This window comes from Massilia niastensis DSM 21313, assembly GCF_000382345.1.
Lineage (GTDB): Bacteria > Pseudomonadota > Gammaproteobacteria > Burkholderiales > Burkholderiaceae_D > Telluria > Telluria niastensis.
The window spans coordinates 1-56,052 of record NZ_KB908083.1 but is presented as its reverse complement, the minus strand read 5'-3'; the positions used below and the strand labels follow the sequence as shown (position 1 = coordinate 56,052).

The window sequence follows — 56,052 nt, the reverse complement described above, 5'->3', positions numbered from 1 at the left end:
GAGTCGCCCAGGGCCACGTCCGCCAGCGGCAGCGCGCCGGCATCGATCGCCAGGCGCACGCCCGCGTCCAGGCCGCCCGCCAGGGGGGTGACAGAAGAGATCTTGCCGACTGCGGCGACGATTCCAGTAAACATACAGCCTTATTCCTCAGGGTTGGTAAATCTTGCCAGGATGCGCAGGTCGGCACCGACCCGCGCCACGTCATGAAAGCGCAAGGCGCGCTGGTCGGCCAGCCTTGCCAGCGGCGGCAGCGCGAACATGCCCTGCCCCGGCCCGATCAGGCTCGGCGCCAGGTACACCAGCAACTCGTCGACGCAGCCCTCGCGCACCAGCGATGCGTTCAGCTTCGAACCGGCCTCGACATGCACTTCGTTGATCTCGCGCCGTCCCAGTTCGCGCATCAGGGCCGGCAGGTCGACCTTGCCGGACCGGTTCGGCAGCTGGATCACTTCGTGCCCGGCGGCGCGCAGCGCGGCTTCTTTCCCGGGGTGCGGCGCGGCCGCCACGATCCAGCACGGCTCGCCCTGCAGGATGCGCGCGTCGAGACCGATCTCGAGCCGGCTGTCGACGATCACGCGGCGCGGCTGCAAGGGCGTGTCGATGCCGCGCACGTTGAGCTGCGGGTCGTCCGCCTTGACGGTGCCGATGCCGGTCACGATCGCGCTGGCGCGCGCGCGCCAAGCATGGCCGTCGGCGCGCGCCTCGGGACCGGTGATCCACTGGCTTTCGCCATTCTCGAGCGCGGTCGCGCCATCGAGGCTGGCCGCCACCTTCAGGCGCACCCAGGGCAGGCCGCGGCGCATGCGCGAGAAAAACCCGATGTTCAGTTCGTGCGCCTGCTCGGCCAGCACGCCGGCGCTGACCGCGATCCCGGCCGCTTCGAGCTGCGCCAGGCCGCGCCCGGCCACCAGCGGGTTCGGGTCGACCATCGCGGCCACCACCCGCCCCAGCCCGGCCTGCACCAGCGCGTTCGAGCATGGCGGCGTGCGGCCATGGTGGCTGCACGGCTCCAGGGTCACGTAGGCGGTCGCGCCGCGCACGTCGTTGCCGCGCGCCTGGGCGTCGCGCATGGCCTGGATCTCGGCGTGGGCCTGTCCGGCCGGCTGGGTATGGCCGGCGCCGATCACGACGCCGTCGCGCACGATCACGCAGCCGATGCGCGGGTTCGGCGCGGTGATGTACATGCCCCTGGCGGCCCATTCCAGGGCAAGCGCCATGCCGTCGGTATCGCTGAGAATCTGCACGCTGTCCTTCGTCACGTTGTTGTTTCCATCGGCTCAGGGCGCACCGCTGTCCGGTGCGGAGGCCCCGTCGCAGCCGCGATCGTTTGCCGGATTGCACATGCGCGCACGCCCCAGCATGTTGATTTTAATACGCCGGATCTGCTTGCCATGGAAGAGCGAGAGCGTGCCCAGCCGGGAGGCGGCGCTGTTGGGATCGCTGCAGCTGCGCCCAGCGCCATTGTAGGCGATGTATTGCGGCGGTGCTGGGCTCGTAAAGGAATAGCCGACCCGCATCCCGTCCGGCAAGGCGGGGCGCACCGCCAGCACCTCGTCGTCCGGGCCGGGATCGCGGTCGCCGTCGTGGTCGACGAACACCGTCCAGCCGCGCGTCCAGTCCAGGCCCGCGCCGTCGTTCGGCGCCAGCAGCACCAACCGGTTGCGCGCGATCGCCTGCGCCCGGGTGAAGGCGATGGCGCCGAACAGGTCGCCGGCAGCCGAGCGCAGCTGTTGTCCGCGCACCAGGTCGCGCAGGTTGGGCGCGGCCACCGTCGCCAGGGTCGCGCCGATGGCCAGCACGACCACCAGTTCGGTCAGCGAAAAGCCGCCGCGCGCGCGGCTCATGGCCAGCAGCGCGCCGAGCTGCCGCCGGCCCCCTGCTCGCCTGCGCTGTTGACGGTCAAGGCGCCGCACTCGGGGTCGGAAAAGCCCGCATCGACATTCTCCGTGCCCGGCCGCGCGCGCAGCTCGACGCACTCCCGGATGTCGCGCCCCGGGCAGGCATAGGCGTCGATCTCGTAGGCGCTGGCCGCGGGCGTGCGTCCGATCCACCAGCGGAACTGGCGCGCGCCCGCGGCGCCCGCCGTGGACGAGAAAGCCACATAGGTATGGTGCAGCGTGCGGTACTGCTCCTGGCGCTGCATGGTGTCGACCAGCGCCAGCTGGGCTTCGATGCGGCGCGCCTGCACCACCTGGCGCGCATACGAGGGATAGGCGAGCGCCCCGAGGATGCCCAGGATCGCCAGCACGATCATCAGCTCGACCAAAGTAAAGCCCGTGCGCCGGCCGTTCATCGCCGCCCTTCCCCGCCCGGCGGCGCACCCGTGCCGCCGAGTGCGGCCCAGTTGCCGAGCTCGCGCCAGCCGATCCGCCTGCCCGCTGCCCCGGCCTCCGCCGGCTTGCGGTAGAACGCCTGCAGGGCCACCTGGGCATGCTCCGTGCTGCCGCTGCCGAGGGCGGTGATCCGGTACAGGTGGCCTGGGCCGCCTGGCGGCATCAGTTCGATCAGGTAGCGCGGCGGCGCCGCCGGCAGCCCGCCCTCGCCCTCGGGCATGCGGCGGCCGGTGTAGGCGCCGAAGCGCACGGCCGGTCCGTCCGGGTCGGCCAGCAGCTCCGCCTGCCGCGCCAGCCCGGCTGCTGGCCGGCACAGTCCGTCGTAGGGCCTGCCGCCCGCGCAGCCATCCGCGAAGGCCGCCGGGTCGCCCGAGGCGAGCGCCGCGCTGCGCGCCGAGGCCGGCGCCGCGCCGCCTTCGATGTCGGCTTCGGCGTCGGCCAGCCCCGCCTCGGCCATCTGCAGCGCCAGCAGGCGGTCGCGCTCGCTTTCCGCGGCGCGCGCACCCTGCAGCGCCGTGCGGGCGGCGGCGATGCCGGTCATCAGGACGGCCAGCATCAGCACCAGCGCCGTCAGCAGGGCGACACCGCCCTGCCGGCGCCGTGTCATCGGGAAGTCATGCCGCATGTCCATGGCCGCCTCACTGTGGCGCCACCGGCAGCGCCACCGTGGTGGCGTACACCTTGCGCATGCGGCTTCCGTCGCGGCCGGCCAGCGCCGCTTCGCCCAGCCGGGTGCCGGGGTCGAGCGCGCCCTGCGACGCGCCATGCTCCGGCCCGAACAGGTCGTAGGACCTGTCCATCGAGACCAGCCCCTCGGCCTTCGGCCCGCGCAGCAGCAGCGCGATCCGCACCGCCGCCACCCGCTTCCAGTGGGTGCGCCTGCGCAGGTCCTGCTCGCGCTCGGCGGGCGTGGCGCCGTTCAGGACCAGCCCCGCGTCGAGCGCCGCCAGCGCGCCCGCGTTGACGTAGCGCTCGGGCGCCCCGTCGGCGTCGGCATCGAGTCCGTACAGCAGCTGGAAGCCGTCGACGCCGCCCGCCACCGCGTCGGCCGACCAGTTGCTGTTTCCCCGGTACTTGCAGCGCAGCTCGGCCTCGCCCTGGGCATTGCGGGCGACATGGAAAATGCTCCAGCCCTCCTCGTCCTCGTGCACCGGGAAGCCGGCGCAATCCACGGTGCCGCCATCGCCGCGCGGCGGCGCGCCGCTGCCCGGAAAGCGCAGCGCCAGCACATCGCTGCCATTCACCTCGCCCGTGGGCGCCGGCTGCATCCCGGCGCCGCTGCGCGCGACCGTCCGGGCGTCGAGGCCGGCGATCCGCGCCGGCGCCGCGGGGTCGGGGGAGGGATTGCGCGCCAGGTCGACATGCGCCGCCTGGCGCAGCGCGCGCGCCACCGCGTCGAGCGCGTAGCGGCCGGCCTCGTCCATCGCGGCCGCCTCCACCTGCGCGGCGTAGGAGCGGTTGACGCCGATGAACAGCGTACCGGCCGCCAGCAGCGCCACCAGCCCGAGCGCCATCGCCACCATCAGCTCGGCGATGCCCAGGCCGGCCTGGCGCAGTCCGGGCGCCCTCATTGCGCCACCATCGCGACGAAGGCCGGGGCGTCGCCGGCCCCCAGCCAGCCGAGCTTGATCACGACCGGCGCCTCCGTCTCGCCGGAACAGCGCCAGCGGTAGCGCCCGGCCGCCTCGTCCCAGGGTGCGCCGTCGCGGCACACGGCGATGCGCCCGCCCGGAAACTGCGCGTGCAGCGCCTGCCGAATCTCGTGCAGGTCGAACTCCGCCAGTTCCGCCGGGGGACAGGCGCCGGCGCCGAAGCAGCCGGCGCGGCCCGCTCCGGGCGGACCGTCGGCGGCCGCGTCGTACTCCAGGCCCAGGTAGGGATTGGCGCCGTCGGGCAGTTTGGCGAGCACGGCGTTGACGCGCATGCGCGCGGCCAGCGATGCACCCAGCTGGGCCGCCTCGGACATCAGCGCCGACTGCTGGCGCGTGCGCTGGGCGGCGAGCTGGGTCGCGCCGGCGCCGACGATGCCGACGGCGAGCACGAACAGGGCGACCAGGACTTCGATGAGGGTGAAACCGCCGTGACGATGCATGCGAGCCTCGCGTGTGGGTGCGCCGCCGGCCGGGCGAAGGCGGCAGCGGCGCGGTGTCCAGGAGCTGTGAAGTTATCAGGCGTGAGCATGCATGCAGTGGAGCTGGCACAAGGAGTCGGAACGGGAAAACGGGAACTTATTGGCGCCGCATGCGCCGGCTGAACGCGTGGGCAGAAAACCTGCCCACCCTACTTGCGCTGGTGGCCGACTTCGGCCAGCGCTTCCTGGAACTCGTCCAGGTCTTCGAAATTCTTGTAGACGGAAGCGAAGCGGATATAGGCGATCTTGTCGAGGCGCTTGAGCTCCTGCATCACCAGTTCGCCCACATGGCCGGTGTCGACTTCGCGCCGGCCACTGGTGAGCAGCTTTTCCTCGATCGAGGCGACCGCGTTGTCGATGGCTTCGGCCGCCACCGGGCGCTTGCGCAGCGCCAGCATCAGGCTGCCGCGCAGCTTGGACGATTCGTACTCGGTGCGGCTGCCGTTCTTCTTGACGATGATCGGCATCGACAGCTCGATCCGCTCGTAGGTCGTGAAGCGCTTGTCGCACTTGGTGCAGCGGCGCCGGCGCCGGATGCTATCCCCTTCCTCCGATACGCGGGTATCGAGGACCTGGGTGTCTCCGTGATGGCAGAAGGGACATTTCATGGCGCTGTGTTCAATGGGGCCGGAAGATCCGGCCCCTGGTTTGCCGCTATCAGGCTGCGTAGACCGGGTACTTGTCGGTCAGCTGCTTGACTTCAGCCTTGACGCGCTCGATGGTCGCGGCGTCGTGCGGGTTGTCCAGCACGTCGGCGATCAGGTTGCCCACCTTGACCGCATCTTCTTCCTTGAAGCCGCGGGTGGTGAAGGCCGGGCTGCCCAGGCGGATGCCGGAGGTGACGAAAGGCTTCTGCGGGTCGTTCGGGATGCCGTTCTTGTTGCAGGTCATGTGTGCCTGGCCCAGGATGGCTTCCGCTTCCTTGCCGGTCAGGCCCTTCGAACGCAGGTCGACCAGCATCACGTGGGATTCGGTGCGTCCCGACACGATGCGCAGGCCGCGCGCGATCAGGGTCTCGGCCAGCGCCTTGGCGTTCTTGACCACCTGCTTCTGGTATTCCTTGAACTCCGGCGACAGCGCTTCCTTGAACGCGACTGCTTTCGCAGCGATCACGTGCATCAGCGGACCGCCCTGGATGCCCGGGAAGATCGCCGAGTTGATGGCCTTCTCGTGCTCGGCCTTCATCAGGATGATGCCGCCGCGCGGACCGCGCAGCGACTTGTGGGTGGTCGAGGTGACGAAGTCGGCGTACGGCACCGGGTTCGGGTATTCGCCCGCGGCGATCAGGCCGGCGTAGTGGGCCATGTCGACCATGAAGTAGGCGCCCACTTCCTTGGCCACCTTGGCGATGCGCTCGAAGTCGATCCGCAGCGAGAACGCCGAGGCGCCCGCGATGATCAGCTTCGGCTTGTGTTCCTTCGCCTGGCGCTCCAGCGCTTCATAGTCGATGTCTTCTTCCGGGGTCAGGCCGTAGGAGACCACGTTGAACCACTTGCCCGACATGTTCAGCGCCATGCCGTGGGTCAGGTGGCCGCCTTCGGCCAGCGACATGCCCATGATGGTGTCGCCCGGCTTGAGCATCGCGAAGAACACGCCCTGGTTGGCCTGCGAGCCCGAGTTCGGCTGCACGTTGGCCGCTTCGGCGCCGTAGATCTGCTTGAGGCGGTCGATCGCCAGCTGCTCGGCGACGTCGACGTATTCGCAACCGCCGTAGTAGCGCTTGCCCGGATAGCCTTCGGCGTACTTGTTGGTCAGCTGCGAACCCTGCGCCTCCATCACGGCCGGCGAGGTATAGTTTTCCGAAGCGATCAGTTCGATGTGGTCTTGCTGGCGAACGTTTTCCTTCTGGATGGCACCCCACAGTTCCGGGTCGATATTGGCGAGCGTATGGTCTTTGGCAAACATGTGAAACTCCAATCGATAGTAATCCAGGCAACGGGCAGCGTCGATGCGAATGCGGGAGCCGGCAGGCAAACGGGCAGCCGCGCGACGACGCGTCCAGTTGATGGCTGCCCAGGCGAACGGCGAGATGACGTCTCAGGTTCCCCGGTGGGTGTCCACCTTGGCCGCGTCGCCAGGAAGGCTCGCGGCATTTCGCCAGTTACATGAGACGTAAACAGACCCCAGATTGTATGTGAAGTCCGCCCCTTAGGGCAAGGAAACTGCTGTCGTCCTTGCAAGTTGGACCACGCCGGCAGGGCCATGGTCATTTAGGCTACAATTTCAGGGCTCATTCCCCCTCAAGGACAGTCCCATGATCGTATTTATCACCGGCGCCTCGGCCGGCTTCGGCGCCGAAATGGCGCGCGTTTTCGCCCGCAACGGGCACCGCGTGGTGCTGGCCGCGCGCCGCACCGACCGCATCGAGCACCTGGCCCGGGAACTCGGCGACGCCGCGCTGCCAATCACCCTCGACGTCACCAGCCGCGCCTCGATCGACGCCGCGCTCGCCGCCCTGCCGCCGGAATGGCGCCAGATCGACGTCCTGATCAACAACGCCGGCCTGGCGCTGAATACGCTTCCGGCCCATGAAGTGCCGCTGGAAGACTGGGAAACCATGATCGCCACCAACTGCCAGGGCCTGGTGACCATGACCCGCGCCGTGCTGCCGGCCATGGTGGCGCGCGGCAGCGGCCTGGTGATCAACCTCGGCTCGGTCGCCGGCCACTACCCTTACCCGGGCGGCAACGTGTATGGCGCGACCAAGGCCTTCGTCGAGCAGTTCACGCTGAACCTGCGCGCCGACCTGGTCGGCACCGGCGTGCGCGCGACCAACATGGCGCCCGGCCTGTGCGGCGGCACCGAATTCTCGAACGTGCGCTTCAAGGGCGACGACGCGCTGGCCGCCAAGGTCTACGAGGGTACGCAGCCGCTGACGGCCAAGGACATCGCCGACACCGCGTACTGGATCGCCACCCTGCCGCCGCATGTCAACGTCAACCTGATCGAACTGATGCCGACCTGCCAGGGTTTCTCGCCGTTCAGCATCAAGCGCGGCTGAAGCGCGGGCTGCCTTCCCGGCCGGGTTGGCAGCCGTCGATTAGTACAGCATGGCAAGAACTGTTTTTGTAACGCGCGCTCTACAATTGTGAGAAAGTGTTACAGTCATTGGCCATCTTGCTATGTTTCACGTTTACTACTGCGCACCACGCCTTGCCTGAGGCAAAAAGGCAAGGCCCGGCTTTTTCCACTCAATGTTCGCTAACGCACGTTGAATAGGGAAAATTCGCGTAAAATGTTGCCTATTTTCATTTCATTGGCAGGGGAAATGCCTTCAGTTTTCAACTGGTCAGTCAGGGTCTATTACGAGGACACCGACGCCGGCGGCATCGTTTTTTACGCCAACTACCTGAAATTCTTCGAACGCGCGCGCACCGAATGGCTGCGCGCCACCGGTATCCAGCAACAGGAACTGCTGGACGCCGACGGTACTGCCTTCGTCGTCAAGAGCGCCTCCCTGGACTATCATGCGCCTGCGCGCCTGGACGATGAACTGACGATCCGTACTACCGTGGAAAAGCTCGGCCGCGCATCGGTCCAGTTTTCCCAGGAAGCCTGGTGCGGCGATGTCCTGCTCACCAGCGCCAGCGTGAAAGTGGGCTGTGTCGACACCTCCACCATGCGTCCCCGTTCCCTGCCGGAACATGTGGCTGCTAAAATGCGTGCCGCCTGAATATACATACATAGTTAATTATTACCGATGACGCCAACTCAAGACCTTTCGTTCCTCCACCTGATCAGTAACGCCCACGTGCTCGTGCAGCTGATCATGGTCTTATTGCTGGCCCTGTCGGTCGTAAGCTGGACCTATATCTTCCGCAAGATCTTCGCGATCCGCGCCGCCCGCGGCCAGACCGAACAGTTCGAACGCAGCTTCTGGGCCGGCGGCAACCTGCACACCCTGCACCAGAGCGCCAGCAGCCAGCGCGACCAGAGCGGTCCGCTGGCCCGCATCTTCGAAGCCGGCATGGGCGAGTTCATCAAGGGCAAGCAGGCGTCGCGCGACGCGCTCGACATGGGCGCCGTGCTCGACGGCGCACGGCGCGCGATGCGCGCCGCCTTCCAGCGCGAACTCGACATGCTCGACACCCACCTGAACTTCCTGGCCTCGGTCGGCTCGGTCTCGCCCTACATCGGCCTGCTGGGCACGGTCTGGGGCATCATGAACGCCTTCCGCGGCCTGGCCAGCGTGCAGCAGGCCACCCTGGCCATCGTCGCTCCCGGCATCGCCGAAGCGCTGATCGCCACCGCGATCGGCCTGTTCGCCGCGATCCCCGCGGTCGTCGCCTACAACCGCTTCACGCACGACATCGACCGCCTGGCCAACCGCTTCGAGAGCTTCGTCGAAGAGTTCTCGAACATCCTGCAGCGCCAGGCGCGCTGAGACGGGGGACAGGATGGCCTTCTCCAGCAGCATGCGCGGCAACCGCCGCCGTAAATTCAAGTCCGAGATCAACGTCGTGCCCTACATCGACGTGATGCTGGTGCTGCTCATCATCTTCATGGCGGTGCCGGCCAACGAGGCGCCGAGCGTGGTCAACCTGCCGCGCGCCGAGAAGTCGGCGCTGCCGCCGGACACCTATATCCAGATCTCGATCCAGCCCGAGAACAAGCTGTCGATCGGCGTGTACGGCAAGCAGAAGGTCGCGGACGAGGACGTGGCCGACCGCTCCGCCCTGCTCCAGCGCCTGCGCGCCCTGCATGAAGAGAACCCGGACTTTCCGGTCCTGATCGCGGGCGATCGCGACAGCAAATACGATGATGTGATCCAGCTGATCTCGGAAGCGAAGAAGATGGGCATCAACCGCGTGGGGCTCGCCACCAAGTGACGCCGCCCATGTCAGCCATGAAGCCAGCCAACGCCGCCGGTACCCCTTACTACGTACCGCCCGAACCGAAGCCCCTGCCATCCTTCCTGCTGGCAGTGGCCGTGCACGCCGTCCTGCTGGCCTTCCTGTACTTCGGCATCAGCTGGCAGAACACCGAACCGGTCGCGGTCGAAGCCGAAGTCTGGGACATGTCGGTCCAGACCGCCGCCGCACCTCCCCTGCCGCCCGAACCGGCTCCCGAACCGGAACCGGAACCGGAACCGCAGCCGGAACCGGAACCGGCGCCGCCGCCACGCCCGGCCGAAGCGCCGCCGGTCGAGCGTCCCGTCACGCCCGCGCCGCCGGACATCAACCTCGAGCGCGAGAAGCAGCGCAAGGCCGAACTGCTGAAGAAGGAACAGGAAAAGCGCGAGCTGGCCGAAAAGCAGAAGCGCGAGCGCGAGGAAGAGCAGCGCAAGGACCTGGCCGAGAAGAAGAAGCAGGAAGAAGTCGACCGCAAGGCGAAGGAACTGGCCGCCAAGAAGGAAGCCGAAGAGAAGAAGAAGGAAGCCGAGAAGCTCGCCGCCGCCGAGAAGAAGAAGGAGGCCGACAAGCTCGCCGCCGAGAAGAAGAAGGAAGCGGCGGACAAGGCGGCCAAGGCCAAGGCTGAAGCGGCCGCGCTCGCGAAGATCCGCCAGGAAGACCTGAAGCGCATGGCCGGCGCCATGGGCAGCAGCGGCTCGGCCGAGAAATCGACCGCGCCGAAGATCGACAGCGGCTATGTCGCCCAGATCACCGCCAAGATCAAGAGCAATACGACCTACGCCGGCAGCCTCGACGAACCGGGCAACCCGAAGGCCGTGTTCCGTGTCGACCAGTTGCCGACCGGTGAAATCATGTCGGTGCGCCTGGCCAGGAGCAGCGGCGTGCCGGAATTCGACCGTGCGGTGGAAAATGGCATCCGCAAGGCGTCCCCACTGCCAAAGAAGAAAGATGGTACGGTTGAGCGCAACCTCGAAGTCAACTTCTCCATGAAAGACCTCGACTGATTCGATTCGATCTCATTCCGACGACTATTATGAAAAAACTCCACTTATTACTCTTTAGTGCATCCCTGCTGATGGGCACTGCGACCCAGGCCCAACTGAAGGTCGAGATCGCCGGTGTCGGCAGCAACCAGATCCCGGTCGCGGTCGCGGCCTTCGCCGACGAATCGGTGGCGCCCGACCAGGTGTCGGCCATCATCCGCGCCGACCTCGAGCGCAGCGGCGTGTTCAAGGTCATCGACGCCGGCCAGGTGATCAGCGACAGCGCCAGCGTCGACCTCGCCGCCTTCAAGGCGCGCGGCGCCGATGCGCTGGTGGTGGGCAGCGTGGCGCGCCAGCCGGACGGCCGCATCGCGGTGCGCTACAAGCTGCACGACACCGTCAAGGGCGGCCAGATCTCGCAGCTGGGCGGCGAAGTCCAGCCGCGCTACACCCGCCTGCAGGCTCACCGCATCGCCGACGACGTGTACGAGAAGCTGACCGGCGTGCGCGGCATCTTCTCGACCCGCATCGCCTACGTGAAGGAAAACCGCGCCGGCCGCAACTACACCCTGGCGGTGGCCGACGCGGATGGCGAGAACGAGATCATCGCGGTGAGCGGCCGCGAGCCGATCATTTCGCCGTCGTGGTCGCCGGACGGCCTGAAGGTCGCCTACGTCTCGATGGAAGACCGCAAGCCGGTGGTCTACCTGCAGGACCTGATGACCGGCCGCCGCAACGTGATCTCCAACCAGAAGGGCAACAACTCGGCGCCGGCCTGGTCGCCGGATGGCCGCACCCTGGCCGTGGCCCTGTCCAAGGATGGCAATACCGAGATCTATGCGGTCAATTCGGATGGCAGCGGCCTGCGCCGCCTGACCAACAGCAACGCGATCGACACCGAGCCACAATTCTCGGCCGACGGTCAAAGCATTTACTTCACCAGCGACCGCAGCGGCGGTCCGCAGGTTTACCGGATGAGCGCGACGGGCGGCAATCCCACCCGCGTGACCTTCAACGGAAATTACAACATCAGCCCGCGCGTCTCCTCGGACGGCAAGACCCTGGCCTGGATCTCCCAGCGCGATGGCGGTTACTCCTTATATGCGATGGACCTGGCCAGCGGCCAGGAGCTGCGCCTGGCCGATGGGGCCACCGAACCGAGTTTTTCGCCTAACGGCAAGTACATCATGTATGCGACCAAGGGTGGCGGGCGAGTCTCGCTGGCCGTGGTCTCGGTGGATGGACGGGTCAAGCAACGCTTAACCACCAAAGCGGGAAACATTCGGGAGCCCAGCTGGGGTCCCTTTATGAAGTAATGAAGTAAAACCTTTACCAGAACAGGAGAAAAATATGCGCAACTTCAAGAGTGTAGCCTTCATCGTGTCGGCAGCCGCCCTGCTGACCGCTTGCTCGTCGCCGACCAAGCTGAACGAGACCCCGGTTGTCGAGAAAACCCCTGCGCCAGCCCCGGCCGCACCTGACACCCGCGACATCCGTCCGGTCGAAACCGGCTCGGTGGATCCGCTGAACGATCCGAAAGGCGTGCTGGCCAACCGTAGCGTCTACTTCGACTTCGACAGCTTCGTCGTGCGCGACGACGGCAAGCCGGTCGTGGAAAACCACTCGGGTTACCTGAACAAGAACAAGCAGCGCAAGGTCCTGATCCAGGGTAACACCGACGAACGCGGCGGCACCGAGTACAACCTGGCCCTGGGCCAGAAGCGCGCCGAGGCAGTGCGCCGCTCGATGGCTTCGCTGGGCGTGACCGAAACCCAGATGGAGGCAGTGTCGCTGGGCGAAGAAAAGCCGAAGGCAACCGGCAGCGATGAAGCCGCCTGGGCTGAAAACCGTCGTGCCGACATCGTCTATCAGTAATCGATAGGCTGAGACGGCCGATTGACAGCGGGCGGGACGCAGTGCAGACTGCAACCCGCCCGTTTTTCCTTTCGTAACCGGTTTAGTAGAAAGAGCCACGCCATGAACATACTGTCCCCGTCCCGTCTTGCCTGCCTGTTCCTGGCAGCCTGGATGCCGCTGCAGGCGTCTGCCGGCCTGCTCGACGACGAAGAGGCGCGCAAAGCCATTCTCGACCTGCGTGCGAAGGTCGACAACATCGCGCGTGACCTGAATGCGCGCATCGACACCAAGTCGGACAAGAGCGCGGCGATCGAGGCGCTGAACCAGCACGAACAGACCATGCAGGAACTGGCGCGCCTGCGCGGCCAGCTCGAAGTGCTGGCCAACGAGATCAACAAGGCCCAGAACAACCAGAAGCAGTTCTACGCCGACCTCGACGCCCGCATCAAGAAGCTCGAACCGCGCCAGGAAACCATCGACGGCCAGACCGCCGAAGTGCAGCCGGCCGAGAAGACCTCCTACGACACCGCGACCCAGCTGTTCCAGTCGGGCGACTACAAGGCCGCCGCGACCGCGCTGCAGGACTTCGTGCGCCGCTACCCGGAATCGGCCTACGCCTCGAACGCGCAGTACTGGCTGGGCAACGCCTACTACGCGCTGGGCGACTACAAGAAGGCCATCGCGGCCCAGGAAGTGGTGACCAAGACCTACAACAGCAGCTCCAAGGTGCCGGACGCGATGCTGAACATCGCCAGCAGCTATACCCTGCTGAAGGACAACAAGAACGCCAAGAAGGCGCTGCAGCAGCTGGTCTCGAAGTATCCGGGCTCGAGCGCGGCGCAGACGGCGCGCGACCGCCTGGCCTCGCTGAAGTAAGCCGACGACGGCAGCGCGCGCCGTGCGCCATGCCGGCAATTGACAGCTTCATTGCCGCGACCTATAATCTTGTTTCTTCGGGTCGTTAGCTCAGCTGGTAGAGCAGCGGACTTTTAATCCGTTGGTCGCAGGTTCGAATCCCGCACGGCCTACCAAAGATACAAACAACAACGCCAACCTCCGGGTTGGCGTTGTTGTTTCCGCTCCATGCTCACTGGCTGGCGTAGACGGTCCAGGCATCGAGGTCGTACAGGCTCTCGCTCTTGCGGCCCAGCATCCGCTTCACCACCCGCTTCAGCTTGTACACGGATCGCGATGAATTGCCGTAGCGGCGCAATTTCGCCTTGCCGGGCTTTTTCAGCAAGACCTGCAGTTCGCGGTGCAGGTTGCTGCCGGCCAGCCTGCGGTCGGCATATTCGAAAATGCCCCCCGACCCGACGAACAGGATTTCATCGCCATAGCGCCGGGCAAGGCTGTTCTTCAGGTAGTGCAGGCGCGTCGTGTACATGACGTCGAAGTCCGGGAGCCTGCCCTCGCCCGCCTCGATCTTGTTCAGGCCGAGCTGCCGTCCGCGCTTCTCGACCAGCACACCGGTATCGCTGTTGCGGAAGCGGATCAGGAAGCGGTAATCGCCTTCGTAGCTCATCAGGTATTCGCGATGCGCATCGAGCGCGCCCTGGAGCAGCCGGGCGACTTCATCGATGGCTTCGCCGGTGACGCTGCCGTAGCGGTTGGCACGCACAATCTGTTCATCATAGGCCGAGCGCAATGCCTCCATGGAAAGTGGCTTGCGCAGCTCGGCATGGCGCGTGACGCCGTCCTCGATGACATGGCCGGGGGCGATATCGGTGACACAGACCCTGGAGTCGGGGAAGACTTTTCGAAACGCATCGGTTGGGCGCTCGGAATTGTGCATCGGCTCATTCGCCCACTGCAGGTCCTCTTCCAGGAACACCACATCGGCGGCGAAAGGAAAGCCGAACCGGGGGGCGAGCCGGTCGATCAGCCTGGCCCATTGCCGGTTGAAATAGGCCTGGCGGTGGGCGGCGGTGGCGGCGCGATTCTTGTCCGGAATGACATAGCAGTTGGGGAAATGGGAGGCCGTCCCGTAGCCGCAGAACACATAGTCGATCACGGGGTACAGCGCCTTCAGCCTCGCGGCCAGCGCCTCCTGGACCGTCGCCGGCGCCGAGTGCAGGGCATCGTTGATGTTCAGGCATACCTCGCGGCCGTCGCTGATGGCCATCAAGGTGTCGTCCGAGTAGGTCGGAATGATGCGGCAGCTGACGCCCTCGCCGCCCAGTGCGATGTCCTCGTCGCCGACTTCGATCACGTTGAATCCCATGTCGCGGATGAAGCGCGTCATGTTGGACGACTGCGCGACCAGGATCAGCGTATCCCGGCTGAACTGCGCGAGCGTCCCCGGGTGCAGGTGGTCGTGATGACCGTGGGAGATATAGATGTAGTCCGGCCTGGCGTCCTTCAGCACGTCGACCGCCGGGGGCGGATAGACCCACCATTGGGCGCCGAAGCACGGCCCGCGCCACCATGGATCGGAAAGGATGCGGACTCCCCCGGTCTCGATGAGTATCGATGCGTGTCCAACAAAAGTGATCTTCATGTCGGCCAGCCTTTCGCTCACTTATCAGTTTGTTACATCGTACATCGATCCATATCATGTTCGTCATTACAAAAACGATGCATGTCGCATGGATGCCTCAAACCGGCGCCATGTATGCCCAATGGCAGAGCGCGCGACCGGGCGACGACAAAACAGAACGCCAGCCTTCGCAGGCTGGCGTTCCTGGTACCGGGCTTGCCGGTTGCGCTGCCCCGCGGCCAGGCCGCGGGCAGGCTCGTGATGCACGCTCAGCGCTGCGCCATCGTCGCCTTCACCACGATGACCTGGTGGGCCAGGCTCGGATCGTCCGGCACATAGCTCATCAGCATTTCGTCGCCTTGCGCGCCGCGGTTGAATTCCATCGACACATTGCCGTCACGCGAGACGAATTTGTCTTCGGAGAGGGCAATGAGTTTCATCGGGCGCTGCTTGTCGATCTGCGCCACGATGCCGGTGGAGGATGGATCCACCTTCAGGCGCCAGCCGTTCGACATGGCATAGGCGCCGCTGATCCATTCGGCCTGGTACTCCCAGAACTGGAAGCCCGGGGCTGGCGCCGTCACCTGGACGGTCGATGACGGCGTGGTGCCGGTCGCTGGATAGCTTCCTGACTGGGCGCCGGCGTTGGACGCCAGCAGCAGCAGGGATGCAGCAAGTGCTAGGGACAGGGGACGCATGATCGCTCCTTCATGAAACCAGTTGGACGTTCAGGGCACGTATCGCTCCGGGTCCAGTGCGACATCAGCCCTCCGGAATGTGCTGCGCCGGGCGTACCCGACGCGGTGAACCCAGTCTAGAGCAGGGTCGGCCGGCCGCAAAGCCGTTCGGGCCATGCATCACGAAACGGTCTCGAACCAGAAAAAGTCAGATCGATACGAAATGACACAGAATCGATCGCACCATCCGGCTTTCCGTATCGCGATTTCGCGCTACGGCAGGGTCAAATGCAACTATCGGTAACTCGTCAACCCGCACCGGAATGCGTGCGTTAAGCTGGACATGTCAAGACAAAAAACAGGTAATGGCCGGCATGTTGGCCCCCACAGGGACAAAACTCATGCTAGGATGGTTTTATTTCCTTACGGCAATCACCCAGTAAGGTTTAAGTAAGCATTAAGCGTACGCCTCTTGCGTTTGAGGCCAAAAGATGTAAAATGATTAACACCACTCGCAGGCGCGCGTTTCCCGCGTTTCCGAGGGGATTTTCCAAAACAAGCTGAGTAGTGGCCCCATGTTACGCACCAACCGCCCGCATCGAACCTGCCAGCGCCTTCCCGGCGCGACGGCTGCGCGGCGCTCCCGCCTGACGCCATGTTTACCCGCGCCATGCACCCACCACGGGCGCCAGGCCGCTGCCCGGCTTGCTTAAGCCCGGCGAACCTGCTCCATCAGGCAATTCCCCGGGCCCTCACTATCGAATTCTTGACCAGACTGGTCCGAACCCCTGCCGTTCTCCGGCGGAGACGGCAACAGGAGACACCATGCATACCGAACATACCGAACGCCACCACTCCCCGATCCACACCGCGACCGTGGACAACACCGACCCGCGCGCACCGCGCCGCAACATGGCCAAGGATGTCCTGTCCAGCAGCCGCCGGCTGCGCCACCGCATCGGCCTCATCGCCGGCCTGTGCGTGGGCCTGGTCGCCGTGGTGATCGCATTCGAGTAAGCAATCCGGGCCGTGTGCGCCAGCCCGCCGCGGCTGCGCACAGGGTCCCGCATGCTGGCACACCTGTCCTGGCCGCGCCAGGATCGCATGCAGTCGTGCTCCGATAGCCGAGCGCGGTAGTTCAACGCTCCCCGCAGCGCCCTGCCCTGCCCTCCGATCCCCGCACTGCCGATCGTCCCGCCATCCTGCGCCATCGCTTCCTTGGACCGCTGCCCCCGGGCATCGGCTGACAAGCCGCACTTCCCTCGCACAAAGCAAAAGGCCAACCGCAGCGCGGTTGGCCTTCACCAGAACAAGAACAGCTGACGCGGATCAGAACTCTTCCCAGCCGTCGCTCGCCTCGACCGGTTCGGCCTTGCCCGGCTTGCGCGCGGCGGGCGCGGCCTCGGCCTTCACACGCGGCGGCGCGGCGGGCGCCCTGGCCGGACGGGCCGCCGGACGCGCCGCCAGGGCGCCCGTGCGCGGCGCGGCCTGCGCGGCGCCAACCAGCTTGAAGGCGCCCACGGTGTGCGCCAGGGCCGCGGCCTCGTCCTGCAGCGAACGGGCCGCCGCCGTCGCCTGCTCGACCAGCGCCGCATTCTGCTGGGTCACCTGGTCCATCTGGGTGACCGCGCTGTTGATCTGCTCGATGCCCGCGGTCTGTTCCTGGCTGGCGGCCGTGATCTCGGCCATGATGTCGGTCACGCGGCTGACGCTCTGCACGATCTCGGCCATCGTGGCGCCGGCCTGGTCGACCAGCTCCGAGCCGTGGTGCACCTTGTCGACCGAATCGTCGATCAGCGCCTTGATCTCCTTCGCCGCCGCGGCGCTGCGCTGCGCCAGGCTGCGCACTTCGCCCGCCACCACGGCGAAGCCGCGGCCCTGCTCGCCGGCGCGCGCGGCTTCCACCGCCGCGTTCAGCGCCAGGATATTGGTCTGGAAGGCGATGCCGTCGATGACCCCGATGATGTCGACGATGCGCGTGGCCGACGCATTGATCGCGCCCATCGTCACCACCACCTGCTCGACCACGGCGCCGCCCTTGCCCGCCACTGCCGACGCCGAGGTCGCCAGCGCGTTGGCCTGGCGTGCGTTGTCGGCGTTCTGCTTCACGGTGGAAGTCAGTTCTTCCATCGAGGATGCCGTCTCTTCCAGCGAACCGGCCTGCTGCTCGGTGCGCGCCGACAGGTCGAGGTTGCCCGCCGCGATCTGGCTCGATGCGGTGGCGATGGTGTCGGTGCCGTTGCGCACCTGGCTGACGATCTTCACCAGCGAGTCGTTCATGTCCTTCAGCGCCTGCAGCAGGCGGCCGGTCTCGTCCCGCGAATCGACCTCGATGGTCTGGGTCAGGTCGCCGGCCGCGACGGCGCCGGCGATCGCCACCGCCTTTTCCAGCGGACGCACGATGGCGCGCACCAGCAGCCAGCCCACCACGGCCGCCATCGCCACGCCGAACACCAGGCCGGCCAGGCAGACCAGGCGCACCAGCTCGAAGGTCGCCTGCGACCGCTCGTATTCCACCAGCGCCTGCTCCTGCTGTTCCTTCAGCAGCTTGTCGCCCATGTCGCGCATCGGCTTGAACAGGCGCGTCATCGGCCCGTTCAGCAGCTGCATGGCCTGGGCGTTGTCGTTGGCGCGGATCGCGGCCACCGCCGGCATCAGGCCCTGGGCCAGGAATTCCTTGCGCGCCGCGGTGAACTGCTCGGCCAGCGTGCGCTCGTCGTCGCTCAGCTCGCCCGCCTTGTAGGCCTCCCAGAATTTGGTGATCTGGGCCGCGTTGGCGTCCACCTCGCTCATCATGGCACCGCGCACCGCCGCGTCCTCGACGTTGACCGCCTTGGCGACATTCAGCTGGTTGAGGGTGATCAGTTGCACGACATGGCCGACCTCATTCATCGCCACCAGGCGCTCGTCATGCATTTGCTTGAGTTCGGCATTCGCGACGCCGAGGTTGTAGATGCCGATGACGGCGCCGGCGATCAGTTCGACCGCCAGGAAGGCAATGACGAAGATGAGCCGCGACTTGATGCTGAGGTGTTTGAACATGGTCCGCATGGAAAGGCTAGAAACCGGTTGAAGGATGGATACCTCATTGAATTATAGAAATATCTCTAGCCTTAAGGGAAAGAATGGGCTGTTTCTTGCGTTCGATCTTTTCGGACGTCGCTGCATTGCAACACAGAAATCCCAGATCTTGCCTAAACAACAATTAATGACCTAGGGGAAAGCGGCAATATTGGTTTGCATATAGAATGCTGCGATCCATCCGCATCCCAGTGTTGCTCAAAAGGCCGACATGAATCTCCCCCTGCTCCTGAACCTGGCCGTCGCCCTCGCCGTCTGCGCCCTGCTGTACCGCATGCAGGCCAGCCACGCCTCGTTCACCCGGCGGGTATTTACCGCCCTCGGCCTGGGCGTCGTGCTCGGGGCCGCCTTCCAGGCCATCTACGGCGCCGCGTCGCCGGTGATCGTCGCGACGGGCGCCTGGCTGGACGTCGTCGGCCAGGGCTATGTCAAGCTGCTGCAGATGATCATCATTCCGCTGATCATGGTCTCGATCGTCCAGGCGATCTTGAAGCTGCGCAACGCGTCCTCGCTCGGCACCATCAGCACCCTGACCATCGGCACCCTGATCCTCACCACGATCGTGGCCGCATCGATCGGCATCCTGATGGCCAAGCTGTTCGGCCTGAGCGCGGTCGGCTTGACCGCCTCCGCGGCCGAAGTGGCGCGCGGCGAATACATGCAGGGCAACCTGGCCGCCGCCAGGGACATCTCGCTCCCCGGCATGATCCTGTCCTTCATCCCGGCCAATCCCTTCCTCGACATGACGGGCGCGCGCAAGACCTCGACCATCGCGGTCGTCGTGTTCTCGATCTTCATCGGCATCTCGGCCACCGGCATCGCCGGCAAGAAGCCGGAAGTCTTCAACGCGTTCAGCCAGTTCGTCCATGTCGCCCACGTGATCGTGATGCGCATGGTGACCCTGGTGCTGCGCCTGACGCCCTTCGGCGTGTTCGCGCTCATGACGAAAATGGTGGCGGGCTCGAGCCTGCAGAACATCCTCGACCTGCTCGGCTTCGTGGTGGCCTCGTACTGCGCGCTCGCGCTGATGTTCGGCGTGCACCTCCTGATGGCCGGCGCCTCCGGCCTCAACCCGTGGCGCTACCTGCGCAAGATCTTCCCGGTGCTGGCCTTCGCCTTCACCTCGCGCACCAGCGCCGGCTCCATCCCGATGAGCGTGGCGACCCAGACCGCGCGCCTCGGCACGCCCGCGGGCATCGCCAACTTCGCGGCCTCGTTCGGCGCCACCATCGGCCAGAACGGCTGCGCCGGCATCTACCCGGCGATGCTGGCCGTGATGATCGCGCCCACGGTCGGCATCGATCCGATGAGCGCCGGCTTCCTGCTGCCGCTGCTGGCCATCGTCGCCTTCGGTTCGATCGGCGTGGCCGGCGTCGGCGGCGGCGCCACCTTCGCGGCGCTGATCGTGCTGTCGGCCATGGACCTGCCGGTGGCCCTGGCCGGCCTCCTGATCTCGGTCGAACCGCTGATCGACATGGGCCGCACCGCGCTCAACGTCAGCGGCTCCATCACCGCCGGCGTGGTCACCAGCCGCGCGCTCGGACAGACCGATATGCGGGTGTTCGACAGTGACGCCGACATCAACCTGGATAGCGAAGAGCAGGCCGTGTAAGCCCCTTCCGACAGCGCGGTGAGCTGCTGCGGAAGCGCGGCAATCGTGCGCTGACGCCCTGCCGAATCCGTCTATGATGACGCCAAGTCAATATCCGGGACGGGCAGGTGATGGAACAAAAATGGCCACAGGACATCTGGCTGGTCAGGCATGGACAGAGCTCAGGCAACGTCGCGCGCGAACTGGCGGAGGCGTCCGCCGGCCATCACATCGACATCGTCGAGCGTGATGTCGACGTCCCCCTGTCGGAACTGGGCGTGCGCCAGTCCGAGGCGCTGGCCTCATGGTTCGCCGCCCTGCCGCCGGCGCAGCGCCCGAACGTCGTGCTGCACTCCCCCTACCTGCGCGCCGCCGAGACCGCCAAGCTCCTGATGGGGGGCCTCGACCGCGACGAGCTGCTTGCCGTGCAGTCCGACGAGCGCCTGCGCGAGAAGGAATTCGGCATCCTCGACCGCCTCACCACGCACGGCATCGCCCACCACTATCCCGAACTCTACGAGCAGCGCCAGCACGTCGGCAAGTTCTACTTCCGCCCGCCCGGCGGCGAGAGCTGGTGCGACGTGATCCTGCGCCTGCGCAGCGTCATGGACACGCTCGAGCGCGAGTACTGCCGCGAGCGCGTGCTGATCGTCGCGCACCAGGTCACGGTGAACTGCTTCCGCTACCTGTTCGAGCGCCTCGACGAGGCCTCGATCCTCGATTACGATCGCGCGCTCGACGTGCCGAACTGCTCGGTCACCTCGTACCGTTTCGATCCCACGATGGGCAAGCGCGGCGATCTCGCGCTGCACCTGGTCAACTTCGTCGCACCGCTGGAAGACACGGGCACGCCGGTCACCACAAGCAAGGACCTGCCCGCCGCTCCGAAGGCATAAGGCCACTCCCATGGATTCGACCAACCACGCCACTGCGGTGCATGACGTTGACCTTGCCTTCCTGCGCAGCTGGGCGCTGCCCCAGCCGGACGGCGAAGGCGACAAGGAATTGCGCGGCCACGTGCTGGTACTCGGCGGCTCGTGCGAGATGCCGGGCGCCGTCATCCTGGCCGCGACCGCCGCGCTGCGCGCCGGCGCCGGCAAGCTGACCATCGCGACCGGGGCCAGCGTGGCGCAACTGGTGGCGCTGGCCATGCCCGAGGCGCGCGTGATCGCCCTGGCCGAGCACACCTCGGCCGGCTTCAGCCTCGACGCCGTCGCCAGCCTCGATCCGCTCGCCGACCACGTCGACGCCATCCTGATCGGCCCCGGCATGTGCGACGAACCGGCCACCGCCGCGCTCGTGCACGCGCTGCTGCCGCGCCTGGACGCCGCCAGGACCAACATCGTGCTCGACGCCTGTGCGATGGGCGCCATGCTGCATCCGCCGCTGGGCTGGCCCGAAGGCAGGCCGTTCCGCTTCGAGCGGCCCGTGATCCTGACCCCGCATGCCGGCGAGATGGCGCACCTGACCGGCGTCGACAAGGCCGGCATCGTCGAGCGGCCCGATCCGCATGCCCTGTCCACCGCGCGCGCATGGAATGCGTTGATGATAGTGAAAGGCGCGCGCACCGTGATCGCGAGCCCCGAGGGCGAGCTGTGGCAGCACGAAGGCGCCGGCAACATTGGCCTGGCCATTTCCGGTTCCGGCGACGTGCTCGCCGGCATCATCGCCGGACTGGTCGCACGTGGCGCAGCGCCGGCCCAGGCGGCGTGCTGGGGCGTGGCGCTGCATGCGCGCGCCGGCGACCGCCTTGCGGAACGGCTGGGCACATTGGGATATCTCGCTCGGGAAATTTCGCAGGAAATTCCCGCGCTGCTGGAACAGGTCGGCGGCCACGCGGCTGCCGACGCCCCGACCATCCGGCCGTCGCCGGTGGGACAGGAGCTGGGCGCCTAGCGGCCTGCTGCTGTCGATTCCGCAAGTGTCGATGCTGCGGAAAATGCACGATGTGTGCAATCCAGCGAACCGGGAGCCAGGCTGCCGGTCTAATTTCACTGCTGGTGCGTGCACAACCGGAGCCGCGTCTTGCGTCGGTTCCCTGATGGTTCCACCGCCGGGTCCCGGACCTATGGAGGAACTTAACTGGCGCCGTGGCGCTCCAGCGCCTCACCTGGAGCCCCCGGCACAAGATAGACGTAAACGAGGAGTATAAACAATGAAAGCACTAACCAAGGCACCAAAAATCCTGCTGACCGCGGCTGTCCTGGCTACCCTGCTGGGCGCTTGCAAGAAGAATGACACCGCCGGCACCGCCGGCGATACGTCGGCCACGACGCCGAGCAGCGCCTCGGGCACGACTGGCACCACCGGTGACACCGGCACCGGCGCAACCGGCACGGGCACCACCGGCACCACGGGCGATACCGGCACCGGTACCGGCACCACCACCCCACCGGCGACCGGCACCGATACCACCACCCCGCCGGCAACCGGCACCACGGGCGACACCACCACCCCGCCCGCGACCGGCACGGGCACGGGTACCGGCACCTCGGGCACGACCGGCACCACCGGCACCGGCACCGGTTCCGGCCGCTAAGCCCTGGATACCGGCAACAAGCGGGGCCCGCCAGCGCGGGCCCTGTGCGTATGTCCTGCCTTCAGCGCTCTTCCGGAGCAATGTTCCTGATGGCCGCGGCAAATTCCGCATGGGCCGCCGCATCCACGGGCTTGTAGACCGGCCGGGTGCGCGCCGGATGATTCCCGAGGAAGTTATCGTTCTTCCAGTTCCGCGCAGGCCGCACCGGGCGCGGGGCAAAGCCGCCGCCGCAGTTCGGGCAGACATTGGCGAGCACGCCGTCCACGCAGGCGGCGCAGAAGGTGCATTCGAAGGAACAGATGCGCGCGTCCGGCGCGTTCGGTGGCAGCGCCTTGTCGCAGTTCTCGCAGCTGGGGCGGCATTCAAGCATGTGGCGTCCTTTCGGTTGCAGGCAAATAATCGCAGGTTAAAAAAAACGGCCAGCAAGGCTGGCCGTCAGGCTGTCCGGCTGGCGGGGCGCCCTTGCAGCGGCGCCCTGCCCCGGCATCAGGCCGGTTGCGGCGTGCCGCGGCCGCGGCCCGTGACCAGGCGGACCAGGCGCACGATCATGCGGAACACGAAGCGCACGAAGACCAGGGTCAGGATCGCTTCCACGAAGGTCATCAGGAAAGCCACCAGCGGGTTGAGGCGGGTGGCGCGGCGGCCGAACTTCGCCAGCATGCGGTCGCGGGCGATCTCGATGCTGTCATAGAAGGTCGGCACGACCAGCAGGGTCAGGAAGGTCGAGGTGATGGTGCCCCCGATGATCGCGATCGCCAGCGGCTGGTAGAACTGGCCGGAGTCGCCGAAGGCCATCGCCACCGGCAGCATGCCCGCGATCAGCGCGAAGGTCGTCATCAGGATCGGACGCAGGCGCTTGCGGCCGGCCGCCATCAGCGCTTCCTCGCGGTCCATGCCTTCGCGCTCCAGGGCACGGGCGGCGTCGAGCAGCAGGATCGCGTTCTTGGCCACCAGGCCCATCAGCATGATGATGCCGATGATGCTCATCAGGTTGAGCGTGTTCTTGGTGATCAGGAGCGCCACCACCACGCCGATCAGGGACAGCGGCAAGGACAGCATCACGCCGATCGGTGCGGTGAACGAACCGAACTGCATCACCAGGATCAGGTACATCAGGCCGATCCCCGAGACCAGGGAGATGGCCATCTCGGTGAACACTTCCTGCTGGTCCTCGCCGGCGCCGCCCAGCGACAGGCCATAGCCCGGCGGGAAGTCGAAGCTCTTCGCCAGCTTCATGGCGTCGGCCGTCACTTCGCCCGCCGAACGGCCCTGGGCGTTGGCCGACACGGTGATCATGCGCTCGCCGTTCTTGTGGCGGATCGCGGCCGGGCCCTTGCCCATGGTGATGGTGGCGATCTGTGCGAGCGGCACCATCATGCCGGTGCCGTTCACCGCGATCGGCAGGCGCTCGATGTTCTCGGTGTTGACGCGGTCGTCCGGGTGCAGGCGCACCGCGACGTCGCGGGTCTCGCTGGTCGGGTCGACCCAGTCGCCCACCTCGATGCCGGCGAAGGCCACGCGCAGCGACTGCGCGGCGTCGTTCACCGAGATGCCCATGGCGTTGGCCAGGCCGCGGTCGAGCACGATCTGCAGCTCGTTCTTCGGATCCTGTTCCGACAGGCTGACGTCGACCGCGCCCGGCACGTCGCGCAGCTTTTCCATGAAGGCGGTGGTCAGTTCCATCAGCTTGCGCGACTCCGGACCGGTGAACTCGATCTGGACCGGCTTGCCGCCGCCGTTCAGGTCATCGATCACGGTGTACTCCGCACCCACCAGGTGGCTCAGCTTCTCGCGCAGGTCGACGCCGACCTGGACCGCGCTGCGCTTGCGCTCGCTGCGCTTGCCGATGTCGACATAGATACGGCCGCCGCTGGCGTTGATGAAGCTGTTGGTATCCTTGGTTTCCGGAATGCTGCGCGCCAGTTCGGCCGCCGATTCCATCTTGCGGCGTGCATACTCGACGCTCGACGAGGCCGGGGTACGGACGTCGATCTGCAGCAGGCCGCGGTCCGATTTCGGCACGAAGCTCGAGCCGCCCCAGGTTGCGTGCAGGGCGATGGCGCCGACGAAGCTGGCGACGGCGATGGCCGCCATCCACTTGCGGTGGTGCAGCGCCCAGGCGATCACGTTGCCGTAGCGGTCGGACTGATGGTCGAACCAGGTGTTGAAGCGCGCCAGCACGCGGCTGAAACCCTTCTTCGGCGCATGTGCGTGATCCGGCGGGTCACCCCAGTAGGCCGACAGCATCGGGTCGAGCGTGAACGAGATGAACAGCGACACGATGACCGAGCAGGTCACGGTCAGCGCGAACGGACGGAACCATTCGCCGGAAATGCCCGGCATGAAGGCCACCGGCACGAACACGGCCATGATCGAGAAGGTCGTCGCGGCCACGGCCATGCCGATCTCGGCCGTGCCTTCGAGGGCGGCGGTACGGCGGTCGGAGCCCAGTTCCATGTGGCGCACGATGTTTTCACGCACCACGATCGCATCGTCGATCAGCACGCCGATCGCCAGCGACAGGCCCAGCAGGGTCATGAAGTTCAGGGTGAAGCCGCACAGCCACACGGCGATGAAGGCGGCCAGCACCGAGGTCGGCAGCGACAGCGCGGTGATCAGGGTCGAGCGCCAGGAATTCAGGAAGGCGTACACGACGAAGATGGTCAGGATCGCGCCCAGCACCAGCGCCTCGATCACGTTGTTCAGGCTCGACTGCGCTTCCTTGCCGCCGTCGCGGGTGATTTCCAGCTTGGTGCCCGGTGGCATCTCCTTGTTGGCTTCCTCGACCACCTGGCGCACCTTCTTCGCCATCGATACGGTCGAGGCGTCACGCGAACGCGAGATCTGCAGGCCCACGTTCGACTTGCCGCTGCGGACCGACATGTTGTTGATGTCGGCGTAGCCGTCCTTGATCTCGGCCACCTGGTTCAGGCGCACGATCTGGTCGCCGTTGCGCTTGACCACCACCTGCGAGAAGTCCTCGGGACGCTCGATGCGGCCGACCAGGCGGATGCCCTTCTCGTCCAGTTCGCTGCGCAGCTTGCCCACCGGCGCATTGGTGTTCTGGGTGCGCAGCGCATTGCTGACGTCGGACACCGACACGTTGTACTCGCGCAGCTTTTCGGCGCGCAGCAGCACCGACAGTTCGCGCCGCAGGGCGCCGTTGACGTTCACGGTGGAGACGCCGTCGATGGCGCGGAACTTGTCGGCCAGCACGTCTTCGGCATAGCGCGAGATTTCGGCATGGCTCTGGCTGCTCGAGGACAGGGCCAGCGTCATGACCGGATCGGCCGCAGGGTCGTAGCGGCGCAGCACCGGCTCGCGCATCTCGACCGGCAGCTTGTAGCGCACCGCGGCGATCGCATTGCGCACGTCGTCGGAGGCTTCGATCAGGTTGCGGTCGAAGTCGAATTCCATCCAGATCGAGGCGCCGCCTTCGTAGGAGTTGGAGTTGACCTCGGTGACGCCCTGGATCGCCAGCATCTGCTTCTCGAGGCGGTTGGTGATCTCGCGCTCGGCGGTTTCGGGCGACGCGCCCGGATACGGGATGTCGACGATGACGACCGGAACCTCGACGTCGGGGTTCTCGTTCACCTTCAGCTTCGACAGGGCGAGCAGGCCGATGCACATCATCGCCACGATCATGACGATGGTCGCGACCGGCCGCTTGACACTGAAATTGGAGAGGAACATGTTGTTATTTTCCTTGTACCGGAGCAGCGCTGGCGACGCGCGCGGTGGCCATGTCGACCTTCTGGCCGTCCTTCAGGTTCGAGGACGGGGCGCGCAGCACGATGTCGCCGGCGGCCAGGCCCTGCTTGACTTCGAAATTGCCGGTGCGCTGGTCGCGCGTGCCGACCACCAGGCCGACCTTCGACAGGGTCTTGTCCTTCACGCGCCAGGTGTAGGTCTTGTCGCCGGATTTCACCAGCGCGCTTTCCGGCAGCATCAGGACGTTCGCGGTCTGGGCGTCGACGCGGCCTTCGGCGTACAGGCCGGCCACGCGCGGCTGCGCGTTGTTGGCGAACTCGACCAGCACCTCGACCTGGCGGGTGACGGGGTTGGCGGCCGGGTCGATGCGCTTGATGGAGCCGGCGAACTGTTCCGCGCCGTAGCCGTTGACGCGGAAGTTGACCTTCTGGCCGACCTTCACGGTGGCGATCGAGTCGGCCGGGACGCGGCCTTCGAAGCGCATGCTGTTCGGGTCGATGACCTTGACCAGTTCCTTGCCGATGTTGGCGGTGTCGCCGGCCGAGACCTTGCGTTCCGAGACGATGCCGTCGAACGGGGCGCGCACCACGGTGCGGGCCAGCTGCTGGCGCGCGCTGGCGGCGCGGCTCCTGGCGGCCGACAGCTCGCTCAGGGCGGCGTTGCGCGACACTTCGGCGTCGTCCAGCGCCTTCACCGAGGTCATGCCGGAGGCGCGCAGGGTCTTCAGGCGCTCGAGCTGGCGGTTGGCCTGGTCCAGCGCCTGGGTGGCCGCGCGCACCGATTCCTCGGCCGACAGCAGGGTGTCGCGGATCGCGGTCTCGTCGAGACGCACCAGCACGTCGCCGCGCTTGACCGGCTCGCCATTCTCCTTCAGAACCTGCAGCACGATCGCGGACACCTCGGCGCGCAGGTCGGCGCGGCGTTCGGGCTGGATCGATCCGGTAATCACTGGGCCGGAGGCCAGCGAATCGTTACGCACAGTCAGTACATCTTCCGGCGCCACGGTCAGCTGCGTCGGCTTGTTATCCTTCTGGGCTTGTGGCCCCTTGGCGTTATCCTTACCGCAGGCAACGAGGGCCGAGGCGATGGCAAGGACGAGTAGTGAGTTGCGCAGCATTGTGGTTCTCCGGAGAAGGGTCTCAGACATCTTTGTAAAAATTAGAATAAATACGACCAGTGCGCAGTATTAATTAGTGCCTTGGTAAGGTCAATTGACGAACCTGCGGACTGCGGAAATCGATGGATGAAACGCGAAATTTGGCGATGAGCTGCATTCCAGCCTGCCTGAAACGCAGGGTTCGCCGGACGGGCGCATGCCCGCCCCGAGGTGCTGGCAGCACCCTCATGCACCCAGCATGGCATGGATCAGGAAGCCCATGGCGATGCCGGTGCAGACGCCGCCGGCGATCTCGACCAGGGTATGGCCCATGCGCTCGCGCAGGATCACCACGTCTTCCTTGCCGTCGTGCAGGCGGTTGAGCGCCACCGCATGGCGGCCGACGTGCTGGCGCAGGCTGTTGGCGTCGATCATCACGATGAAGGCCAGGGTCACGGCCACGCCGAAGGCCGGATGCCCCATCCCCTCGCGCAATGCGATCAGGGTCGCCATGCTGCTCACGACGGCGCTATGGTTGCTGGGGAAGCCGCCATTGCCGACCAGGTTGAAGGCCCAGCGCCGCAGGCGCACACTGTTAATCAAAAACTTGATCGGCCCCACCACCATCCACGTCAGCACGGGCGTCACGAGATAAACTAAATCCATAATATTTCCAGGTAAATTAATGCCGGACGGAATTATCTCAGAAGCAAGACCCCGTGGCGACAACCGCTGCGCCGTCGTTGTGGCCGGAAACGGTAAGATTCCTTGAATAGCTGAAGATAAACAGGGGGAACGTCATGCGGCATTTCCGGTTGTCGATCGCAGTCACCATAGTGCTGATGGCCCTCGCGGGCTGGTGGGGCTTCGAGCATAAGGGGCTGTCCGGCCTGTTACAAGCACTGTGGATCACGGCCGTGCTGGGGGTGCTGGAAGTGTCGCTTTCTTTCGACAACGCGGTCGTCAACGCCTCGGTCCTGAAGACCTGGAACGAATTCTGGCGCAAGCTGTTCCTGACGGTCGGCATCCTGGTGGCCGTGTTCGGCATGCGCCTGCTGTTTCCCCTCGTGATCGTCTCGGCCGCCACCGGCCTCGGCCTGCTGGACGTCTGGCACATGGCGATCAACACCCCGCGCGAATACTCGCGCCACCTGACCGAGCGCCATGCCGAGGTGGCGGCCTTCGGCGGCGCCTTCCTGCTGCTGGTGTTCCTGAACTTCCTGTTCGACGAAGAGAAGGAGCTGCACTGGCTCGGCTGGATCGAGGAAAAGGTCGGCAAGTACGGCACCGAGGGACTGTCCGTGCTGCTGACCCTGTCGATGGTGTTCTTCGCGATGAGCCTGATGCCCGAGGAACGCAAGCTGTCGGTGCTGATCGCCGGCGTGGTCGGGGTGCTGGTCTACATCGGGGTCCAGTGGCTCAGCGGGCTGCTGGAAAGCGAAGAACACGACCCGACCGTGGGCGCCATGGTTTCCCAGGGCAGCATCGGCGGCTTCCTGTACCTGGAAGTGCTGGACGCCTCGTTCAGCTTCGACGGCGTGATCGGCGCCTTCGCGATCACCAATGACGTGGTCATCATCATGCTCGGGCTGGCGATCGGCGCGATGTTCGTGCGCTCGATGACGGTGTTCCTGGTCTACAAGGGCACCCTGCAGGAATTCGTCTACCTGGAACATGGCGCGCATTATGCGATCGGCATCCTGGCGGTGATCATGTTCGCCAGCGTGCAGTACCACATCCCGGAATGGTTCACGGGGCTGTCGGGGCTGGCCTTCATCCTGGTGTCGCTGTGGTCGTCAATACGCTACCGGCGGCGGATGGAGGCCGAGGAAGCCCGCACGGACACGGAAACCGCCTGAAAATATCCCCCTGTCATTTTGTTATCCGGCCGATGCATGGCAGAATGGGCTCGCACAGCCATGTGCTGCCAACCTGACAACCGTATTTTATATAAAGCTTTCGATGCCGAAGATGATGCCCAAGCGCGCCGCCGCCATACTCCTGTCCGCCATTGCCGCAGTACTCGTGCTGTTCGCGCTGTACACCTGGTTCACGCTGACCTGGTCGTATTCGGAGGGCGAGCGCGCCGGTTACCTCCAGAAGTTTTCCAGGAAGGGCTGGCTGTGCAAGACCTGGGAGGGGGAAATCCTGTTGTCGAGCATGCCGGGGGCGATTCCGGAGCGCTTCGCGTTCACGGTGCGCGACGAGGGCCTGGTCCAGAAGCTGCAGTCCGCCATGGGGCAGCGCGTGCAGATCTCGTACGAACAGCACAAGGGAGTGCCGACCTCGTGCTTTGGCGAAACCGAGTATTTCGTGGAAAGCGTGATGACCGGACCGAAGAATCCGGTGTCGCCGAGCGACGCGCCGGCGGGGATGTAACGTAGGTGGGCGGGCGCTCCCGCCCACGCGTCGATTGTGATCGGTGCCGAAAACGGACCCGATGATCTCGCGGCAAGCTATCGACGCGTGGACGGCAAAGCCGTCCACCCTACGGCTTGCGCTGGTTCAGGATCACTTCCGCCAGCCGCGACGCCGCCTGCGACGCCGACGCCGACGGCCGCTTGAAGCGGTGCAGCACTTCGCGCGTCAGGTCGGCCGACACCGAGCGCTGCGCCGCCTCCACCTTGCGTTCGCCGATCACGCGCTCGGTCGCGGCCAGCTCGGCCGCCTGTTCTTCCTGGCGCCTGCTCTCCAGCTGCAGCAAATGCTTGCGCGCCTGGGCCATCTGCTGGGTCGCCTGCGCCGCCTTGCGCTGCAGCTCGGCGTGCGCCTGCGCATGCTCGATCAGCACCCGCTGCGCCTCGCGCTTCTCGAGCGCCGCCTGCATCGCGGCCTGCTCCACCAGCTCGCGCTCGCGCGCCAGCCTGGCCTGTTCTTCCTCGGCCGCCGCCCGCGCCTGGGCGGCCTGGGCCGCCGCCTGCTCGGAAGCCAGCCGCGCCGCGGCCGCCTCGTTGGCGCGCGTATCGGCCGCCGCCTGCTGGCGCTGCGCGGCCAGCTTGCGCTCGACCAGCGCCAGCGATTCGCGCGCCGCCTGCGCCGCGGCGATCTCGGCCGCAAAGGCTTCCTCGGTGACCGCCAGCCGCTGGCGCTCGGCCTCGGCATGCTCGGCCTGGGCCCGGGCCAGCTCGACCGCGCGCAGCGCCTGGGCCTGCTGGGCGGCCGCGGCCGCTTCAGCCTGGGCGGCTTCCTCGATGGCCGCGCGCGCCTGCGCCTGCTGGGCGTCGACCACGGCGCGCTGGGCCGCCTCGGCGCGCCGCTCGGCGTCCGCCTGGGCCTGCAGCTGGGCCACCTGCTCCTCGTCGGCCTGCATGCGCGCCGTGGCCGCCTGCGCCAGCGCCTGCTCGGCGGCCTGGCGTTCCTGGAGCCTGGCCAGCGCCGCTTCCTCGGCCTGCACCCGCTCGCGCTCGGCCTGCGCCAGGCGCCCGGCTTCCTCGGCGCGGCGCGCGGCCGCGGCGGCCGCCTGGCGCTGCAGTTCGACCTGCTCGGCGGCGGCGGCCAGCACCGCCTGCTCCGCCGCATTCGCGCTAGCGCGCGCATCGGCCGCGGCCTGGGCCTGGGCGACGCGCTCCTCGGCCAGCGCGCGCTGGCGCTGTTCCTCTTCGGCCTCGCGCTGCGCCGCCCGGGCCGCCGCTTCGTCGGCCTGCATGCGCTCGCGCGCATGCGCCGCCGCCTGCGCCTCGGCATCCAGCCGCACCTGCACCTGCAGGCTGGCCTCTTCCTCGGCGCGGGCGCGTTCCTGCGCCACCTCGCGCAGCTTGCGGTCGGACTCGATGCGGGCCTCGGTCGCCGCCAGGATGCGGCCCTCGGCCTCGCGCCGCGCCTGGGCGCTGGCGGCCGCCGTCTGTTCCAGGCGCTCGCGGTGGGTCGCCGCGTCGCGCAGTTCCTTCTCGGTCTGCAGGCGCATGCGCAGCGACTGGGCCGCCACGCGCTCGGACTCGGCCTGGGCCAGCGCGATCGCTTCGCGCTCCAGTTCGATATGGGCCAGCGCGCGCGCCTCTTCCAGCGCCCGCGCCTCGGCCGCCGCACGCGCGAACGCGGACGCCAGCGCGACCTGGTCGGCGCGCTCGCGCTGCAGGGTCAATTCGAGGGCTTCGGCCTCGGCTTCGGCCAGTTTCTCGGCGGTCAGGCGCGCGGCCTTCTCGGCGCGCTCGCGCTCGCGCGCCAGGATCGCCACGCGCGCATCGGCGCTGGCGTTGTGCTGCACTTCCTCGCGCGCCGCTTCGACCGCCGCCATCCGCTCGACGGCCTGCAGGCGGGCCTGCTCGGTCTGGGCCAGCAGCTCGTCGGCGGCGCGCGCCGCCTTGGCCGCCAGTTGCGCCTCGGCCTCGATCTGCTCGGTGGCGCGGCGCCGCGCCTCTTCTTCGGAACGGGCGCGCGTCTCTGCCGCCAGCCGGATGTCGGTATCGGTCTTGACCCGGGCGCGCAGCTCGGCGGTCTCCTGGCGGATGGCTTCCAGGCGTTCGCTGGACGCCTGGGCCGCGGCGCGCAGCGATTCCAGCCGGTCGCGGTTGGCGGCGATCGCGTCTTCCGAGGCCTGGGCATTGGCCAGCGCGGCCGTGGCGGCGGCCGCATCCAGCGCGGCGCGCTCCTCGGCCAGCGAACGGGCGCGCGCCTCGGCATGCGCACGGCGCTCGGCCGTGATGCTGGCCTTGGCCTCGGCTTCCATCCGCGCGATCGCTTCCTGGATCTCGCTGATGTCCATCGGCGCGCGCGCCGCGGGCGCGTCCCCCTCCGCCGCTTCGCGTCCAGGCGGCAAGCCGCTCCCCTCCGGCAGCACGCTGCCCGCGTGCGACAGGTCGATCATGAAGTCATCGTCTTGCTTGGCTGGTCTGGATTCCATGCTCATTCTCGGTGGCGGCTGCCCGGACGCGGGCTGGCTCGCGTCGATTATCCGGGAAAACGCAGGGATGTGCCACGCGGAACTGGGCCGGAAAAGCGGCCCAGTTCATCCATTCGAGGATGGCTCAGACGGGCCAGAGGGGCGGCTCGTCCATCAGCGCGACCTGCTCGCGCAGCTCGAGGATGCGGTCCTGCCAGTAGCGCTGGGTGTTAAACCAGGGGAAAGCCGCCGGGAAGGCCGGATCGTCCCAGCGCATCGCCAGCCAGGCCGAGTAATGGATCAGGCGCAGGGTGCGCAGCGCTTCCACCAGGTACAGCTGGCGCGGATGGAAATCGCAGAAGTCCTCGTAGCCGGCCAGCACGTCGCCCATCTGGCGCACCATCTCGTGGCGCTCGCCCGACAGCAGCATCCACAGGTCCTGCACCGCCGGTCCCATGCGGCTGTCGTCGAAGTCGACGAAGTGCGGGCCGTCGGCGGTCCACAGCACGTTGCCGACGTGGCAGTCGCCGTGCAGGCGCAGCAGCGGCAAGTCCCCCGCCCGCTCGTAGCAGCGCGCCACGCCGCCCAGCGCCTGCTCGACCACGCTGGCCCAGGTCGCGGCCAGCTCGCGCGGCACGAAGTCGTGGCTGCGCAGGTAGTCGAAGGGTTCGCGGCCGAAGGTCTGCGGGTCCAGGCTTGGGCGCGCCGCATAGGGCCGCGCCGCGCCCACCGCATGGATGCGGCCGATGAAGCGGCCCAGCCATTCCAGGGTGTCGGGGTCGCCCAGCTCCGGCGCCCTGCCGCCCTGGCTGGCGAACACGGCGAAGCGGAAACCCTCGAACGCGTGCAGGGTGCGGCCATCCAGCACCTGCGCCGGCACCACCGGCACCTCCTTGTCGGCCAGTTCGGCCATGAAGCCATGCTCCTCGAGGATGGCTTCATCGCTCCAGCGCTGCGGCCGGTAGAACTTGACCACCACCGGCGGCCCTTCCTCGCGTCCGACGCGATACACGCGGTTTTCATAGCTGTTCAGGGCCAGCAGGCGGCCATCGCCATACAGGCCCACGCTCTCGACCGCTTCCAGCACCAGCTGGGGATCGAGGCGCGTGAACGGATGGGATGGCGGGTCGGTATCGGTGTCTGGGATAGTCATTCCGTCATTGTACGGCGGCGCGGACGAAATGGCCCGTGCCACGTCCCCGAACCGGGCCTGCGCCGGCGCGCGCCCGGCGCCGCCGGCGACGAAATATGCACCGGCGGGCGGCGCAGGCGGTACACTGGCGTCTTCACCGCAACAAGAGTATCCCATGCATCTCGACCAGCCACTTTCCGAAAAAGAATTCGACGAACTCGACCAGTTCCTGCTATCCGACCGCTGTCCCGAGGACGCGATGACGATGGACACCCTGCACGGCTACCTGACCGCCATCGCGATCGGGCCGGAAACCATCATGCCGGCCGAATGGCTGCCGCGGGTCTGGGGCGAGGACGGCAGCAGCGCGCCCAAGTGGAAGAACAGCCGCGAGGAGGAGCGCATCCTCAACCTGATCATGCGCTTCATGAACGAGGTGCTGGTCACCTTCGAGGTCGCGCCGAAGGAATTCGAGCCGCTGTTCTGCGAACACGAACACCAGGGCAAGACCCTGATCGACGCCGAGGCCTGGTGCTGGGGCTTCTGGGAAGGGATGGAACTGCGTCCGGGTTCCTGGGAACCGGTCTGGGATTCCGAGGTCGCCGAGCTGATGCGCCCGATCTACCTGCTGGGCGCCGACGAGATCGAGCAGGAAGAACTGGCCGAAGTCGAAGACCCGGCCAAGGCGCACCAGCTGGCGCTGCAGATCGAGGCCAACCTGCCGGCCATCCACCGCTACTGGCTGCCGCTGCGCAAGGCCGCGGTCGAGACCGTGCGCCGCGACGAGCCGAAGGTCGGGCGCAATGACGACTGCCCTTGCGGCAGTGGCAAGAAGTTCAAGAAGTGCTGCGGGGCTGAAAACGCCTGATCCAGCAGGTGGACGGGTGCGCCGAGCCGGCTATGCCGTCCACCCTGCAAACTCAGGCAGCTTGCCCCAGGACGGCGCCATGCAGCGCCGCCAATACCTCGGCCGGACCGGCCATGCCGGCCAGTTTTCCCTTCGCATCGACCACCGGCACCCGCGCCAGCCAGTGCCGCGCCGCCAGCGTCGCCGCCGCCGTGGCCGGCTGGCCGACATCCACCGCCACCCCGACGGTCATCACGTCTGCGACCCGCGTCGCCGGTTTCTGGGAAGCCAGCGCCACCAGTACATTGCGCGCACGCCAGTGCAACGGCAGGGTCTCGGTCTCGGACATGCTGCGCAGCAGCTGCGCCTGGGTCAGCAGGCCGAGCAGGCGATTGTCCCCATCCACCACCGACAGCGCCGGCACGCCATGGCGCAGCAGCACCTCGCGCGCCGCCGGCAGCGACATGTCGGGCGCCAGGCGCGCCACCGGCGCCACCATCACGTCGCCCGCGCGCAGGGCGCCCGCGCGGCGTTCCGCGGCATGGTGTTCGGCATCGTTGACGATGGCGGCCAGGTCGTCGCGCGTCACGTCCAGCGCTTCGCCGAAATGCTCCAGCGCCGCATCGATATCCTCGTCGGCCACCGCACTCGGGGCCACCGGCTTGTGCGCGTGGTGGGCGCCGGTCACGCGGTTGTAGGCCAGCGCCGCCAGCAGCAGCACGACCGTGTTCAGGCCCACCGGCGCCAGCGCGAACATGAACCCGGCCTCGTGCACGGCGGCCCCGCCCAGCACCGCCGTCATGGCCACCGCCCCGCCCGGCGGATGCAGGCAGCGCAGCAGGAACATCATCGCGATCGACAGGCCGCCGGCGAGCGGCGCCGCCAGCATCGGGTCGGGCACCAGGTGGGCGCAGGCGATGCCCGTGAAGGCCGACACCACGTTGCCGCCGACCACCGGCCAGGGCTGGGCCAGCGGGCTGGCGGGCACGCAGAACAGCAGCACGGCCGAAGCGGCCATCGGAGCAACCAGCCAGGCGATATGGGCGCCCGGCGCGGCCCAGGCGAGCGCCACCTGGCTCAGGGCGCCGGCGAGCAGCAGGCCCAGCAGCGCCCCGAAGGCGGCGCGCGCCTGGCTGGAAGGAGGAAGAGCGACCGGAGGCTTCGGCCAGTTGCGGCGAAACAGGGAGACGGCGTGAATGATCATTGCACCAATACCGGGCGAAAAATAAGCTATTACACCATATTTGCCCGAATCCGGTGCAGCCGAGTCCGCCAGAGTGCAGGCCGGCGCCACGACGGTGCGTGGCGCCGGCGCAACCAGCTTCGCCGCGGCGCCTGCAATCATGTACGATATGCAACATTGCAACGCAAACACATCAACCAGGGACAACCATGACCAAGCAGATCACACGCCACGCGCTGGGCACCCTCGCCGCCGCCCTCGCCTTCAGCCTCGCCGGCCCCGCGCTGGCCGGCGCGCCGATGGCGAAGACGCCGGCGCCCGGCTACCACCGCATCATGCTCGGCGACTTCGAAATCACCCCGCTGTCCGACGGCACGGTCGACCTGCCGGTCGAGCAGCTGCTGTCCGCCAAAGCGGAGAAGACCAGGTCCGTGCTGGACAAATCCTTCCTGAAGACCCCGCTGGAAACCTCGGACAATGCCTACCTGGTCAACACCGGCGCCAAGCTGGTGCTGATCGACACGGGCGCCGGCAGCTTCTTCGGCCCCACCCTGGGCCGGATGCTCGCCAACCTGAAGGCCGCCGGCTACCAGCCGGAGCAGGTCGACGAAATCTATATCACCCACTTCCACGGCGACCATGTCGGCGGGCTGGTGAACGACTCCCAGGCCGTGTTCCCGAACGCGGTCGTGCGCGCCCACCGGCACGAGGCCGAACACTGGCTGAGCCAGGAAAAGATGGACCAGGCCAAGGACAAGGGCGGCTTCAAGGCGGCGATGGCGGCCATCACGCCCTACCAGAAGGCGGGCAAATTCAAGCCCTTCGACGGCGACACCGAGCTGGTCCCGGGCATCCGCGCGCACGCGACCGGCGCCCATACGCCGGGGCACACCACCTACATGGTCGAGAGCAAGGGACAGAAGCTGCTGCTGATCGGCGACCTGATCCACGTGGCGGCGGTGCAGATGGCCGAGCCGGCGGTGACGATCTCGTTCGACAGCGACCAGAAGGCGGCGGCCAGGGCGCGCAAGAAGGCATTCGATGCGGCGGCCAAGGGCGGCTACCTGATCGGCGGCGCGCACCTGCAGTTCCCCGGGCTGGGCCACCTGCGGACCGAAGGCAAGGGCTACCGGTTCATTCCGGTGAATTTCACCCAGATGCGCCAGCCGTAAGCCCTGACCGGCTTCAGGCCCGGTCGACCGACTCCAGTCCGGCGCCGGCGGCGCGCAGGCCTGCCAGCATCCGCGTCAGGCGCTCGAGGTCGACCGGCTTGACCAGGTGGTGCTGGAACCCGGCCGCGAACGCGGCGTCGCGGTCCTGCTGCTGGCCGTAGCCGGTGACCGCGATCAGCACCGTGCCCGCCGTCTCCGGCTGGGCGCGCAGGCGGCGCGCCAGTTCATGGCCGTCGATCTCGGGCAGGCCGATGTCGAGCAGGCAGACATCGGGCCGCACGCTGCGCGCCCGCTCCAGCGCGCGCAGCGACCCGTGCTCGATCACGACCTCGTGCCCCTGCGCCGCCAGCAGCAGGCCCAGGGTTTCCGCCGCATCCGCGTTGTCGTCCACCACCAGCACCTTCAGGCACGCCCCCTGCGCCGGCGCGGCCGCCTCGGGCGCCGCCTGCGGCGCGGGTTCTTCCTGCAGCAGCGGCAAGGTGATCACGAAGGTGCTGCCCTTGCCCAGGCCCGGGCTGGAACAGCCGACCGAGCCGCCATGCAGCTCGACCAGGTGCCGCACCAGGGCCAGCCCCAGACCCAGCCCGCCCTGCGAGCGGTCGGACGAGCGCTCGGCCTGGGTGAACAGGTCGAACACGCGCCCGGTCAGCTCGCGGTCCATGCCGATCCCTTCGTCGCGCACGCTCAGCACCAGGCGCCCGGCCAGCACTTCGGCGCGCAGGTCGATGCTGCGCCGCTCGGGCGTGTACCTGTTGGCGTTGCCGAGCACGTTGGCCACCACCTGCACCAGGCGCGCCTTGTCGCCCAGCACCAGGGCGCCGGGCGGCGGCGGGCGCACCGTCAGCACCTGGCCGCGCGCGTCGATCATCGGCCGCACCTGCTCGACCGCCTCGTCGACCACGGCGCGCGCCTCGACCCGCAGCTGGGCCAGGGTGATCAGGCCGCGCGTCACCCGCGACACGTCGAGCAGGTCGTCCACCAGCCGCGTCATGTGGCGCACCTGGCGCGAGATGATGGTGCTGCTCTGGCGCACGCGCCCCTCGTCCATGCTGCCCAGCCGCAGCAGCTCGGCGGCGGCGCTGATCGGCGCCAGCGGGTTGCGCAGCTCGTGCGCCAGCATCGCCAGGAACTCGTCCTTGCGGCGGTCGGCTTCGATCAGCTTGTCCTCGGCCAGCTTGCGGTCGGTGATGTCGCGGAAGAACGCGGCGACGCCGCCGGCCCGGGTCGGGTAGGTGCGCAGCTCGATCCATACCCGCCGTCCGTCCGCCAGCACCCGGCAGTATTCGGCGCTGCCGGCCGTGCGGGTGCGCATCACCTCGCGCAGCATGCGCCCGCCCTCGGTGTCGACGGACTCGGGGAACACGTCCCAGTGGTTGTGGCCGATGACCTGGTGCGCTTCCAGGCCGCAGATGCGCAGCCCTTCGGCGTTCATCTGCAGGATGGTCCAGTCGCGGTCGAACAGCGCGAAGCCCTCGGCGATGGTGTCGAAGATGTAGCGGCTGCCGTCGCGCTCCTCGCGCAGCTCGGACTGGGCGCGCGCCGCCTGCGCGGCCGACCAGGTGCGCTCGGCGACATCGCGCGCCAGCAGCGCGTCATGCTCGCTCCAGCGGCGCGGATGGCGGGTGTCGAGCCCGAGGCAGGCGATCATGCGGCCCTCCTTCACCAGCGGCACCACCAGCAGCGCGCCGATGCGCTCGGCCTCGTAGGCGCCGCGAGAATCCGTGGTGCGCGGGTCGCGGGCGGTGTCGTCGATCCGCACGACCTGGCCGGCGCGCAGCTCGGCCGCGATGGCCGGGCCGAAATCGTCGAGGTGCAGGTGGGTGCGCGCCAGGCTGCCCGCGCCGTCCTCGGCCCACAGGCGCGGGACCGCGAAGCGCCCGCTCTCGTGCTCGACCTCGGCGTAGACCACGCGCCCGGCGCGCAGCTCGCGGCCCAGCAGCGCGCCGGCGCTGGCGATCACGTCTTCGGGGCGCGACAGCGGACGCAGCGCGTCCGACACCCGCAGCGCGAACGCGGCGCGGCGCTCGGCCTGCACGCGGCTGGTGGTGTCGATCACGGTGCAGAACAGGCCGCAGACCTCGCCGCCGGCATGCACCGGCGCGTGCGAGAAGGTGAAGGTGGCGCGCTCCGGGTAGCCGTGGCGCTGCACCACCATTTCCATGTCTTCGGCGTAGACCGGCTTGCCGGACAGGGCGCGGTCGACCAGGGGCACCATCTTCGGCCAGACTTCGGCCCAGATCTCGGGGAAGCGCGCGCCCAGGGCGGCCGGGTGCTTGTTGCCCAGCAGCGGGATGTAGGCGTCGTTGTAGAGGAAGGTGAGCTCGGGGCCCCAGGCCATGAACATCGGGAAGGCCGAGTGCAGCATCATGTCGACCGCCGTCCTGAGCGCCGGCGGCCAGGCGCCGGGAGGCCCCAATGCGCTGCGCTGCCAGTCGTGCAGGCGCATGCGCGCCTGCATCTGTCCTTCATCCGCAGGATCGGTTTGCGTTATCGGAGCCATGCCCCATTGTCGCATACCTGTTTGATCATTCCTGCCGGATGACGGTGGTTTACAGCTTGATGAAGTGCTCGCGGTAGTAGCGCAGTTCCTCGATCGATTCGATGATGTCGGCCAGCGCGGTGTGCTTCTGGTGCTTCTTGAAGCCGGAGGCCAGTTCCGGCTTCCAGCGGCGGCACAGTTCCTTCAGGGTCGACACGTCCAGGTTGCGGTAGTGGAAGAAAGCTTCCAGCTTCGGCATGCCGCGCGCCATGAAGCGGCGGTCCTGGCAGATCGAGTTGCCGCACATCGGCGACTTGTTCGACGGTACGTACTGCTTCAGGAAGGCGACCAGCTCGGCCTCGGCCTGGGCTTCGCTCACGGTCGAGGCCTTGACGCGGTCGATCAGGCCCGACTTGCCGTGGGTGCCCTTGTTCCAGTTGTCCATCTTGTCCAGCACTTCGTCGCTCTGGTGAATGGCGAACACCGGGCCTTCGGCGATGACGTTCAGCTCCGCATCGGTGACCACGACCGCGACTTCGATGATGCGGTCGTTGTCCGGATCCAGGCCGGTCATTTCCATGTCGAGCCAGACCAGGTTGAATTCGTTGGGACGCTGGGGCGCGGCAGTGACTTCCATTTCAGTGGCTTGTGACATAATTCTCTCTTTGCCTAATCAATCCTGCATTTTCTCACAGGCACACAATGTCTTCACTTGGGTTTTCGGTTTTGTTCGTCGTTTTCTTCGCGCTGACGCTGGGCTTGCGCTTCTGGCTGGCCGCGCGCCATATTCGCCATGTGCAAGGCCATCGCGCCAGCGTGCCGGCCGAATTCGCGCCGAAGGTGCCGCTGTCGGCGCACCAGAAGGCGGCCGACTACACCGTGGCGCGCACCCGCCTGGGGATCGTCGGCATGCTGTGGAGCGGCGTGGTGCTGGTCGGCTTCACCCTGCTGGGCGGCCTGCAGGCGCTGTCGCTGGCGCTGCTGCCGGTCACCGGTCCGGGGATGCACCACCAGATGGCCCTGGTGGTCGCCTTCGCCGTGCTCTCCGGCGTGCTCGACCTGCCGCTCGACTGGCACCGCCAGTTCGTGCTCGAGCAGCGCTTCGGCTTCAACAAGATGACCCAGGGCCTGTGGTGGTCCGACCAGCTCAAGGGCGCCCTGGTGGGCGCCGCGATCGGCCTGCCGCTGCTGTGGGTGATCCTGGCGCTGATGGAAAAGAGCGGCGACCTGTGGTGGCTGTACGCCTGGGCCGTGTGGAGCGGCTTCCAGCTCCTGATGATGGTGCTCTACCCGACCGTCATCGCACCGATGTTCAACAAGTTCACGCCGCTGGCCGACGCCAGCCTGAAGGAGCGCATCGAGGCCCTGATGGCGCGCGTGGGCTTCGCTTCCCGGGGCCTGTTCGTGATGGACGGCAGCCGCCGCAGCGCGCACGGCAACGCCTATTTCTCGGGCTTCGGCCAGGCCAAGCGCATCGTGTTCTTCGATACCCTGCTCGCGCGCCTCGACCCGCACGAGATCGAGGCGGTGCTGGCGCACGAGCTGGGACACTTCAAGCTGCGCCACATCCTCAAGCGCATCGTCGTGATGTTCGCGCTCTCGCTCGGCTTCCTGGCCCTGCTCGGCTACCTGAAGACCCAGGCCTGGTTCTACACCGGCCTCGGCGTGCATCCCTTCATGAACGCCTCGAACGACGGCATGGCCCTGATCCTGTTCGCGCTGGTGCTGCCGATCTTCACCTTCGTGCTGTCGCCCCTGAACGCGATCACCTCGCGCAAGCACGAATTCGAGGCCGACGCCTTCGCGGCAAAGCATACCGACCACCGCCACCTGGTCTCGGCCCTGGTCAAGATGTACGAAGACAATGCCTCGACCCTGACGCCGGATCCCCTGCATTCGGCATTCTACGACTCGCACCCGCCGGCATCGGTGCGCGTCAAGCATTTGATGACGGCGGCCGCATGAAACTCCTTGACCGACACTGCACCCACGGCGCCCCGGCGCTCGATCCCTTGGCCGCCAAAGCCCTGCTGGCCGACATCCCGCACTGGCGGCCGGTCGACGGCGCGCTCCACCGCGACTTCAGCTTCTCCAGCTACGCGGCGACGATCGCCTTCGTGAACGCCGTGGCCGCCATGGCCGAGCAGGAAAACCACCATCCGGAGATGAGCGTCGGCTACCGCCGCTGCGGCGTCACCTGGACCACCCACTCGGCCGGCGGCGCGCTGAGCGAGAACGACTTCATCAGCGCGGCGAAGACCGACGCGCTGTACGCGCGACAGGCGGGTGCATGAGCGAACTGACCGGCACCATCATCGCGGCCCACGGCCGCCACTACCTGGCCGACGTGGACGGCGAAAAGCTCCAGTGCGTCACGCGCGGCAAGAAGACCAATGTCGCGGTGGGCGACGTGGTCCACCTGAAGAAGACCTCGAACGACCAGGCGGTCATCGAGCGCATCGCCGAGCGCACCACCCTGCTGTACCGCTCCGACCAGTACAAGTCCAAGCTGCTGGCGGCCAACATCTCGCGCCTGTTCATCGTCGTGGCCACCGAGCCGGGCTTCGCCGACGACCTGGTCTCGCGCGCCCTGGTGGCCTGCGAGGCGGCCGGCATCGAGGCCCACATCATCCTGAACAAGACCGACGTCGAGGAACTGCTGCCGCGCGCCCGCGAGCGCGTCGCGCCCTACGCCGCGCTGGGCTACCCGGTGCACGAGGTCTCGGCCAAGGCGCGGCCGGAGCAGACCGTGGCCACGCTGATGCCGCTGCTCGAGGGCCAGTCCTCGATCTTCATCGGCCAGTCGGGCATGGGCAAGTCCTCGATGATCAACCTGCTGGTGCCGGACGCCGACATCGCGGTGCGCGAGATCTCGGCGGCGCTCGACACCGGCAAGCACACCACCACCTTCACCCGCCTGTACCGGCTGCCGGGCGGCGCCGCGATCATCGATTCGCCGGGCTTCCAGGAATTCGGCCTGTACCACCTGACCGAGGGCATGCTGGAGCGCGCCTTCGTCGAGTTCAAGCCCTACCTGGGCGGATGCAAATATTACAACTGCCGCCACCTGGCCGAGCCGCAGTGCGCGGTGCTGGAGGCGGTCGCGGAAGGAAAGATCGCGCGCATGCGCCACGAGCTCTACGGCCAGCTGCTGCACGAGTCCTCGCAGACCCTTTATTGACGGCATGGGTGTGGCGTGTCCGCACCCATTTCTTTTGCGAATAACACACGCTGCGATGCAGGATTTGCACCACTTTCCCTAACGGCAAGGAAAAGCCCTTATAATTCAAGGGATAACCCTCAGCAGACTTCACTATGCCAGGCACCAATCCGATCAAGCACTTCCTCCAGTTCTCCGATTTCACGCTCGACGAATTCGAATACGTGATCCAGCGTGCGGGGGTCATCAAGCGCAAGTTCAAGAACTACGAGGTCTACCATCCGCTCGTCGACCGCACCCTGGTGATGGTGTTCGAGAAGAGCTCGACGCGCACGCGCCTGAGCTTCGAGGCCGGCATGCACCAGCTGGGCGGCGCGGCGATCTACCTGAACACCCGCGACAGCCAGCTCGGCCGTGGCGAACCGGTCGAGGACGCCGGCCAGGTGATGAGCCGCATGTGCGACATCATCATGGTCCGCACCTTCGGCCAGGACATCATCGAGCGCTTCGCCGCGAATTCGCGCGTGCCGGTGATCAACGGCCTGACCAACGAACACCATCCCTGCCAGGTGCTGGCCGACGTGTTCACCTACTACGAGCACCGCGGTCCGCTCACCGGCAAGACGGTGGCCTGGATCGGCGACGCCAACAACATGCTGTATTCGTGGCTGCAGGCCGCCGAGGTGTTCGGTTTCCACCTGAACGTCTCGACCCCGGAGGGCTACGAACTCGATCCGAACCTGGTCTCGACCCAGCGCTACACCCTGTTCGACAACCCGTCGGACGCCTGCGCGGGCGCGCACCTGGTCAATACCGACGTCTGGACCAGCATGGGCTACGAGAAGGAAAACGCGGAACGCCTGAAGGCCTTCGACGGCTTCATCGTCGACGGCGCCAAGATGGCGCGCGCGGCGTCCGACGCGCTGTTCATGCACTGCCTGCCGGCGCACCGCGGCGAGGAAGTGGCCGCCGAAGTGATCGACGGCCCCCAATCCGTGGTCTGGGACGAGGCCGAGAACCGCCTGCACGTGCAGAAAGCCCTGATCGAGTACCTGCTGCTCGGCCGTATCGAAGACAAGTAATCCACGATTCATCACTGACACCGAGTTTGATCGTTGGCCCGGCTGTCCCGCTACCCCGGGACAGCCCTTGCAAGGCCAGCTGACCATTTGCCCTACCATCCCTAGCCTTCATCACTGGAACTCCCATGAGCGACATCAAGAAAGTAGTACTCGCCTACTCCGGCGGCCTCGACACTTCGGTCATCCTGAAGTGGCTGCAAGACAATTACAACTGCGAAATCGTCACCTTCACGGCCGACCTGGGCCAGGGTGAAGAGCTGGAACCGGCGCGCGCCAAGGCGCTGAAGTTCGGCATCAAGCCGGAAAACATCTACATCGACGATGTGCGCGAAGAGTTCGTGCGCGACTTCGTGTTCCCGATGTTCCGCGCCAACACCGTGTATGAAGGCGAATACCTGCTGGGCACCTCGATCGCGCGTCCGCTGATCGCCAAGCGCCTGATCGAGATCGCCAACGAGACCGGCGCCGACGCCGTCTCGCACGGCGCGACCGGCAAGGGCAACGACCAGGTGCGCTTCGAGCTGGGCGCCTATGCGCTCAAGCCCGACGTCAAGATCATCGCCCCGTGGCGCGAATGGGACCTGCTGTCGCGCGAGAAGCTGCTGAAGTACGCGGAAGACGCCGGCATCGAGATCGACATGAAGCACAAGGCCGGCGGCGCGCCGTACTCGATGGACGCCAACCTGCTGCACATCAGCTTTGAGGGCCGGCATCTGGAAAACCCGAGCGCGGAAGCCGAGGAATCGATGTGGCGCTGGACCGTGAGCCCGGAGCAGGCGCCGGACGAAGCGGAATACCTGGACCTCGAATACGAACAGGGCGACATCGTCGGCCTGAACGGCGTTCGCCTGAGCCCGGCCGCAGTGCTGGCCGAGCTGAACCGCCTGGGCGGCAAGCACGGCATCGGCCGCCTGGACCTGGTCGAAAACCGTTATGTCGGCATGAAGTCGCGCGGCTGCTATGAAACCCCGGGCGGCACCATCATGCTGCGCGCGCACCGTGCGATCGAATCGATCACCCTGGACCGCGAAGTGGCGCACCTGAAGGACGACCTGATGCCGCGCTACGCTTCGCTGATTTACAACGGCTACTGGTGGGCGCCGGAGCGCGTCGCGCTGCAGACCCTGATCGACCATACCCAGAAGAGCGTGAACGGCTGGGTCCGCATCAAGCTGTACAAGGGCAACGTGATCGTGGTGTCGCGCGATTCGAAGACCGATTCGCTGTTCGACATGAACATCGCGACCTTCGACGAAGACGGCGGCGCCTACAACCAGGCGGACGCGGGCGGCTTCATCAAGCTCAACGCGCTGCGCATGCGCATCGCGGCCAAGGCGCGCGCCAAGCGCGGCCAGTAAGCCAGTCATCCCGTAACACCGCCCACGGGCGCCATGCCGTTCAGGGAAACCTGGACGGCATTTTTATTGCTGCTTCACAGTTCAGGGTCAGGTCTGTCATTCGGACATGGACGCACAACCCTTGCGAAATCTCAGAACGGTTTGACGTATGGCGAGATTTTTTTTCCTCTTTCCGCCATGGTCCGTGATGCGAGGGGTGCGGTGACTAAGGGAGCCGAGCATGGACGAGTTCGGGATGAACAAACCAGCATTTTGAGATAGAGCAAAGGTACTCGCTCGGTGTCCGAATGTCAGATCTGACCCTGAATGCCGTTTTTATTTGGGCGCTGCCGCCTTTGGGTGCTGAACATCCCGGAACTGCTTCTCGATGAGTTCCAGCATGGCCTGGGCCGCGATCGACAATGCCTGGTCCTTGCGCTGGACGAGCAGGATCGGACGCGTCAGGTCCTGTGCGGCCAGGGGAATCGCCACCAGGTCCAGCTGGCGGAACTGGAACAGGGTCAGCTCGGGCACCAAGCTGACGCCCAGGCCCTGCTCCACCAGGCCCGCCACCGTCGCCAGGTGCTCGACCTCGAATCCGGAATGGATCGTCGCTACGTCGCGCAGCAGGATGTCGACATGCTGGCGCACGCTGGACGACTTGGCGAGATGGACGATGTCATGCCCGGCCAGGTCGCCGATGCGCAGGACGCGCTTGTTCGCCAGCGCGTGATCGCGCCGGCACACAAGATAGAACGGATCGCTGCCCAGGGTGCGCGACGCGAACTCGAGGAAATTCGCGCCGGGCGCGGTCAGCACCAGGTCGGCCTTCTGCTGGCGCAGCAGCGCCAGGCACTGGTCCGACAGGGCATCGTGCAGGGTCACGGCCACGCCGGGATACAGGCGCCGGTACTCCGCGATCACGGCGGGCAGCACCCTGGCCGCCAGCGAAGGCAGCGCCGCGATCGCCACCCGCCCGCGCCGCCGGGCGACGTAGTCCGCCATGTCGTCGAAGGCCGCCTCGAATTCGGCGATGAGCGAGCGCGCCACCTCGGAAAACAGTTCGCCTTCCGGGGTCAGGGTGACATTGCGCGTGTCACGCTCGAACAGCCTGGTTCCCGCCGCTTCCTCGAGCTTGCGGATCATCGCGCTGAACGCCGGCTGCGAGGTATGGCAGCGCTCGGCCGCGCGCGTGAAATGCCTGGTTTCCTCGAGCGCCACGAAGGCATACAGCAGCCGGGTCGAGATATTGGTCGTCATTGCCGGCCCCTGTCTGGACGATTAATTTGATAATCAGATTAATCCATCTGAAATTACCATTGTACTTAATCAGTCAGGCGCGCCACACTCCCATCGACCGCTTTTTCCTGAAGCAGACACGGGAGCTGTAATGAAACGAATCAGAATCGGATCCGGCGCAGGCTACTCCGGCGACCGCCTGGAGCCGGCCATCGAACTGGCCGAACAAGGCGATATCGACTACCTCATTTTCGAGTGCCTGGCCGAGCGCACGATCGCGCTGGCCCAGCGCGCCCGCAAGGAGGATCCGGGCGCGGGCTACGATCCGCTGCTCGCCGAGCGCATGCGCGCGGTGCTCCCGCTGTGCCGCGAAAAAGGGATCCGGATCGTCACCAACATGGGCGCCGCGAATCCGCTGGCCGCCGCCGCCATGGTGCGCGACATCGCGCGCTCGATGAACCTGCATGGCTTGAGGATCGCGGCCGTGGTGGGCGACGACGTGCTGGACACGGTGCGCGCCGGGGACTACATCGACGATACCGGCGAGCCGGTCAAGCGCCTCGGCGAACGCCTGCTGTCGGCCAACGCCTACCTCGGCGCGCAGCCGCTGGTCGATGCGCTGGCACAAGGAGCCGATGTCGTCATCACCGGCCGCGCCGCCGATCCGGCGCTGGTGCTGGCCCCGCTCATCCACGAATTTGGCTGGGCCATGGACGACTGGGAGCGTCTCGGCCAGGGCACGCTGGCGGGACACCTGCTGGAATGCGCGGGGCAGATCACCGGCGGCTATTTCGCCGACCCCGGCCACAAGGACGTGGCCGGCCTGGCGCGGCTGGGATTTCCGATCGGCGAGGTGGCCGAGGATGGCTCGGTCGTCATCACCAAGGTGGCAGGCAGCGGCGGACAGGTGACGGCCGCGACCTGCAAGGAACAGCTGCTGTACGAGATCCACGATCCGCGCGCCTACCTGACGCCGGACGTGGTGGCCGATTTCTCCGGCGTGCAGGTCACCGAGCTCGGGCCGGACCGGGTACAGGTCAGCGGCGCCACCGGCCATCCACGGCCGGAAACCCTGAAAGTCTCGATCGGCTACGTCGACAGCTATATCGGCGAGGGCCAGATGTCGTATGCCGGCCCCGGCGCCCTGGCCCGCGCCCGCCTGGCGCTGTCCATCGTCGAAGAGCGCCTGGCCATCATCGGCGTCCAGGCCAGCGAGCTCCGCTACGACCTGATCGGCGTCAACGCCATGCACCGCGACCGCCTGCCGGCCGCGCATCCGGAGCCCTACGAGGTGCGCATCCGGGTGGCGGGACGCACCGACAGCCTGCGCGAGGCCGTGCGCATCGCCAATGAAGTGGAAACCCTGTATACCTGCGGCCCGGCCGGCGGCGGCGGCGCCTTCAAGTCGGCGAAGGATATCGTGGCGGTGCGTTCGATCCTGCTGCCGCGCGAGGCCGTGAAACCATCCGTGCACATCGAGGAGAGCGGACATGCTGTTACGTGACATCGCCCATTCGCGGGCCGGCGACAAGGGCGACATCTCGAATATCTCGGTCATCGCCCATGACCCGAAGGACTATCGGCTGCTGGAGGAACATGTCACCGCCGAGCGGGTCAAGGCGCATTTTGCGGGTATCGTCGAGGGAGAGGTGCAGCGCTTTACCCTGCCGGCGCTCGGCGCCCTGAACTTCGTGCTGCATCATGCCCTGGACGGCGGCGTCACGCGCTCGCTGGCGCTGGATGCGCATGGCAAGACCTTGAGCTCGGCGATCCTCAGCCTCGACATCCCCGGGCCGGACGCCGCCCGCTAACCAGACAACGAATCACGGAGACTTCCCATGCGCTTCACGAAACCGCCCTATCTCGCCCTCCCCGCCGTCTGCCTGGCGCTGTCCACCGCCGCCTCCGCCGCCGCCTTCCCGGACAAGCCGATCCGCTTCGTCGTGCCCTTCGCCGCCGGCACCGCGACCGACCAGCTGGCGCGCGCACTGGGCCAGGCGGTCACGCTGGAAACGAAGCAGCAAGTCATTGTCGACAACAAGCCCGGCGGCAATGGCTTCATCGGCGCGAACGAGGCGGCGCGCGCGGCGCCGGACGGCTACACCGTCCTCATCGCGACCAATACCACCCACGCCGCGGCGGAGCACCTGTACAAGAAGGTGCCTTACGATCCGGTCAAGAGCTTTGTCCCGATTACCGGACTTGGCAAGGGCGGACAGATCATGGTGGTCAGCGCCACGTCGCCGGTGACCAGCGTGGGCGACTTCATCGCTCGGGCAAGGAAAGAGCCGGGCAAGATCACCTTCGGCAGCGGCAGTTCGTCGAGCCGGGTCGCGGGCGAACTGTTCCAGCAGCTCGCCGGCGTGCAGCTGCTGCATGTTCCCTACAGGAGCAATACCTACGCCATCACCGACCTGCTGGGCGGCCAGATCCAGATGATGATCACCGATACCGCAACCGGGATGCCGCATATCAAGAGCGGCAAGCTGCGCGCCCTGGGCTATTCGGCAAGTACCCGCTCGGCGCTGGCGCCGACTGTGCCGACCATCGCCGAGGCCGGCGTCAAGGGCTACGATGTCGGCTACTGGTTTGCCGCCTATGCGCCGGCGAACACGCCGCAGCCGGTCGTCGCCCGGCTCAATGAACTGCTGAGCCGGGCCGCCAAAAGCCCGACGGCGCACAGCGGCTTCTATGCCACCAGCGGCACCGAGGTCTTCCTGACCTCGCCCGAGGGATTGGCGGCATTCCAGCAGGCCGAATCGAAGAAATGGGGCGAGATCATCCGGAAGGCCGGTATCGAAAAGGAATGAACGGACAGGCGCCAGTGCGTCTTTTTTTCGTCGTGCGGAGCGGATAGAATCGGGAGCCATGAGCGATTCCGGAAATCTTCCCTGCCTGACGTGCGGGGCATGCTGCAAGTCCTACCGTGTCTCCTTCTATTGGACTGAAGGGCTGGAGCGCGGGCTGCCCGACGGGCTGACCGAACAGCTCACGCCCCATCTCTCCTGCATGCGCGGCACGAATGCGTCACGGCCCTATTGCATCGCGCTGGGCAAGGGCGATGCGGGGCCGATGGCCTGCGGCGTGTACGCGCAGCGGCCGCAGGCATGCAGGGAGGTGGAGATCGGGGATGAGAAATGCACGCGGGCGCGTGGCCTGCATGGCTTGCCTGCGATCCCGGTGCCGGCCTGATTCCTGCTCGTTCCCGCGTCGGATCCGGGGAAACCCGCGATTGTTGTCGCCTTCATGCCGCGTTCCCTCCAACTTGCGCCGCCTGCGGGTCCACCTCTGTTAATCTTTTACCCTGTTCGCGGCTGCCCCAGGCCGTGCTGGAGCTCAGATGGATCCGCGTGTCGACAAGGCGATGCCGGCCGGAATCTCGATCGGACTCGGGGCGATCGGCCGCCTGCGCCCCTTCGTGGCCTTCCTGCGCCACCGGCTGTCGCTGTTGCTGTTGTGGCCGGCAATCGCGCTGGCTGCCGGCGCCGGGCTGTGGGGCTACGTGCTGGCCGACCTCGACCACAAGCGGCGTGACCGGCAGGCCGAACTGGAACAGCAGGTCGACGCCTATACGCGCAGCTATGTGATCCGCACGCGCCGCTCGATCGCCGACACCGACCGGCTGCTGCTGCTGCTGCGCCACGACTGGGCCGTGTCGGGCCACCGCACCACCCTGGCCGGCACGAGCGAGGCGGGGATCTTTTCCACCCAATACATCGGCGCCGTGGGACTGTTCGACCGCAACGGGGTCGTCGTGACCAGCTCGCACCCGGCCGCCGTCGGCAGGACCTTCGCGGACAAGCCTTATTTCACCGAGCAGCAGCGCGCCACGAGCGACCGGCTGTACGTGAGTGCGCCGATCGACGGCCAGCTGTCGAACCGCGAGGTGATCGCCTTCTCGCGCCGGCTGCTGTCGCCGGGCGGGCGCTTCGACGGCATCGTGCTGGTCTCGGTGCTCCCGGCTTTCTTCACGCAGCACTACTCCGAGCCCATCCTGCGCGAGTACGGCTTCGTGGGCCTGGCAGGCGAAGACGGCGTGCTGCGCGCCAGCCGCAACGGGAACCTGGTCCACTCGGCCCGGACGCCCTTCCTGCTGGGTCCTTTGCCTGCCGACAAACCGGAAGGCGTGATCCGGCTTGACGGCAGGCGCTGGTTTGCCGACGGGCGCACCCGCGTGGTCGGCTGGCAGCCGTTTCCGGACATGGGACTGGTCGGCATCGTCGGCGTGGACGAGTACGCGGCCATGGCCGGCTACCGGCGCGACCGGCAGGCGGCACTGAACGGCGCCTGGTGGAACAGCGCCTGGCTGGCGCTGGCCGCGCTGCTGGCCACGAGCTTCTACGTGCACGCCAAGTGGAAGCGGCACCAGATCGAAACGATCCGCTCGACCTACCGTCTGGCCACCGAGGATGCGGGCGAAGGCTTTTTCATCAACCGGCCGCTGCGCGACCTGCACGGCAGCGTGATCGATTTCCAGATCGTCGATTGCAACCAGTACGGCGCCGACATGTTCGGCAAGCATCCACGGCAGCTGATCGGCCACCGCCTGTCCGAGTTCTATCATGGCAAGATCTTCCGCGCGGCATGTGCGCGGCTGTGCGAGGCGCTCGACACGGGCCTGCACGACAGCGAGATCGAGGTGGCGCCTGCCCCGGACCAGCCGCTCAAGGCGCAATGGATCCGCTACAAGGCGGTGCGCGCCGACGGCGACCTCGCGGTCACGATCCGCGACATCAGCGAGACCAAGGCCCACTTGACCGAACTCGAACGCAGGAGCAACTCGGACGAACTGACCGGCCTGCCGAACCGCTACTGGATCCAGCAATACCTGCCGCAGGCGATCGAGCAGGCGCGCGCGAACGGGCGGGGACTCGCCGTGCTGTTCATCGACCTGGACGGCTTCAAGACCGTCAACGACGCGCTCGGGCATGCGGTCGGCGACGAACTGCTGCGCACGGTCGGCAAGCGCCTGAAGATCGCGGTACGCCCGCGCGACCACGTGGTGCGCCTGGGCGGCGACGAATTCGTGGTCGTGCTGGAAAACATCGGCAGCCCCGACGACGTCGAGCACGTCGCCGGCCGCGTGCTCGGGGCCTTCCGCGACGGCTTCCACCTGCACCACTCGACCCACGCGCTCAACGCGTCGATCGGGATCAGCCTGTTTCCCGAGCATGGCGACGATGCCCAGACACTGCTGAAGAATGCGGACATCGCGATGTACTCGGTCAAGACCGACGGCAAGGGCACATTCCGATTCTTCCAGTCGCATTTTTTCGAGGCGATCCGCACCCGGCTGGAGACGGAAATGGAACTGCGGCACGCGCTCGACCAGCGGCAGTTCGTCGTGCACTACCAGCCGCGCGTGGACCTGGCCGCCGGCACGGCGTCGAGCATGGAGGCGCTGGTGCGCTGGGAACACCCGGGCAAGGGCCTGACCGGGCCGGACCGCTTCATCCCGCTGGCCGAGGAAACCGGCCTGATCGTGCGGCTGGGCGAACAGGTGATCGACAGCGTCTGCCGCCAGCTGGCCCTCTGGGCGCGCGACGGCGCGGCGCTGGTGCCGGTCTCGGTCAACGTCTCGCCGCGCCAGTTCAGCCAGTCCGACATCCTGGCGCTGTTTCGCGGCGCGATCGCACGCCACGGCATCGACCCCGCGCTGCTGGAGATCGAGGTGACCGAATCGTCGATGATGCAGGAGGGGATCGGGGAGTCGGCCGTGTTCGGCCAGCTGCGCGAACTGGGCATCAAGCTGTGCATCGACGACTTCGGCACCGGCTACTCGTCGCTCTCCCAGCTGCAGAAGCTGCACTTCGACGTGCTCAAGATCGACCGCGCCTTCGTGCTGCAGATCGAACGCCCGGAGGGCGACACCTTGATCGCCTCGATGATCGCCATGGCGCACGCGCTGGGGATGCGCGTCGTGGCCGAGGGGGTCGAGAACCGCAAGCAGATGCAGATGCTCAAGACGCTAGGCTGCGACGAAGGGCAAGGCTTCTTCTTTTCGCGCCCGCTTCCCCCGGGAGAACGCCAGGCGCTCGGTGCGCGCGAGTTCCAGCCGGCGATCGCGCCGAAATCCTGAACCGCGCCACGATACGGGGAGCCGCGGCCTGGCGCGACGACCTAGCGCAACTCCCGCAAATCGTCCACCGCCTCGCTCCCGAAGCGCGCGCCGGTCAGGTAATCCACCAGGGTCCGCGCACAATCCTCGGGCGCCACCAGCACCCCGCCCTCCTTCAGGTCCACGAAGCGCTGCCGCAAGGGAAACCTGGCATCCGGCGTCGCCCGGATCTCGGCCTGCATGTCGGTATCGATCACCCCCGGCGCCAGGCTGCACGCGCGCACCCGCGGATCGCCATCGAGCGCGATCGCGCGCGCATGCTGGTCGAGCGCCGCCTTGGTCGCGCAGTACACGCTCCAGCCCGGATAAGCGCTGCGCCCCGCCCCGCTGGAAATGTGCAGGATGCGGCGCTCGGCCTGCGGCGCGGCGCGCACGAAGGCGGCCGACAGCGCCAGCGGCGCGCCCACGTTCAGCACCGCCGCCCGCAGCGCCGCCGCCGGCTCCTGCTCGGCCAGCGGACCGACCGGGCTGACCACGCCGGCGTTGTTCACCAGCAGCGCGGTGTCGCAGCCGGCCAGGAAGCTGGCCAGCGCGTGGCCGGACAGCCAGTGCGCCAGCGCGCCGGCGTCGGACAGGTCGATCTCGACCTCTTCCATTCCCTCGACGCCGACGCGATGGCGCGCCAGCCCCAGCACGGGAATGGCGCGCGCCAGCAGTTCGGCCGCGACCGCGGCGCCCAGGCCGCGCGAGTGACCGGTGACGATTGCCTTGATCATATCGATTCTCCCAGACACAACAGACCGCGATGCGGCCCTAGATGAAGACCGGTTCCGGCTCCAGCAGCACGCCGTAGCGCGCCTGCACGTCGGCCTGGATCGCCGCGGCCAGCCGCGCCACCTCGGCGCCGCTGGCGCCGCCCAGGTTGACCAGCACCAGCGCCTGCTTCGGATACACCCCGGCCGCCCCCATGCTGCGCCCTTTCCAGCCGCACTGGTCGATCAGCCAGCCGGCCGCCAGCTTTTCGCTGCCGTCGGGCTGGGCGTGGTGCACCAGGTTCGGAAACTGCGCCAGCAGGCGTGCGCAGTGTTCGCCGGTGACCACCGGGTTCTTGAAGAAACTTCCCGCATTGCCGATCTCGGCCGGATCGGGCAGCTTGCGGCGCCGGATCGCCTCGACCAGCCCGCCGACCTCGCGCGGGCTCGGATGCGCCAGCCCGGCGTCGCGCGCGGCCTGGGCCAGCTCGGCATAGCGCAGGTTCGGCTGCCAGGCTGCCGGCAAGGCAAACGTGACGTCCAGCACCACCAGCTCGCGCCCTTCCGGATGCTTGAAGATGCTGTCGCGGTAGGCGAAGCGGCAGGCGGCGCCGTCCAGCGTGCGCAGCTCGCCGCTGGCCATGTCGTAGGCGGTCAGGCTGTGAAACACGTCCTTGGTTTCCGTGCCATACGCCCCCACATTCTGAATGGGCGCGGCGCCCACCGTGCCGGGAATCAGCGACAGGTTTTCCAGGCCGCCCAGCCCCTGCTCCAGCGTGTAGCGCACGAAGCCATGCCAGTTCTCGCCGGCCTGGGCGCGCACCAGCACCTTGCCGTCCTGCTCGCCGACGATCTCGCGGCCCTGGCCGGCCATGTGCAGCACCAGCCCGTCGAAGTCGCGCGTGAACAACAGGTTGCTGCCGCCCCCGAGCACCAGGCGCGGCAGCCGGGAGAGCTGCGGATCGGCGCGCACCGCCGCCAGTTCGCCGGCGCCGGCGATGCGCAGGTAATGGCGCGCCCGCGCCGGGATGCGGAAGGTGTTCAGGGAGACGAGCGGCTGGTCGTGGACGAGGGTCAATTCAGGGTGCATGGCGGAGTGTGCAATGTTTTCAGCCAATTATAGTGGCAAGCGCGTTTCGGGCTTGCCGGTCTGGCAAATCTGGTCGCCGACTGGGCCGTTGTCCGTTAAAATAGAGGGCTTCATCTAATAGCCTCATCAGAAAAGGAACCGCCATGCCATCGTTTGATGTGGTCTGCGAAGCAGACATGGTCGAAGTAAAAAACGCCGTCGAACAGTCGAACAAGGAAATCACCACCCGCTTCGACTTCAAGGGCAGCTCGGCGAAAGTCGAGCAGAAAGAGCGCGAGCTGACCGTGTACGCCGATTCGGACTTCCAGCTCGGCCAGGTGCGCGATGTGCTCGTCAACAAGATGACCAAGCGTAAGGTCGACGTGCGCTTCCTCGATGAAGGCAAGGTCGAGAAGATCGGCGGCGACAAGGTCAAGCAGGTCATCAAGGTGCGCAACGGTATCGAAACCGAGGACGCCAAGAAGATCACCAAGGTGATCAAGGAAAGCAAGATGAAGGTCCAGGCCAGCATCCAGGGCGAATCCGTGCGCGTCACCGGCGCCAAGCGCGACGACCTGCAGGCCGCGATGGCCCTGCTGCGCAAGGATGTGCAGGAATTGCCCTTGGCATTCAACAACTTCCGCGACTGAGGTCGCCCTCGGGCCAGCCCTGTTGGCCCGGCAACATCGCTTCCCGGGATAAAACGTTCCGTGGAGCCTCGCCCCCCTTGGGGTAGAATGGGGTCCGTGCGCACACGCCGTTTTTTTGCGCCCGCAGCGGTACCGCGTACTGATTAGGTAGTCTAAGGATAGCAATGAAACGTGTTGATGATTTCCGCCTACGACTGGGCAACAAGGAGTATGTGCCCATCATGATCGGCGGGATGGGTGTGGATATTTCGACCTCCGAGCTGGCCCTCGAAGCGGCCCGCCTGGGCGGCATCGGCCATATCTCGGATGCGATGGTACAGGACGTGTCGGACCGCAAGTTCGACACCACCTTCGTCAAAGACAAGACGAAGCTCTACAAGTTCAACATCAATAACATGAACAAGGCCGTGGTCCAATTCGACCTGGACCGCCTGGCCGAAGCGACCCGCCTGCATGTCGGCTCGACCATGGAAGCGAAGAAAGGCGATGGCCTGGTCTTCGTCAACTGCATGGAAAAGCTGACCATGAATGCGCCGAAGGAAACCCTGCGCACCCGCCTGGCGTCGGCGCTCGACGCCGGCATCGACGGCATCACGCTGTCGGCCGGCCTGCACCTGGGTTCGTTTGAGCTGATCAAGGATCACCCGCGTTTCCGTGACGCCCAGCTGGGCATCATCGTGTCCTCGGTGCGCGCGCTGCAATTGTTCCTGCGCAAGGTCGCACGCCTGGACCGCCTGCCCGACTTCATCATCGTCGAAGGCCCGCTGGCCGGCGGCCACCTCGGCTTCGGCATCGACGACTGGAAGCAGTACGACCTGCACACCATCATGGATGAAGTCCATGCCTACATCAAGGCCGAACAGCTGGGCATCCCGGTGATCGCCGCCGGTGGCGTGTTCACCGGCAGCGACGCCGTCAGCTTCCTTGAAAAAGGCGCCGGCGCCGTGCAGGTGGCGACCCGCTTCACCGTCACCCACGAGTGCGGCATGCCCGACAGCGTCAAGCAGGAGTATTTCCGCGCCTCCGAGGAAGACATCGAGGTCAACGGCGTCTCGCCGACCGGCTATCCGATGCGCATGCTCAAGAGCACCCCGGCGATCGGCTCCGGCATCCGTCCGGGCTGCGAGTCCTACGGCTACCTGCTCGACGCGACCGGCAACTGCGCCTACATCAACTCGTACAACCGCGAGGTGCAGGCGAATCCGGGATCGAAGAACGTCTCCGTCATGGACAAGACCTGCCTGTGCACGCACATGCGCAACTTCAACTGCTGGACCTGCGGCCACTACACCTACCGCCTGAAGGACACCACGCACCGCCTGGCGGACGGCAACTACCAGATCCTGAGCGCCGAGCACGTGTTCAAGGATTACCAGTTCAGCGTCGACAACCAGATCGCCCTGCCGCCGAAGCAGGACATCGCGGCCGCGTAAGCGCGCAGGCCCATGCAAGAGCCACGGTACGCCGTGGCTTTCCTAAGAAACTCACCTCTACGCTGTTGTCTCCTGTGGTTGCAGCGCGTAGCCAAACTCTGCGGCACGCCGGTGCAGCTGCTTGATGACCCGATTTCGGTATTGCTGCTCATAGTGGTCTGCGCCAGGATCACGGTAATCCATGCCGTATCGCATCGCGTTGTAGAACAGGACGGCAATCTTGCGGGCTGTTGCGGTTACGGCTTTTGCATTGCCGATGCGGCCTGCCAGGCGTCGGTAGAAGGCACCCAGCGCGGTATTGCTGCGGCCAAC

Annotated in this window: 53 protein-coding genes, 1 tRNA gene, 1 pseudogene and 1 riboswitch (1 of these 56 only partly in view); of the genes and pseudogenes, 30 read left to right on the top strand and 25 right to left on the bottom strand. The window is 66.8% G+C overall.

The features are described from left to right. From H162_RS0106480 to glyA, 9 genes are all read right to left on the bottom strand, one after another. On the bottom strand, positions 1 to 134 hold the beginning of the coding sequence (locus tag H162_RS0106480) for a riboflavin synthase (protein WP_020652641.1). The gene continues 493 nt to the left of window position 1, outside the view; the window shows 134 of its 627 coding nt (coding positions 1–134); its start codon is at positions 132 to 134; its stop codon lies beyond the left edge, outside the window. Positions 135 to 140: 6 nt separating this feature from the next. Next, entirely contained in the window at positions 141 to 1,217 is a 1,077-nt protein-coding gene (ribD, locus tag H162_RS0106475; protein ID WP_211223688.1) for a bifunctional diaminohydroxyphosphoribosylaminopyrimidine deaminase/5-amino-6-(5-phosphoribosylamino)uracil reductase RibD, read from the bottom strand. 60 nt (positions 1,218 to 1,277) lie between these two features. Then, complete coding sequence (locus tag H162_RS0106470; RefSeq protein WP_020652639.1) at positions 1,278 to 1,844, bottom strand: GspH/FimT family pseudopilin; 567 nt, start codon at positions 1,842 to 1,844, stop codon at positions 1,278 to 1,280. Beyond that, positions 1,841 to 2,293, bottom strand: a complete 453-nt coding sequence (locus H162_RS0106465; RefSeq protein ID WP_026354307.1) for a type IV pilin protein — start codon at positions 2,291 to 2,293, stop codon at positions 1,841 to 1,843. Before H162_RS0106465 ends, H162_RS0106470 begins: the two co-directional genes overlap by 4 nt. Beyond that, on the bottom strand, positions 2,290 to 2,964 hold the full coding sequence (locus H162_RS30250) for a pilus assembly PilX family protein (protein ID WP_020652637.1): 675 nt from the start codon (positions 2,962 to 2,964) through the stop codon (positions 2,290 to 2,292). Before H162_RS30250 ends, H162_RS0106465 begins: the two co-directional genes overlap by 4 nt. 7 nt (positions 2,965 to 2,971) lie before the next feature. After that, complete coding sequence (locus tag H162_RS0106455; protein WP_020652636.1) at positions 2,972 to 3,904, bottom strand: PilW family protein; 933 nt, start codon at positions 3,902 to 3,904, stop codon at positions 2,972 to 2,974. Further along, complete coding sequence (pilV, locus tag H162_RS0106450) at positions 3,901 to 4,425, bottom strand: type IV pilus modification protein PilV (protein WP_020652635.1); 525 nt, start codon at positions 4,423 to 4,425, stop codon at positions 3,901 to 3,903. The genes H162_RS0106455 and pilV overlap by 4 nt, the downstream gene beginning before the upstream one ends. A 188-nt stretch (positions 4,426 to 4,613) precedes the next feature. Further along, complete coding sequence (gene nrdR / locus H162_RS0106445) at positions 4,614 to 5,072, bottom strand: transcriptional regulator NrdR (protein WP_020652634.1); 459 nt, start codon at positions 5,070 to 5,072, stop codon at positions 4,614 to 4,616. Between the two features lie 49 nt (positions 5,073 to 5,121). After that, positions 5,122 to 6,369, bottom strand: a complete 1,248-nt coding sequence (glyA, locus tag H162_RS0106440; RefSeq protein WP_020652633.1) for a serine hydroxymethyltransferase — start codon at positions 6,367 to 6,369, stop codon at positions 5,122 to 5,124. A gap of 99 nt (positions 6,370 to 6,468) precedes the next feature. After that, positions 6,469 to 6,579, bottom strand: a riboswitch (ZMP/ZTP riboswitch). A 139-nt stretch (positions 6,580 to 6,718) separates the two neighbouring features. Between glyA and H162_RS0106435 the strand changes: the two genes are divergently transcribed. The 9 genes from H162_RS0106435 (at position 6,719) to H162_RS0106395 (ending at position 13,188) form a co-directional block, all read left to right on the top strand. Beyond that, entirely contained in the window at positions 6,719 to 7,465 is a 747-nt protein-coding gene (locus H162_RS0106435; RefSeq protein WP_020652632.1) for an SDR family oxidoreductase, read from the top strand. Between the two features lie 267 nt (positions 7,466 to 7,732). Further along, positions 7,733 to 8,137 carry a tol-pal system-associated acyl-CoA thioesterase gene (ybgC, locus tag H162_RS0106430; protein WP_020652631.1) on the top strand — a complete coding sequence of 135 codons (405 nt, stop codon included), beginning with the start codon at positions 7,733 to 7,735 and terminating at the stop codon, positions 8,135 to 8,137. Positions 8,138 to 8,164: 27 nt separating this feature from the next. Continuing rightward, entirely contained in the window at positions 8,165 to 8,848 is a 684-nt protein-coding gene (tolQ, locus tag H162_RS0106425) for a protein TolQ (RefSeq protein WP_026354306.1), read from the top strand. 13 nt (positions 8,849 to 8,861) lie between these two features. Further along, complete coding sequence (locus H162_RS0106420; protein WP_020652629.1) at positions 8,862 to 9,293, top strand: biopolymer transporter ExbD; 432 nt, start codon at positions 8,862 to 8,864, stop codon at positions 9,291 to 9,293. 17 nt (positions 9,294 to 9,310) lie between these two features. After that, positions 9,311 to 10,321 carry a cell envelope integrity protein TolA gene (gene tolA / locus H162_RS0106415; RefSeq protein WP_020652628.1) on the top strand — a complete coding sequence of 337 codons (1,011 nt, stop codon included), beginning with the start codon at positions 9,311 to 9,313 and terminating at the stop codon, positions 10,319 to 10,321. A gap of 29 nt (positions 10,322 to 10,350) precedes the next feature. Further along, entirely contained in the window at positions 10,351 to 11,616 is a 1,266-nt protein-coding gene (gene tolB / locus H162_RS0106410; protein ID WP_026354304.1) for a Tol-Pal system beta propeller repeat protein TolB, read from the top strand. Between the two features lie 34 nt (positions 11,617 to 11,650). Then, positions 11,651 to 12,175 (top strand): peptidoglycan-associated lipoprotein Pal, encoded by a 525-nt coding sequence (pal, locus tag H162_RS0106405; RefSeq protein WP_020652626.1) that lies wholly within the window; start codon positions 11,651 to 11,653, stop codon positions 12,173 to 12,175. Between the two features lie 102 nt (positions 12,176 to 12,277). Continuing rightward, positions 12,278 to 13,033, top strand: coding sequence for a tol-pal system protein YbgF (ybgF, locus tag H162_RS0106400; RefSeq protein WP_026354303.1), 756 nt, complete (start codon positions 12,278 to 12,280; stop codon positions 13,031 to 13,033). 79 nt (positions 13,034 to 13,112) lie between these two features. Then, positions 13,113 to 13,188: transfer RNA gene (locus H162_RS0106395), tRNA-Lys, on the top strand. Positions 13,189 to 13,244: 56 nt separating this feature from the next. Here the strand turns inward: H162_RS0106395 and H162_RS0106390 are convergent. Continuing rightward, complete coding sequence (locus H162_RS0106390; RefSeq protein WP_156885491.1) at positions 13,245 to 14,654, bottom strand: MBL fold metallo-hydrolase; 1,410 nt, start codon at positions 14,652 to 14,654, stop codon at positions 13,245 to 13,247. 248 nt (positions 14,655 to 14,902) lie between these two features. Next, positions 14,903 to 15,331: a hypothetical protein gene (locus H162_RS0106385; RefSeq protein WP_020652623.1), complete on the bottom strand. Its 429-nt coding sequence runs from the start codon at positions 15,329 to 15,331 to the stop codon at positions 14,903 to 14,905. 804 nt (positions 15,332 to 16,135) lie between these two features. Between H162_RS0106385 and H162_RS0106380 the strand changes: the two genes are divergently transcribed. After that, positions 16,136 to 16,327, top strand: coding sequence for a hypothetical protein (locus tag H162_RS0106380; RefSeq protein ID WP_020652622.1), 192 nt, complete (start codon positions 16,136 to 16,138; stop codon positions 16,325 to 16,327). 312 nt (positions 16,328 to 16,639) lie between these two features. On the opposite strand, the gene H162_RS0106375 is transcribed toward H162_RS0106380, so the two are convergent. After that, positions 16,640 to 18,352: a methyl-accepting chemotaxis protein gene (locus tag H162_RS0106375; protein WP_040786677.1), complete on the bottom strand. Its 1,713-nt coding sequence runs from the start codon at positions 18,350 to 18,352 to the stop codon at positions 16,640 to 16,642. Between the two features lie 250 nt (positions 18,353 to 18,602). Between H162_RS0106375 and H162_RS0106370 the strand changes: the two genes are divergently transcribed. From H162_RS0106370 to H162_RS0106355, 4 genes are all read left to right on the top strand, one after another. Beyond that, positions 18,603 to 20,003, top strand: a complete 1,401-nt coding sequence (locus H162_RS0106370) for an L-cystine transporter (RefSeq protein WP_020652620.1) — start codon at positions 18,603 to 18,605, stop codon at positions 20,001 to 20,003. 110 nt (positions 20,004 to 20,113) lie between these two features. Continuing rightward, positions 20,114 to 20,878: a histidine phosphatase family protein gene (locus H162_RS0106365; RefSeq protein ID WP_020652619.1), complete on the top strand. Its 765-nt coding sequence runs from the start codon at positions 20,114 to 20,116 to the stop codon at positions 20,876 to 20,878. Between the two features lie 10 nt (positions 20,879 to 20,888). Further along, entirely contained in the window at positions 20,889 to 21,878 is a 990-nt protein-coding gene (locus tag H162_RS0106360) for an NAD(P)H-hydrate dehydratase (RefSeq protein WP_020652618.1), read from the top strand. Positions 21,879 to 22,137: 259 nt separating this feature from the next. Then, the gene (locus H162_RS0106355) at positions 22,138 to 22,521 is read left to right on the top strand and encodes a hypothetical protein (RefSeq protein ID WP_020652617.1); all 384 of its coding nucleotides are present in this window, start codon (positions 22,138 to 22,140) and stop codon (positions 22,519 to 22,521) included. A gap of 61 nt (positions 22,522 to 22,582) precedes the next feature. On the opposite strand, the gene H162_RS0106350 is transcribed toward H162_RS0106355, so the two are convergent. The 4 genes from H162_RS0106350 to H162_RS0106335 form a co-directional block, all read right to left on the bottom strand. Next, positions 22,583 to 22,891 (bottom strand): DUF1272 domain-containing protein, encoded by a 309-nt coding sequence (locus tag H162_RS0106350; protein WP_020652616.1) that lies wholly within the window; start codon positions 22,889 to 22,891, stop codon positions 22,583 to 22,585. A 116-nt stretch (positions 22,892 to 23,007) separates the two neighbouring features. Further along, positions 23,008 to 26,214, bottom strand: a complete 3,207-nt coding sequence (locus H162_RS0106345; protein WP_020652615.1) for an efflux RND transporter permease subunit — start codon at positions 26,212 to 26,214, stop codon at positions 23,008 to 23,010. A 4-nt stretch (positions 26,215 to 26,218) separates the two neighbouring features. After that, positions 26,219 to 27,349, bottom strand: a complete 1,131-nt coding sequence (locus H162_RS0106340; RefSeq protein WP_020652614.1) for an efflux RND transporter periplasmic adaptor subunit — start codon at positions 27,347 to 27,349, stop codon at positions 26,219 to 26,221. 225 nt (positions 27,350 to 27,574) lie between these two features. Continuing rightward, the gene (locus tag H162_RS0106335; RefSeq protein WP_026354302.1) at positions 27,575 to 27,994 is read right to left on the bottom strand and encodes a divergent PAP2 family protein; all 420 of its coding nucleotides are present in this window, start codon (positions 27,992 to 27,994) and stop codon (positions 27,575 to 27,577) included. 134 nt (positions 27,995 to 28,128) lie between these two features. On the opposite strand from H162_RS0106335, the gene H162_RS0106330 reads away from it, so the two are divergent. After that, the gene (locus H162_RS0106330; protein ID WP_020652612.1) at positions 28,129 to 29,187 is read left to right on the top strand and encodes a DUF475 domain-containing protein; all 1,059 of its coding nucleotides are present in this window, start codon (positions 28,129 to 28,131) and stop codon (positions 29,185 to 29,187) included. A gap of 103 nt (positions 29,188 to 29,290) precedes the next feature. Next, positions 29,291 to 29,707: a DUF8785 domain-containing protein gene (locus H162_RS0106325; protein ID WP_020652611.1), complete on the top strand. Its 417-nt coding sequence runs from the start codon at positions 29,291 to 29,293 to the stop codon at positions 29,705 to 29,707. Between the two features lie 109 nt (positions 29,708 to 29,816). Here the strand turns inward: H162_RS0106325 and H162_RS0106320 are convergent, their stop codons facing one another. After that, positions 29,817 to 32,168, bottom strand: a complete 2,352-nt coding sequence (locus H162_RS0106320; protein ID WP_026354301.1) for a coiled-coil domain-containing protein — start codon at positions 32,166 to 32,168, stop codon at positions 29,817 to 29,819. 124 nt (positions 32,169 to 32,292) lie between these two features. Further along, on the bottom strand, positions 32,293 to 33,300 hold the full coding sequence (locus tag H162_RS0106315) for a serine/threonine protein kinase (protein WP_020652609.1): 1,008 nt from the start codon (positions 33,298 to 33,300) through the stop codon (positions 32,293 to 32,295). Between the two features lie 154 nt (positions 33,301 to 33,454). On the opposite strand from H162_RS0106315, the gene H162_RS0106310 reads away from it, so the two are divergent. Then, entirely contained in the window at positions 33,455 to 34,147 is a 693-nt protein-coding gene (locus H162_RS0106310) for a UPF0149 family protein (protein ID WP_020652608.1), read from the top strand. Positions 34,148 to 34,199: 52 nt separating this feature from the next. Here H162_RS0106310 and H162_RS0106305 read toward each other — a convergent pair whose 3' ends face one another. Next, positions 34,200 to 35,330 carry an HPP family protein gene (locus tag H162_RS0106305; protein ID WP_020652607.1) on the bottom strand — a complete coding sequence of 377 codons (1,131 nt, stop codon included), beginning with the start codon at positions 35,328 to 35,330 and terminating at the stop codon, positions 34,200 to 34,202. Positions 35,331 to 35,518: 188 nt separating this feature from the next. Here H162_RS0106305 and H162_RS0106300 point away from each other — a divergent pair, with 188 nt between their 5' ends. Further along, positions 35,519 to 36,481, top strand: a complete 963-nt coding sequence (locus tag H162_RS0106300; RefSeq protein WP_020652606.1) for an MBL fold metallo-hydrolase — start codon at positions 35,519 to 35,521, stop codon at positions 36,479 to 36,481. Positions 36,482 to 36,494: 13 nt separating this feature from the next. On the opposite strand, the gene H162_RS0106295 is transcribed toward H162_RS0106300, so the two are convergent. Both H162_RS0106295 and orn read right to left on the bottom strand, forming a co-directional pair. Further along, positions 36,495 to 38,939, bottom strand: coding sequence for a hybrid sensor histidine kinase/response regulator (locus tag H162_RS0106295; RefSeq protein ID WP_020652605.1), 2,445 nt, complete (start codon positions 38,937 to 38,939; stop codon positions 36,495 to 36,497). 91 nt (positions 38,940 to 39,030) lie between these two features. After that, the gene (orn, locus tag H162_RS0106290) at positions 39,031 to 39,615 is read right to left on the bottom strand and encodes an oligoribonuclease (protein ID WP_026354299.1); all 585 of its coding nucleotides are present in this window, start codon (positions 39,613 to 39,615) and stop codon (positions 39,031 to 39,033) included. 47 nt (positions 39,616 to 39,662) lie between these two features. On the opposite strand from orn, the gene H162_RS0106285 reads away from it, so the two are divergent. From H162_RS0106285 to H162_RS0106265, 5 genes are all read left to right on the top strand, one after another. Then, positions 39,663 to 40,925 (top strand): M48 family metallopeptidase, encoded by a 1,263-nt coding sequence (locus H162_RS0106285; protein WP_026354298.1) that lies wholly within the window; start codon positions 39,663 to 39,665, stop codon positions 40,923 to 40,925. Continuing rightward, positions 40,922 to 41,254: a 4a-hydroxytetrahydrobiopterin dehydratase gene (locus tag H162_RS30245; protein ID WP_040786642.1), complete on the top strand. Its 333-nt coding sequence runs from the start codon at positions 40,922 to 40,924 to the stop codon at positions 41,252 to 41,254. Before H162_RS0106285 ends, H162_RS30245 begins: the two co-directional genes overlap by 4 nt. Further along, positions 41,251 to 42,141 carry a ribosome small subunit-dependent GTPase A gene (gene rsgA, locus H162_RS0106275; RefSeq protein WP_020652601.1) on the top strand — a complete coding sequence of 297 codons (891 nt, stop codon included), beginning with the start codon at positions 41,251 to 41,253 and terminating at the stop codon, positions 42,139 to 42,141. Before H162_RS30245 ends, rsgA begins: the two co-directional genes overlap by 4 nt. Positions 42,142 to 42,275: 134 nt before the next feature. Then, on the top strand, positions 42,276 to 43,202 hold the full coding sequence (gene argF / locus H162_RS0106270; protein ID WP_020652600.1) for an ornithine carbamoyltransferase: 927 nt from the start codon (positions 42,276 to 42,278) through the stop codon (positions 43,200 to 43,202). A 125-nt stretch (positions 43,203 to 43,327) separates the two neighbouring features. Then, the gene (locus H162_RS0106265; RefSeq protein ID WP_020652599.1) at positions 43,328 to 44,560 is read left to right on the top strand and encodes an argininosuccinate synthase; all 1,233 of its coding nucleotides are present in this window, start codon (positions 43,328 to 43,330) and stop codon (positions 44,558 to 44,560) included. A 315-nt stretch (positions 44,561 to 44,875) separates the two neighbouring features. On the opposite strand, the gene H162_RS0106260 is transcribed toward H162_RS0106265, so the two are convergent. Further along, entirely contained in the window at positions 44,876 to 45,799 is a 924-nt protein-coding gene (locus H162_RS0106260; protein WP_020652598.1) for a LysR family transcriptional regulator, read from the bottom strand. A gap of 130 nt (positions 45,800 to 45,929) precedes the next feature. Between H162_RS0106260 and H162_RS0106255 the strand changes: the two genes are divergently transcribed. The 5 genes from H162_RS0106255 to H162_RS30240 all read left to right on the top strand — a co-directional run bounded on the left by H162_RS0106255 (position 45,930) and on the right by H162_RS30240 (position 51,857). Beyond that, on the top strand, positions 45,930 to 47,282 hold the full coding sequence (locus tag H162_RS0106255) for an acyclic terpene utilization AtuA family protein (RefSeq protein ID WP_020652597.1): 1,353 nt from the start codon (positions 45,930 to 45,932) through the stop codon (positions 47,280 to 47,282). Then, complete coding sequence (locus H162_RS0106250; protein ID WP_020652596.1) at positions 47,269 to 47,589, top strand: AtuA-related protein; 321 nt, start codon at positions 47,269 to 47,271, stop codon at positions 47,587 to 47,589. Before H162_RS0106255 ends, H162_RS0106250 begins: the two co-directional genes overlap by 14 nt. Before the next feature lie 27 nt (positions 47,590 to 47,616). Next, positions 47,617 to 48,588 carry a Bug family tripartite tricarboxylate transporter substrate binding protein gene (locus H162_RS0106245; protein WP_020652595.1) on the top strand — a complete coding sequence of 324 codons (972 nt, stop codon included), beginning with the start codon at positions 47,617 to 47,619 and terminating at the stop codon, positions 48,586 to 48,588. Between the two features lie 58 nt (positions 48,589 to 48,646). Beyond that, positions 48,647 to 48,970: a YkgJ family cysteine cluster protein gene (locus tag H162_RS0106240; protein ID WP_020652594.1), complete on the top strand. Its 324-nt coding sequence runs from the start codon at positions 48,647 to 48,649 to the stop codon at positions 48,968 to 48,970. 148 nt (positions 48,971 to 49,118) lie between these two features. Continuing rightward, on the top strand, positions 49,119 to 51,857 hold the full coding sequence (locus H162_RS30240; RefSeq protein WP_020652593.1) for a bifunctional diguanylate cyclase/phosphodiesterase: 2,739 nt from the start codon (positions 49,119 to 49,121) through the stop codon (positions 51,855 to 51,857). Positions 51,858 to 51,898: 41 nt separating this feature from the next. On the opposite strand, the gene H162_RS0106230 is transcribed toward H162_RS30240, so the two are convergent. Next, positions 51,899 to 52,612, bottom strand: a complete 714-nt coding sequence (locus H162_RS0106230) for an SDR family oxidoreductase (protein ID WP_020652592.1) — start codon at positions 52,610 to 52,612, stop codon at positions 51,899 to 51,901. A gap of 37 nt (positions 52,613 to 52,649) precedes the next feature. Further along, a complete protein-coding gene (murB, locus tag H162_RS0106225; RefSeq protein WP_026354297.1) occupies positions 52,650 to 53,678 on the bottom strand; it encodes a UDP-N-acetylmuramate dehydrogenase in 1,029 nt (342 codons plus the stop codon). A 143-nt stretch (positions 53,679 to 53,821) separates the two neighbouring features. On the opposite strand from murB, the gene H162_RS0106220 reads away from it, so the two are divergent. Together H162_RS0106220 and H162_RS0106215 are read left to right on the top strand one after the other, a co-directional pair. Then, a complete protein-coding gene (locus H162_RS0106220) occupies positions 53,822 to 54,307 on the top strand; it encodes a YajQ family cyclic di-GMP-binding protein (RefSeq protein WP_020652590.1) in 486 nt (161 codons plus the stop codon). Positions 54,308 to 54,471: 164 nt separating this feature from the next. After that, entirely contained in the window at positions 54,472 to 55,740 is a 1,269-nt protein-coding gene (locus H162_RS0106215) for a nitronate monooxygenase (protein WP_026354296.1), read from the top strand. Positions 55,741 to 55,797: 57 nt separating this feature from the next. Here the strand turns inward: H162_RS0106215 and H162_RS0106210 are convergent. Continuing rightward, a pseudogene (locus tag H162_RS0106210) lies at positions 55,798 to 56,052 on the bottom strand (IS110 family transposase); the annotation flags it as partial.

Coding starts and splice junctions, on each gene's coding strand:
- ribD (WP_211223688.1), bottom strand. CDS start 1,217: ATGGCGCTTGCCCTGGAATGGGCCGCCAGGGGCATGTACATCACCGCG.
- H162_RS0106470 (WP_020652639.1), bottom strand. CDS start 1,844: ATGAGCCGCGCGCGCGGCGGCTTTTCGCTGACCGAACTGGTGGTCGTG.
- H162_RS0106465 (WP_026354307.1), bottom strand. CDS start 2,293: ATGAACGGCCGGCGCACGGGCTTTACTTTGGTCGAGCTGATGATCGTG.
- H162_RS30250 (WP_020652637.1), bottom strand. CDS start 2,964: ATGGACATGCGGCATGACTTCCCGATGACACGGCGCCGGCAGGGCGGT.
- H162_RS0106455 (WP_020652636.1), bottom strand. CDS start 3,904: ATGAGGGCGCCCGGACTGCGCCAGGCCGGCCTGGGCATCGCCGAGCTG.
- pilV (WP_020652635.1), bottom strand. CDS start 4,425: ATGCATCGTCACGGCGGTTTCACCCTCATCGAAGTCCTGGTCGCCCTG.
- nrdR (WP_020652634.1), bottom strand. CDS start 5,072: ATGAAATGTCCCTTCTGCCATCACGGAGACACCCAGGTCCTCGATACC.
- glyA (WP_020652633.1), bottom strand. CDS start 6,369: ATGTTTGCCAAAGACCATACGCTCGCCAATATCGACCCGGAACTGTGG.
- H162_RS0106435 (WP_020652632.1), top strand. CDS start 6,719: ATGATCGTATTTATCACCGGCGCCTCGGCCGGCTTCGGCGCCGAAATG.
- ybgC (WP_020652631.1), top strand. CDS start 7,733: ATGCCTTCAGTTTTCAACTGGTCAGTCAGGGTCTATTACGAGGACACC.
- tolQ (WP_026354306.1), top strand. CDS start 8,165: ATGACGCCAACTCAAGACCTTTCGTTCCTCCACCTGATCAGTAACGCC.
- H162_RS0106420 (WP_020652629.1), top strand. CDS start 8,862: ATGGCCTTCTCCAGCAGCATGCGCGGCAACCGCCGCCGTAAATTCAAG.
- tolA (WP_020652628.1), top strand. CDS start 9,311: ATGAAGCCAGCCAACGCCGCCGGTACCCCTTACTACGTACCGCCCGAA.
- tolB (WP_026354304.1), top strand. CDS start 10,351: ATGAAAAAACTCCACTTATTACTCTTTAGTGCATCCCTGCTGATGGGC.
- pal (WP_020652626.1), top strand. CDS start 11,651: ATGCGCAACTTCAAGAGTGTAGCCTTCATCGTGTCGGCAGCCGCCCTG.
- ybgF (WP_026354303.1), top strand. CDS start 12,278: ATGAACATACTGTCCCCGTCCCGTCTTGCCTGCCTGTTCCTGGCAGCC.
- H162_RS0106390 (WP_156885491.1), bottom strand. CDS start 14,654: ATGAAGATCACTTTTGTTGGACACGCATCGATACTCATCGAGACCGGG.
- H162_RS0106385 (WP_020652623.1), bottom strand. CDS start 15,331: ATGCGTCCCCTGTCCCTAGCACTTGCTGCATCCCTGCTGCTGCTGGCG.
- H162_RS0106380 (WP_020652622.1), top strand. CDS start 16,136: ATGCATACCGAACATACCGAACGCCACCACTCCCCGATCCACACCGCG.
- H162_RS0106375 (WP_040786677.1), bottom strand. CDS start 18,352: ATGTTCAAACACCTCAGCATCAAGTCGCGGCTCATCTTCGTCATTGCC.
- H162_RS0106370 (WP_020652620.1), top strand. CDS start 18,603: ATGAATCTCCCCCTGCTCCTGAACCTGGCCGTCGCCCTCGCCGTCTGC.
- H162_RS0106365 (WP_020652619.1), top strand. CDS start 20,114: ATGGAACAAAAATGGCCACAGGACATCTGGCTGGTCAGGCATGGACAG.
- H162_RS0106360 (WP_020652618.1), top strand. CDS start 20,889: ATGGATTCGACCAACCACGCCACTGCGGTGCATGACGTTGACCTTGCC.
- H162_RS0106355 (WP_020652617.1), top strand. CDS start 22,138: ATGAAAGCACTAACCAAGGCACCAAAAATCCTGCTGACCGCGGCTGTC.
- H162_RS0106350 (WP_020652616.1), bottom strand. CDS start 22,891: ATGCTTGAATGCCGCCCCAGCTGCGAGAACTGCGACAAGGCGCTGCCA.
- H162_RS0106345 (WP_020652615.1), bottom strand. CDS start 26,214: ATGTTCCTCTCCAATTTCAGTGTCAAGCGGCCGGTCGCGACCATCGTC.
- H162_RS0106340 (WP_020652614.1), bottom strand. CDS start 27,349: ATGCTGCGCAACTCACTACTCGTCCTTGCCATCGCCTCGGCCCTCGTT.
- H162_RS0106335 (WP_026354302.1), bottom strand. CDS start 27,994: ATGGATTTAGTTTATCTCGTGACGCCCGTGCTGACGTGGATGGTGGTG.
- H162_RS0106330 (WP_020652612.1), top strand. CDS start 28,129: ATGCGGCATTTCCGGTTGTCGATCGCAGTCACCATAGTGCTGATGGCC.
- H162_RS0106325 (WP_020652611.1), top strand. CDS start 29,291: ATGCCGAAGATGATGCCCAAGCGCGCCGCCGCCATACTCCTGTCCGCC.
- H162_RS0106320 (WP_026354301.1), bottom strand. CDS start 32,168: ATGGAATCCAGACCAGCCAAGCAAGACGATGACTTCATGATCGACCTG.
- H162_RS0106315 (WP_020652609.1), bottom strand. CDS start 33,300: ATGACTATCCCAGACACCGATACCGACCCGCCATCCCATCCGTTCACG.
- H162_RS0106310 (WP_020652608.1), top strand. CDS start 33,455: ATGCATCTCGACCAGCCACTTTCCGAAAAAGAATTCGACGAACTCGAC.
- H162_RS0106305 (WP_020652607.1), bottom strand. CDS start 35,330: ATGATCATTCACGCCGTCTCCCTGTTTCGCCGCAACTGGCCGAAGCCT.
- H162_RS0106300 (WP_020652606.1), top strand. CDS start 35,519: ATGACCAAGCAGATCACACGCCACGCGCTGGGCACCCTCGCCGCCGCC.
- H162_RS0106295 (WP_020652605.1), bottom strand. CDS start 38,939: ATGCAGGCGCGCATGCGCCTGCACGACTGGCAGCGCAGCGCATTGGGG.
- orn (WP_026354299.1), bottom strand. CDS start 39,615: ATGTCACAAGCCACTGAAATGGAAGTCACTGCCGCGCCCCAGCGTCCC.
- H162_RS0106285 (WP_026354298.1), top strand. CDS start 39,663: ATGTCTTCACTTGGGTTTTCGGTTTTGTTCGTCGTTTTCTTCGCGCTG.
- H162_RS30245 (WP_040786642.1), top strand. CDS start 40,922: ATGAAACTCCTTGACCGACACTGCACCCACGGCGCCCCGGCGCTCGAT.
- rsgA (WP_020652601.1), top strand. CDS start 41,251: ATGAGCGAACTGACCGGCACCATCATCGCGGCCCACGGCCGCCACTAC.
- argF (WP_020652600.1), top strand. CDS start 42,276: ATGCCAGGCACCAATCCGATCAAGCACTTCCTCCAGTTCTCCGATTTC.
- H162_RS0106265 (WP_020652599.1), top strand. CDS start 43,328: ATGAGCGACATCAAGAAAGTAGTACTCGCCTACTCCGGCGGCCTCGAC.
- H162_RS0106260 (WP_020652598.1), bottom strand. CDS start 45,799: ATGACGACCAATATCTCGACCCGGCTGCTGTATGCCTTCGTGGCGCTC.
- H162_RS0106255 (WP_020652597.1), top strand. CDS start 45,930: ATGAAACGAATCAGAATCGGATCCGGCGCAGGCTACTCCGGCGACCGC.
- H162_RS0106250 (WP_020652596.1), top strand. CDS start 47,269: ATGCTGTTACGTGACATCGCCCATTCGCGGGCCGGCGACAAGGGCGAC.
- H162_RS0106245 (WP_020652595.1), top strand. CDS start 47,617: ATGCGCTTCACGAAACCGCCCTATCTCGCCCTCCCCGCCGTCTGCCTG.
- H162_RS0106240 (WP_020652594.1), top strand. CDS start 48,647: ATGAGCGATTCCGGAAATCTTCCCTGCCTGACGTGCGGGGCATGCTGC.
- H162_RS30240 (WP_020652593.1), top strand. CDS start 49,119: ATGGATCCGCGTGTCGACAAGGCGATGCCGGCCGGAATCTCGATCGGA.
- H162_RS0106230 (WP_020652592.1), bottom strand. CDS start 52,612: ATGATCAAGGCAATCGTCACCGGTCACTCGCGCGGCCTGGGCGCCGCG.
- murB (WP_026354297.1), bottom strand. CDS start 53,678: ATGCACCCTGAATTGACCCTCGTCCACGACCAGCCGCTCGTCTCCCTG.
- H162_RS0106220 (WP_020652590.1), top strand. CDS start 53,822: ATGCCATCGTTTGATGTGGTCTGCGAAGCAGACATGGTCGAAGTAAAA.
- H162_RS0106215 (WP_026354296.1), top strand. CDS start 54,472: ATGAAACGTGTTGATGATTTCCGCCTACGACTGGGCAACAAGGAGTAT.